The sequence below is a fragment of the Achromobacter sp. GD03932 genome (assembly GCF_029839485.1).
Lineage (GTDB): Bacteria > Pseudomonadota > Gammaproteobacteria > Burkholderiales > Burkholderiaceae_B > Achromobacter > Achromobacter bronchisepticus_A.
Genome location: NZ_JAOCAT010000010.1, coordinates 111,021 through 166,421 on the forward strand (window position 1 = coordinate 111,021; position 55,401 = coordinate 166,421).

General features: G+C 66.0%; 54 protein-coding genes (2 of these 54 running past the window's edge). 36 read left to right on the plus strand and 18 right to left on the minus strand.

All coding sequences use genetic code 11. The annotated features are described in order from the left end of the window. On the minus strand, positions 1-692 hold the 5' end (the start) of the coding sequence (gene uvrA, locus N5C88_RS11860) for an excinuclease ABC subunit UvrA (protein ID WP_059379441.1). 2,158 nt of this gene lie to the left of the window's left edge; the window shows 692 of its 2,850 coding nt (coding positions 1-692); it begins with the start codon at positions 690-692; the stop codon falls past the left edge of the window. Between the two features lie 181 nt (positions 693-873). Here uvrA and N5C88_RS11865 point away from each other — a divergent pair, with 181 nt between their 5' ends. From N5C88_RS11865 to N5C88_RS11905, 9 genes are all read left to right on the plus strand, one after another. Continuing rightward, positions 874-2,091, plus strand: coding sequence for an MFS transporter (locus tag N5C88_RS11865; protein ID WP_059379442.1), 1,218 nt, complete (start codon positions 874-876; stop codon positions 2,089-2,091). Positions 2,092-2,372: 281 nt separating this feature from the next. Continuing rightward, positions 2,373-2,894 carry a single-stranded DNA-binding protein gene (gene ssb / locus N5C88_RS11870; RefSeq protein ID WP_054457172.1) on the plus strand — a complete coding sequence of 174 codons (522 nt, stop codon included), beginning with the start codon at positions 2,373-2,375 and terminating at the stop codon, positions 2,892-2,894. Between the two features lie 219 nt (positions 2,895-3,113). Continuing rightward, positions 3,114-3,593, plus strand: a complete 480-nt coding sequence (locus N5C88_RS11875; RefSeq protein ID WP_280015352.1) for a hypothetical protein — start codon at positions 3,114-3,116, stop codon at positions 3,591-3,593. Positions 3,594-3,603: 10 nt separating this feature from the next. Continuing rightward, positions 3,604-5,316, plus strand: coding sequence for a hypothetical protein (locus N5C88_RS11880; protein WP_280015353.1), 1,713 nt, complete (start codon positions 3,604-3,606; stop codon positions 5,314-5,316). Positions 5,317-5,499: 183 nt separating this feature from the next. Then, on the plus strand, positions 5,500-6,054 hold the full coding sequence (locus N5C88_RS11885) for a hypothetical protein (protein WP_280015354.1): 555 nt from the start codon (positions 5,500-5,502) through the stop codon (positions 6,052-6,054). Between the two features lie 9 nt (positions 6,055-6,063). After that, entirely contained in the window at positions 6,064-7,614 is a 1,551-nt protein-coding gene (locus N5C88_RS11890) for an AAA family ATPase (protein WP_280015355.1), read from the plus strand. A gap of 320 nt (positions 7,615-7,934) precedes the next feature. Continuing rightward, entirely contained in the window at positions 7,935-8,240 is a 306-nt protein-coding gene (locus N5C88_RS11895; RefSeq protein ID WP_280015356.1) for a DUF4148 domain-containing protein, read from the plus strand. 83 nt (positions 8,241-8,323) lie between these two features. Further along, positions 8,324-8,629 carry a DUF4148 domain-containing protein gene (locus N5C88_RS11900; protein WP_088143445.1) on the plus strand — a complete coding sequence of 102 codons (306 nt, stop codon included), beginning with the start codon at positions 8,324-8,326 and terminating at the stop codon, positions 8,627-8,629. Positions 8,630-8,759: 130 nt separating this feature from the next. Next, positions 8,760-9,356, plus strand: a complete 597-nt coding sequence (locus tag N5C88_RS11905; RefSeq protein ID WP_059374037.1) for a TetR/AcrR family transcriptional regulator — start codon at positions 8,760-8,762, stop codon at positions 9,354-9,356. 77 nt (positions 9,357-9,433) lie between these two features. On the opposite strand, the gene N5C88_RS11910 is transcribed toward N5C88_RS11905, so the two are convergent. The 3 genes from N5C88_RS11910 to N5C88_RS11920 form a co-directional block, all read right to left on the minus strand. Then, positions 9,434-10,294 carry a hypothetical protein gene (locus N5C88_RS11910; protein ID WP_059374162.1) on the minus strand — a complete coding sequence of 287 codons (861 nt, stop codon included), beginning with the start codon at positions 10,292-10,294 and terminating at the stop codon, positions 9,434-9,436. 249 nt (positions 10,295-10,543) lie between these two features. Beyond that, a complete protein-coding gene (locus tag N5C88_RS11915) occupies positions 10,544-11,161 on the minus strand; it encodes a TetR/AcrR family transcriptional regulator (RefSeq protein WP_059374038.1) in 618 nt (205 codons plus the stop codon). 115 nt (positions 11,162-11,276) lie between these two features. Next, on the minus strand, positions 11,277-13,451 hold the full coding sequence (locus tag N5C88_RS11920) for a malate synthase G (RefSeq protein WP_280015357.1): 2,175 nt from the start codon (positions 13,449-13,451) through the stop codon (positions 11,277-11,279). A 237-nt stretch (positions 13,452-13,688) separates the two neighbouring features. Between N5C88_RS11920 and glcC the strand changes: the two genes are divergently transcribed. Further along, positions 13,689-14,453: a transcriptional regulator GlcC gene (gene glcC / locus N5C88_RS11925; protein ID WP_013396917.1), complete on the plus strand. Its 765-nt coding sequence runs from the start codon at positions 13,689-13,691 to the stop codon at positions 14,451-14,453. A 48-nt stretch (positions 14,454-14,501) separates the two neighbouring features. On the opposite strand, the gene N5C88_RS11930 is transcribed toward glcC, so the two are convergent. The 5 genes from N5C88_RS11930 to N5C88_RS11950 form a co-directional block, all read right to left on the minus strand. Next, positions 14,502-15,626 (minus strand): saccharopine dehydrogenase C-terminal domain-containing protein, encoded by a 1,125-nt coding sequence (locus N5C88_RS11930; protein WP_059374041.1) that lies wholly within the window; start codon positions 15,624-15,626, stop codon positions 14,502-14,504. Between the two features lie 202 nt (positions 15,627-15,828). After that, positions 15,829-16,221: a DUF4148 domain-containing protein gene (locus N5C88_RS11935; protein WP_118934576.1), complete on the minus strand. Its 393-nt coding sequence runs from the start codon at positions 16,219-16,221 to the stop codon at positions 15,829-15,831. 304 nt (positions 16,222-16,525) lie between these two features. Further along, positions 16,526-16,933 carry a DUF1090 domain-containing protein gene (locus N5C88_RS11940; protein WP_280015358.1) on the minus strand — a complete coding sequence of 136 codons (408 nt, stop codon included), beginning with the start codon at positions 16,931-16,933 and terminating at the stop codon, positions 16,526-16,528. 116 nt (positions 16,934-17,049) lie between these two features. Beyond that, positions 17,050-17,976 (minus strand): 4-hydroxybenzoate octaprenyltransferase, encoded by a 927-nt coding sequence (ubiA, locus tag N5C88_RS11945; protein WP_059374163.1) that lies wholly within the window; start codon positions 17,974-17,976, stop codon positions 17,050-17,052. Positions 17,977-18,084: 108 nt separating this feature from the next. Further along, on the minus strand, positions 18,085-19,284 hold the full coding sequence (locus N5C88_RS11950) for a PLP-dependent aminotransferase family protein (RefSeq protein WP_059374044.1): 1,200 nt from the start codon (positions 19,282-19,284) through the stop codon (positions 18,085-18,087). A gap of 164 nt (positions 19,285-19,448) precedes the next feature. Between N5C88_RS11950 and N5C88_RS11955 the strand changes: the two genes are divergently transcribed. From N5C88_RS11955 to N5C88_RS11980, 6 genes are all read left to right on the plus strand, one after another. Beyond that, positions 19,449-19,934 (plus strand): GAF domain-containing protein, encoded by a 486-nt coding sequence (locus N5C88_RS11955; protein ID WP_059374045.1) that lies wholly within the window; start codon positions 19,449-19,451, stop codon positions 19,932-19,934. 316 nt (positions 19,935-20,250) lie between these two features. Continuing rightward, positions 20,251-21,147: a 4-hydroxy-tetrahydrodipicolinate synthase gene (gene dapA, locus N5C88_RS11960; RefSeq protein WP_059374046.1), complete on the plus strand. Its 897-nt coding sequence runs from the start codon at positions 20,251-20,253 to the stop codon at positions 21,145-21,147. 123 nt (positions 21,148-21,270) lie between these two features. Continuing rightward, a complete protein-coding gene (locus tag N5C88_RS11965) occupies positions 21,271-22,047 on the plus strand; it encodes a sterol desaturase family protein (RefSeq protein WP_059374047.1) in 777 nt (258 codons plus the stop codon). Continuing rightward, positions 22,007-22,939 (plus strand): fatty acid desaturase, encoded by a 933-nt coding sequence (locus tag N5C88_RS11970; RefSeq protein WP_223283407.1) that lies wholly within the window; start codon positions 22,007-22,009, stop codon positions 22,937-22,939. The genes N5C88_RS11965 and N5C88_RS11970 overlap by 41 nt, the downstream gene beginning before the upstream one ends. 33 nt (positions 22,940-22,972) lie before the next feature. Next, complete coding sequence (locus N5C88_RS11975; RefSeq protein WP_118934582.1) at positions 22,973-24,895, plus strand: StlD/DarB family beta-ketosynthase; 1,923 nt, start codon at positions 22,973-22,975, stop codon at positions 24,893-24,895. Then, the gene (locus N5C88_RS11980) at positions 24,895-25,791 is read left to right on the plus strand and encodes a hypothetical protein (protein ID WP_059374050.1); all 897 of its coding nucleotides are present in this window, start codon (positions 24,895-24,897) and stop codon (positions 25,789-25,791) included. Before N5C88_RS11975 ends, N5C88_RS11980 begins: the two co-directional genes overlap by 1 nt. A gap of 4 nt (positions 25,792-25,795) precedes the next feature. Here the strand turns inward: N5C88_RS11980 and N5C88_RS11985 are convergent, their stop codons facing one another. After that, positions 25,796-26,668, minus strand: coding sequence for a MurR/RpiR family transcriptional regulator (locus tag N5C88_RS11985; RefSeq protein WP_059374051.1), 873 nt, complete (start codon positions 26,666-26,668; stop codon positions 25,796-25,798). 26 nt (positions 26,669-26,694) lie between these two features. Beyond that, on the minus strand, positions 26,695-28,026 hold the full coding sequence (locus N5C88_RS11990; RefSeq protein ID WP_280015359.1) for an aspartate aminotransferase family protein: 1,332 nt from the start codon (positions 28,024-28,026) through the stop codon (positions 26,695-26,697). 121 nt (positions 28,027-28,147) lie between these two features. Between N5C88_RS11990 and N5C88_RS11995 the strand changes: the two genes are divergently transcribed. The 8 genes from N5C88_RS11995 (at position 28,148) to clsB (ending at position 37,491) form a co-directional block, all read left to right on the plus strand. Then, positions 28,148-29,128 (plus strand): tripartite tricarboxylate transporter substrate binding protein, encoded by a 981-nt coding sequence (locus N5C88_RS11995; protein WP_118934586.1) that lies wholly within the window; start codon positions 28,148-28,150, stop codon positions 29,126-29,128. A gap of 12 nt (positions 29,129-29,140) precedes the next feature. Continuing rightward, positions 29,141-30,637 carry a M81 family metallopeptidase gene (locus N5C88_RS12000; RefSeq protein ID WP_280015360.1) on the plus strand — a complete coding sequence of 499 codons (1,497 nt, stop codon included), beginning with the start codon at positions 29,141-29,143 and terminating at the stop codon, positions 30,635-30,637. Between the two features lie 160 nt (positions 30,638-30,797). Further along, the gene (locus tag N5C88_RS12005) at positions 30,798-32,081 is read left to right on the plus strand and encodes a putative Na+/H+ antiporter (RefSeq protein ID WP_059374054.1); all 1,284 of its coding nucleotides are present in this window, start codon (positions 30,798-30,800) and stop codon (positions 32,079-32,081) included. Positions 32,082-32,310: 229 nt separating this feature from the next. Beyond that, positions 32,311-32,625, plus strand: a complete 315-nt coding sequence (locus tag N5C88_RS12010; protein WP_059374055.1) for an FmdB family zinc ribbon protein — start codon at positions 32,311-32,313, stop codon at positions 32,623-32,625. A 10-nt stretch (positions 32,626-32,635) separates the two neighbouring features. Continuing rightward, positions 32,636-33,307: a DUF502 domain-containing protein gene (locus N5C88_RS12015; RefSeq protein ID WP_118933537.1), complete on the plus strand. Its 672-nt coding sequence runs from the start codon at positions 32,636-32,638 to the stop codon at positions 33,305-33,307. Between the two features lie 40 nt (positions 33,308-33,347). After that, on the plus strand, positions 33,348-35,135 hold the full coding sequence (aspS, locus tag N5C88_RS12020) for an aspartate--tRNA ligase (protein ID WP_059374057.1): 1,788 nt from the start codon (positions 33,348-33,350) through the stop codon (positions 35,133-35,135). 281 nt (positions 35,136-35,416) lie between these two features. Beyond that, positions 35,417-36,283, plus strand: a complete 867-nt coding sequence (locus tag N5C88_RS12025) for an endonuclease/exonuclease/phosphatase family protein (RefSeq protein ID WP_059374058.1) — start codon at positions 35,417-35,419, stop codon at positions 36,281-36,283. Then, positions 36,280-37,491, plus strand: a complete 1,212-nt coding sequence (clsB, locus tag N5C88_RS12030) for a cardiolipin synthase ClsB (RefSeq protein ID WP_059374059.1) — start codon at positions 36,280-36,282, stop codon at positions 37,489-37,491. The genes N5C88_RS12025 and clsB overlap by 4 nt, the downstream gene beginning before the upstream one ends. A gap of 10 nt (positions 37,492-37,501) precedes the next feature. On the opposite strand, the gene N5C88_RS12035 is transcribed toward clsB, so the two are convergent. The 4 genes from N5C88_RS12035 to N5C88_RS12050 all read right to left on the minus strand — a co-directional run bounded on the left by N5C88_RS12035 (position 37,502) and on the right by N5C88_RS12050 (position 41,750). Then, a complete protein-coding gene (locus N5C88_RS12035; RefSeq protein WP_059374060.1) occupies positions 37,502-38,371 on the minus strand; it encodes a DMT family transporter in 870 nt (289 codons plus the stop codon). Positions 38,372-38,390: 19 nt separating this feature from the next. Then, on the minus strand, positions 38,391-39,743 hold the full coding sequence (locus N5C88_RS12040; protein ID WP_059374165.1) for an MFS transporter: 1,353 nt from the start codon (positions 39,741-39,743) through the stop codon (positions 38,391-38,393). Positions 39,744-39,839: 96 nt separating this feature from the next. Further along, positions 39,840-40,409, minus strand: a complete 570-nt coding sequence (locus tag N5C88_RS12045) for a carbon monoxide dehydrogenase subunit G (protein ID WP_059374061.1) — start codon at positions 40,407-40,409, stop codon at positions 39,840-39,842. Between the two features lie 90 nt (positions 40,410-40,499). Then, complete coding sequence (locus N5C88_RS12050; protein ID WP_280015361.1) at positions 40,500-41,750, minus strand: O-antigen ligase family protein; 1,251 nt, start codon at positions 41,748-41,750, stop codon at positions 40,500-40,502. Between the two features lie 709 nt (positions 41,751-42,459). Here N5C88_RS12050 and N5C88_RS12055 point away from each other — a divergent pair. From N5C88_RS12055 to N5C88_RS12065, 3 genes are all read left to right on the plus strand, one after another. Further along, a complete protein-coding gene (locus N5C88_RS12055; protein ID WP_280015362.1) occupies positions 42,460-43,563 on the plus strand; it encodes a glycosyltransferase in 1,104 nt (367 codons plus the stop codon). A 170-nt stretch (positions 43,564-43,733) separates the two neighbouring features. Then, positions 43,734-44,774: a lipopolysaccharide heptosyltransferase I gene (waaC, locus tag N5C88_RS12060; protein WP_118933516.1), complete on the plus strand. Its 1,041-nt coding sequence runs from the start codon at positions 43,734-43,736 to the stop codon at positions 44,772-44,774. A 1-nt stretch (position 44,775) separates the two neighbouring features. Further along, positions 44,776-46,065, plus strand: a complete 1,290-nt coding sequence (locus tag N5C88_RS12065; protein WP_280015363.1) for a 3-deoxy-D-manno-octulosonic acid transferase — start codon at positions 44,776-44,778, stop codon at positions 46,063-46,065. Positions 46,066-46,101: 36 nt separating this feature from the next. On the opposite strand, the gene N5C88_RS12070 is transcribed toward N5C88_RS12065, so the two are convergent. From N5C88_RS12070 to N5C88_RS12080, 3 genes are read right to left on the minus strand one after another with little or no spacing between them, the layout of a single operon-like run. Beyond that, positions 46,102-46,275, minus strand: coding sequence for a hypothetical protein (locus tag N5C88_RS12070; protein WP_165867898.1), 174 nt, complete (start codon positions 46,273-46,275; stop codon positions 46,102-46,104). 16 nt (positions 46,276-46,291) lie between these two features. After that, on the minus strand, positions 46,292-47,098 hold the full coding sequence (locus N5C88_RS12075; RefSeq protein WP_118933514.1) for a type III pantothenate kinase: 807 nt from the start codon (positions 47,096-47,098) through the stop codon (positions 46,292-46,294). Next, entirely contained in the window at positions 47,095-47,943 is an 849-nt protein-coding gene (locus N5C88_RS12080; protein WP_280015364.1) for a biotin--[acetyl-CoA-carboxylase] ligase, read from the minus strand. The genes N5C88_RS12075 and N5C88_RS12080 overlap by 4 nt, the downstream gene beginning before the upstream one ends. A gap of 93 nt (positions 47,944-48,036) precedes the next feature. On the opposite strand from N5C88_RS12080, the gene N5C88_RS12085 reads away from it, so the two are divergent. From N5C88_RS12085 to lipB, 9 genes are all read left to right on the plus strand, one after another. Next, positions 48,037-49,170 carry an ABC transporter permease gene (locus N5C88_RS12085; protein ID WP_059374082.1) on the plus strand — a complete coding sequence of 378 codons (1,134 nt, stop codon included), beginning with the start codon at positions 48,037-48,039 and terminating at the stop codon, positions 49,168-49,170. Further along, a complete protein-coding gene (locus tag N5C88_RS12090; protein WP_088154656.1) occupies positions 49,170-50,009 on the plus strand; it encodes an ATP-binding cassette domain-containing protein in 840 nt (279 codons plus the stop codon). Before N5C88_RS12085 ends, N5C88_RS12090 begins: the two co-directional genes overlap by 1 nt. Then, on the plus strand, positions 49,996-50,952 hold the full coding sequence (locus N5C88_RS12095; protein ID WP_059374086.1) for an MlaD family protein: 957 nt from the start codon (positions 49,996-49,998) through the stop codon (positions 50,950-50,952). The genes N5C88_RS12090 and N5C88_RS12095 overlap by 14 nt, the downstream gene beginning before the upstream one ends. Next, entirely contained in the window at positions 50,952-51,551 is a 600-nt protein-coding gene (locus N5C88_RS12100; RefSeq protein WP_280015386.1) for an ABC-type transport auxiliary lipoprotein family protein, read from the plus strand. The genes N5C88_RS12095 and N5C88_RS12100 overlap by 1 nt, the downstream gene beginning before the upstream one ends. 33 nt (positions 51,552-51,584) lie before the next feature. Continuing rightward, on the plus strand, positions 51,585-52,238 hold the full coding sequence (locus tag N5C88_RS12105) for an alpha/beta family hydrolase (RefSeq protein WP_059374087.1): 654 nt from the start codon (positions 51,585-51,587) through the stop codon (positions 52,236-52,238). 164 nt (positions 52,239-52,402) lie between these two features. Then, entirely contained in the window at positions 52,403-53,668 is a 1,266-nt protein-coding gene (locus N5C88_RS12110; protein ID WP_118933510.1) for a D-alanyl-D-alanine carboxypeptidase family protein, read from the plus strand. A 129-nt stretch (positions 53,669-53,797) separates the two neighbouring features. Continuing rightward, positions 53,798-54,664 carry a D-amino acid aminotransferase gene (locus tag N5C88_RS12115; RefSeq protein ID WP_059374090.1) on the plus strand — a complete coding sequence of 289 codons (867 nt, stop codon included), beginning with the start codon at positions 53,798-53,800 and terminating at the stop codon, positions 54,662-54,664. A gap of 162 nt (positions 54,665-54,826) precedes the next feature. Beyond that, positions 54,827-55,102 carry a YbeD family protein gene (locus N5C88_RS12120; protein WP_054457066.1) on the plus strand — a complete coding sequence of 92 codons (276 nt, stop codon included), beginning with the start codon at positions 54,827-54,829 and terminating at the stop codon, positions 55,100-55,102. 18 nt (positions 55,103-55,120) lie between these two features. Continuing rightward, positions 55,121-55,401, plus strand: the start of a protein-coding gene (gene lipB / locus N5C88_RS12125) for a lipoyl(octanoyl) transferase LipB (RefSeq protein WP_059374092.1). The gene runs 358 nt beyond the window's last position; 281 of the gene's 639 nt are visible here — the first part of the coding sequence; its start codon is at positions 55,121-55,123; its stop codon lies beyond the right edge, outside the window.

Sequence of the window (55,401 nt, forward strand, 5' to 3'; positions counted from 1 at the left end):
CCTTCGGCCAGCTGCAACGCGGTCTCAAAGCTCTCCGCCAGGCGCTGCTTGCTTTCGGGCTTGATGCGCAGCCGGTCGATGACGACGTCGATGTCGTGCTTCTCGGTCTTTTTCAACGGCGCCATGCCGTCGATTTCGGTCAGCTGGCCGTCCACGCGCAGGCGCACGTAGCCCTGCGCCTGCAGGCTGGCGCATTCGTCCTCGAAGCTGCCTTTCTTGCCGCGCGCGATCGGCGCCAGCACCGCCAGCCGGGTTTCGGGCGTCCAGGACAGCACCGCGTCCACCATCTGGCTGACGCTTTGCGCCTGCAGCGGCAGGCCATGGTCAGGGCAGTAGGGCGTGCCGACCCGCGCGTACAGGAGGCGCAGGTAGTCGTGGATCTCGGTAATGGTGCCGACGGTGGAGCGGGGGTTGTGGCCCGCGGCCTTCTGTTCGATGGAGATGGCCGGGGACAGGCCCTCGATCAGGTCCACGTCCGGCTTGTCCATCAGCTGCAGGAACTGGCGGGCGTAGGCGGACAGGCTTTCCACGTAGCGGCGTTGGCCCTCCGCGTACAGCGTGTCGAAGGCCAGCGACGATTTGCCCGAGCCGGACAAGCCGGTGACGACCACCAGCTTGTGGCGTGGCAGGTCGAGCGAGACGTTCTTGAGATTGTGGGTGCGCGCACCCCGAATGCGTATTGTCACGTCCATCGGGCTCTTTTAAGCGGTTTCAAAGGCCAACTTGGTACTATAGCGCGCCGAATCCCCCTGCGTTCGGGGCAGTACTCCAGCCTGGATAGACCCGGGGGGCGGCGCCGCACCGCCAGATCAGACCGTGAGCGTGTGACATCCACGCGCGCAGGCGAGCCCTAGTCATCGTTGAATTTTTCGCATGCAGGCAGATAAAAAACTGAAATTGACCCCGTCCGAGCGCCGCGCCAGCGTGGCGCTGGCCGGCTTGTTCGCCGCGCGGATGCTGGGGCTGTTCCTGTTGCTGCCCGTCTTTGCCGTGGCCGCCGCCGGCATGCCGGGCGGCGACGATCCCGCCCGCGTCGGCCTGGCGCTGGGCATGTACGGCCTGACGCAGGCCTTCATGCAGATTCCTTTCGGCCTGGCGTCCGACCGCTGGGGCCGCCGCCCCGTGGTGCTGTTCGGGCTGCTGCTGTTCGTGGCGGGCAGCATCGTCTGTGCGCAAGCCTCCGACGTGTACTGGATCACCATCGGCCGCGCCATTCAGGGCGCGGGCGCGATTTCCGCGGCGGTCACCGCCTGGTTGGCGGACTCGACCCGTGACGAGGTCCGCACCCGCGCCATGGCCATGGTGGGCGGGTCGATCGGCCTGTCCTTTGCCGTCTCGCTGGTGCTGTCGCCCGTGCTGGTGGGCTGGTGGGGCCTGTCCGGCCTGTTCTGGACCATCGCCTGCCTGGGCGTGATCTGCCTGGCCGTGGCCGGCTGGGTCGTGCCCGTGGTGCCGCTGACCCAGGCCCGCACCATGCAGGCGGCCCGGCCGCGCGAAGTCTTGACCCATAGCGACCTGCTGCGCCTGAATTTCGGCGTTTTTGTCCTGCATCTGATCCAGGTGGCGCTGTTTGTCGTGGTGCCGGCCCTGCTGGCGAAGGTGGGCGGCCTGGACGCGCGCGAGCTCTGGAAGGTCTACCTGCCCGTCATCCTGGTTTCCTTCGTGCTGATGGTGCCGGTGGTGTTCGTCGCCGAAAAGCGCCGCGCCCATCGCGGGGCCCTGCGCGCCGCCGTGGCCGGATTGGTGCTGGTGTGCGCCTTGCTGCCCGCGGCCAGCCATGGTTTCTACACCTTGGCCGCCGCCCTGACAGGCTTCTTCGTGGCCTTCAACGTGCTGGAAGCCCTGCAGCCCTCGCTGGTGTCGCGGGTTGCACCGCAGGCCTACAAGGGCCTGGCGCTGGGCTTCTACAACACCGCCCAGGCCGCTGGCCTGTTCGCGGGCGGCGCGCTGGGCGGTTGGCTGGCCTCGCATTCCGGTTCCAACGCCGTTTTCATCGCCGCCGCCGGCCTGTCGGCGATCTGGCTGGCGGTGACCTGGGCGCTGCGGCCGCTGCCCGAGGCGGACCGCCCCGCGTCGGCGCGGGCCGGCTGAAACATCTCGGATCGCCCCCCCAAAAGCGGTCAATAGCCACGAAAATCGGCTCGCCAGGGTGGACGGCTTTGTCACATCCTGGTTTGGCGCGGCGGGCTCTTTTCGTCGATAATACGCATCAAATCAGGGCTTCACTCAGGGTTCAACCCGGCGTCGCCGGTCATCGTTGCGGTGACCGGCGTGTTTCATGAAGCCGGTCTTCAACATCATCGCTTTTATGTTGTTGCCGGCGCGTCCGCGGCAACGCACACGCAGGCTGTCAACAACAGAGGGACAACGGCATGGCATCGGTTAACAAAGTCATACTCGTGGGCAATCTGGGACGCGACCCGGAAGTCCGCTACAGCCCCGAAGGGGCGGCAATCTGCAATATGTCCATTGCCACCACCTCCACCTGGAAAGACAAGGCTTCGGGCGAACGCCGCGAAGAAACGGAATGGCACCGCGTCGTCATGTACAACCGCCTGGCTGAAATCGCCGGCGAGTACCTGAAGAAGGGCCGCTCGGTCTACATCGAAGGCCGCCTGAAGACGCGCAAGTGGCAAGACAAGGATACCGGCGCTGACCGCTACAGCACCGAAATCGTTGCCGACCAGATGCAGATGCTGGGCGGCCGCGAAGACGGCGGCGGCGGCGGCGCAAGCTTTGGCGGCGGTGGCGGCTACGACGACGCGCCTTCGCGTCCGGCACAGCAGCGCGCCCCGGCCCAACGCCCGGCCCCGCAGCAGCGCCCGGCCCCCGCGGCGGCTCCGGCCAGCAGCGGCGCCAATCTGGCGGATATGGACGACGATATTCCGTTCTAACCGCTACTGGCCGGCTGATAAAGAACCCCCTGCCCTAGGTAGGGGGTTTTTATTTTTGTCCTGCTTTGATCTGGGACGTCCGTGCGGCGGCGGCTGTTTTCTTCGCGCCCAATCGCCGTATGCACGTCCCGTTCATTACGAAATTTTTTGTAAGAATAGGTTAAGCTTCGCTCCGTCACAGTTTTTTGCGCCGTGGACCTTCGCGTCCCGCCAGATGAAATGGTGCGTTCCATCCTTGGGGCCGCAGGTCCCAAAGTCGAGCTCAAGACCGATTTGAGCCTCAGCACGGTCTCTCGTGCCCGCTTGAACCCCGCTGAATTGCAGGCCCGGCTGCGCCAGCGTCGATCAACCGGCTATGTCGAAGCCATGACGCGTCTCGATGCCGGCGGCCATGTCCACGGCAAGGCCGCCACCGAGGCGCTCACGGAAGCGATCCGCCAGGAATTCCCGGACGTGCATGTCGAGGCCTGGCCCTTGGGCATCATCGCCAAATGCTTTCTGGGTGCGCCTTACGAGGTTCATACCCTGAGTTGTTCGGGCACCATCATCCAGCATTTCAAGGGTGGCGAGGCTTTGCCCCAGGGCATGGAGCAGGCCCGGTCGCTGGCGCGCAACGGCTATTACGCATTTATCGAGGTCTATACCGACAAAATGATCGCCGTGGGCGTCAACGGTCAGACCGCCATCATCGAAAACTGAATAGGCAGACATGGCAGATCGCATCATCCAGACCGCGGACCTGAGCAACATCCTGGGTTCACTGCGCGGGTTGCAGGGCGACATCGGCACGGTATCGGATCAGGTAGGTTCGGTGGGGCGTGAGTTGAACCAGACGCGCGCCGAGTTGTCCCGGCTCGAGCAGGCGTTCGCCGACTTCGTGGCGTCCGACCTGAAAGCCAAGGAACTATCGCTCGCCGAAACCCGGCAGGTGAAGGTGCGCCAGGAACTGGACACGACCTACGAGTATTACGGTACCGTACGGCGCCAGGCTACCGGCATCCTGCAGGCCTCGGATATCCAGCTCGTGCGCAACGAGACGCTGCGTAGCGCGACCGAGGAACTCATGATCTCGGCGCCGCGCTATTGGCTCGCACCGGCGTTGGTGGCGCTGTCCTCCTGGTTGGGCGACAACCGCGGGCTGGCCGAACGCGCGCTCAGCGAAGCCATACGCCGCGATGACGAGAAAACCTCGTTGTTCTTCGCCCTGATCGCCCGCCGCGCGGGTCGCAACGAACTCAATCGCATCTGGCTGGATCGCTATTTCGGTTTGCAGAATCCGTTCAAACTTGACCGCCAGACGGTGGTCATGGTCGATGCGCTGGCCAATGGCGTATTCGGCGCGGACGTCGCCCTGCATTGCAGCAAGCGTATTACCGACTGGATCGACGAGCTGTCGGCCCAGGCCGGGTTCGTCGAGGCGCAACGCAACCAATGGGGGCGCGCGCTGCTGTCCAAGGCGCCCAACGAGGACCACGGCAATCGCTATACACACCTCAAGCGCATGAGCCCGACCTGGCCCGAGCTTAACCAGGCCATCAATGGGACAGCTGTGCACGCCGCCGTGCTGGCGCACTTCGAAGGTGTGTTCCAGGGCGAGATCCGTCCCGCCGCCAGCGTGCTGGTGGCGGTCGACGACCTGTTGAGCAAGCTGGTCACGCGTTTCGATGATGAAGAGCTGCCGCTACGCCGCCAGGAAGAGTTGTGCCGCCTCATCATCGAGGAAGGCGGCGACCGCCGCGCCGCCCAGAAGCGTTTCGACCTGCAGAGCGCGGCGCTGGACGAGGAAGTCGATTTCACCCAGCTGCTCACCAACGCGGCCATGCACCCCGAGGTCTCGCATGTGACTCGGGCCACGCAACGGTTCGCGGTGGCGCATTCGCGCGACTGGATCCTGGACGGTCATGCCGACGTGACCGCCAAGGCGCGCATGGCCGTGCCGGCCGACGTGCATCTCGACATTGAAGACTGGCAGGGCGTTACGCAAAACGGCGACAACGAGGCCGAACTGCTGCGCAGCCTGGAGGACGCCATCGCGGCGCGCGAGGCTGGCGATCTGGCGGCCATCAAGTTCACGGCCAAGCATTGGCTGGGCGTCGCGCTCAGCGTGGCGCTCGTCCTGAGTGCTGTCAGTGCGGGTTTGCTGCCCTTGCTGCTGGGCGCGGCAGGCCTGTTGTGGGTTTACCTCACGCATCGCCAGATGGAGACCAAGCGCAAGACGGTCAAGGCGAACTATGCCAAGCTGCGTCAGCAGGCCGGCGACGCCCTGCGCGCGTGTCTGGCGGAAGTGGTGGAGCTGCGCCGCGATATTGCGGCCCGCGATGCAACGTCGGCCCGTGTGGTTGAACTGCTGGAAGGCATTTCCCCTGAACAGCACGTGCTCTCTTCGCATGACTCGGTGCGCCGCGTCATGGTCAAGGCTTAAGGAGCCAACGATGATCCGCCAGATTTCCCCGGACTCCACGCCCGAATCGCAGCCGGCACTTGCGGCAGTCCCAGTTGCAGCGCCGGCGCCCGCACCCGCCCCCGCCGATACGCGCGACGCGTTGGCGGGGGCCTTGCCGGCGTGGGATCTCCTGCCAGCCTCGCCCTTCATTCGCCGCGTCAAGTGAACGCAGCGCCTGCGTCCATCGAAGCTCCGCGCAGTTATGCGCAGTGGTCTGCCTGCCTGGACCGCCTGTCTGAAGGGCTGCACGACGAGGCCTGCCTGGATGCCATGCGCGCGGGCGATCTCAATGCCAGCGGCGGCGTAGTCACGCTGTTTTCACGGCGCCTGGCGGACGAGTTCAATGCACGCCTGACGCGTTGCTCGGAGCATCTGACCCGCGATCTGCGCGTCGGTGGCGAGGAAAGCCTGATCGTGCGCGCCATTCTCAATGCGCGCAAGCACCTGGCCTTCCTGCATCGCCTGGCGCAGGTCGAGATATTTCCCGCGACGCTGCGCACGCACCTGATCGATGAACTGCGCAAGTTCGCGCAGCGCGCGCAACAGTCGTTGGAGGACAGCGCCAAGACCGACCGCAGCGGCCGCCTGCTGGTCTTGTTGCGCAACAACCCGCTGGTGCGCTACGAGTCGGCTGTGGCTGGCGTTCCTGCAGCTGGCGCGACGGCGCAACCCCCAATTTCGCAAACCGGCGCACGCCGGCGCAACATCATTCTCTGATATAGATCCATGAGCGACACGATCGAGTTCAAGGCCACGCTGACGCGCTACCTCAAAGCCCGCATACCTTTCATTTCGATCCGCAGCGCCGAGCGCAGCAGGGTGCTGGAGCTGTTGCGCGAAGTGGTGGCGCCGCTCAACGCACCCGTATTCGTGCACACCCTGTCGCAGGGCACGCGCGAACTCGCGACCGGCCGCGGCGTGAACGAAGACCGTTCGGTGACGGGCGCGGTCGACTTCGCGAGCCAGCAGTTCGCACAGCGCCAGAATCTGTCTTGCGTGCTGACCGAGATCTCGGATATCGAGGACGACACCGCCTCCGCCCGCCACTTGCTCGATGTCGTCATGCTGGCCGCCGAGCACAGCGGGGTGGTCATCGTGATCACGACCAAGCCGGTATGGGGGCAGTTGCAGCGGGCCGGCATGGCGCTGACGCTTTCCGCGCCAAGCGAGGACGAGATGTACGCCATCATCCACGAGACGCTGGAGGCGTATCGCGGCCACTTTGAGATCGAATGGGACACTGATGACGAGCGTCGCGCCGCCGCGATCCTCGCGGGAATCTCGCGCATAGAAGCCGAGAACATCATCGCGACGCTGCTGGCCAACGGCCGGATCGCGAAGAGCGACATGGTGGAGCTCATGCACGCGAAGGATCGCATCTTCGCCGATATCAGCGGCATCGAACGCGTGTCGGTGCGCGGCAATGAACTGAGCGTGGGCGGCTTGGGCGGCCTGAAGGCCTGGCTGGACAAGGAGCGCCCGCTCCTGACCGCCGACCTGCGCGAACGCGGCATCCGGCCGCCGCGCGGCGTGCTGCTGGTGGGCGTGCCGGGTTGCGGCAAGTCCCTGTCCGCCAAGGCCATCGCAGCGAGCTGGAGCCTGCCGTTGTATCGCCTGGACCTGTCCACCATCCATGGACAGTATCTGGGCCAGAGCGAGTCGCGTCTCAAGGACGCGCTTGCCACGGCGGACCATGTGGCGCCTTGCATATTGTGGATCGACGAGATCGAGAAAGGCCTGGCTGGCGCACAGGGTTCGGGCGACGGCGGCACGTCAACCCGATTGGTGGGACAGTTCCTCTATTGGTTGCAGGAAGCCCGGTCGCGGGTGTTCGTGGTCGCCACGGCCAATGACGTGTCCAAACTGCCGCCCGAGCTGCTGCGCCGCGGCCGGTTCGACGAGTTGTTCTTCGTGGACCTGCCCACTGCGCACGAGCGTCACGAGATCATCGACATCTACATCAAACGCGGCCTGAAAGCCGCCCAGCCGCAGGCCTTGATGGACGAGTTGGTGGAGCTGTCCGATGGCTTCGCCGGGTCGGACCTGGAAGCCGCGGTGCGCGAGGTCGTCAAGGAGGCTTATCTCAATGGCGATGCCGCCGCCACGCCCGAGTTGTTCCGCGACAGCTTCCGCAACGTGGTGCCGTTGTCCAAGACCGCCCCGGAGCAGATCGAGAACATCCGTGCGTGGGGCCGCGAGCGCGCCGTGCCGGCTTCCGGCCAGCCCATAGGCGCGGCCATTGCCCCGATGCGGCCGCGGCGGCAAGTGCTGGGGTGACGGAACCTCGCGGCGTGAGAGCCGGCTGTGCGAGCAGGCAGGCGTTCCAGGCAGGTATCGGCTATTCGCGAGGCGAAGCAGGGGCTTGTAGCAACAGCGCCAAAAAGGGAGATGCTGCTGGCAGAAGCATTTTGTTTCACAAATCCCTCTTGTGCTATCTACCTAGTAGTAGATAAGATTCATCCATCGACGCAGCAGACCAAACACCGCCGACGTCGAAACCAGAAATACAGTAGGACCGCTTTTTTATTTCCTCAGTCGTCTACCTATAAGTAGATAGTTTTTTGAACCGCTACGCAATCGTTATCTGGAGATCAACCATGAAGACCCTCGTATCCGCCCTGATCCTGTCCGCTTCCTTCATTGGCGCTGCCCAAGCCGGCGAACTGGACTATCCGCCCGCCCTGAATACCGAAAGCACGGTGACCCGCGGTCAGGTGCAACAAGAGCTGGCCCAGGCCCGCGCCAATGGCGAACTGGTGTCTGGCGAAGAAGGCTACGCCGCCACGATCTTTGCCGACTCCGGCAACAAGACCCGCGCTCAGGTGCAGAAAGAACTGGCCGCCGCCCGCGCCCAAGGCCTGACCGACAGTGCTGAACTGGCTTACCCGCCCGTGCAAGGCTGAGTTTTTTCTCTCGAAATCTATCTATAAGTAGATAGCTCCATCGAAACCCCGATGCAGCACCCGATCCTTACTGGAGATCAACCATGAAGACCCTCGTATCCGCCCTGATCCTGTCCGCTTCCTTCATCGGCGCCGCCCAAGCCGGCGAGCTGGACTATCCGCCTCCCCTGAACACCGAAAGCACGGTGACCCGCGCCCAGGTGCAGCAAGAGCTGGCCCAGGCCCGCGCCAATGGCGAGCTGGTGTCGGGCGAAGAAGGCTACGCCGCCACGATGTTTGCGTCGGCTGGCGACAAGAGCCGCAAGCAGGTGCAGCAGGAATTGGCCGCCGCCCGCGCGCATGGCCTGACCGACAGCGGCGAGCTGGACTACCCGCCCGTGCAAGGCTGAGTTTCATGCTGGCACATGCGGATCCCGGGGGGTGGGATGATTCCCGGCCGGGGTCCGCAAGGGTTTTGGAGCAGTGGCAACGCTGCCGGAACCGATGACGAATCAACCTATTAGTAGGTAATATTCAGCCATGGACACTCCTACTTCCAACACCACTCGCGAACAGCTTCTGGCCCACGCCGAGAAGCTGATCCGCACGCGCGGATGCAACGGTTTCAGCTACCGCGACCTGGCTGAACATGTGGGCGTGAAGACGTCCAGCATCCACTATTACTTTCCGGGCAAGGACGACTTGCTCTACGAGGCCGTCGAAGCCTACAGCGCGCGCGCGTTGGCAGCCATGCGCGGCATCGACACGTCGCTGCCTGCGCAAGCGCAGCTCGACCAATACCTGTCGATGATGGAATCGCGCGCCTGCGGGTCCGGCGAACTCTGCCTGGCTGGCATGCTGGCGGCCGAGGTCAATTCGCTGCCCGAACGCGTGCGCGGCGCATTGCAGGGATTCTTCCGCGCGCACGAGGCCTGGCTGGCCCGCGTGCTGGCCGAAGGCGCGGCGCAGGGCACGATGAAGTTCTCCGGCACGCCCGAGGCGGCCGGCCGCGCGGTGTTCGCGACGGTGCAGGGCTGCATACTGGTTGCGCGCCTGTTCCAACAGCCCGCGGCGCTGTGCGAGGCCATCGGCGCCCTGTACGTGGAGTGCGACGGCAAGCGCAGCGGCGCAGCCTGACCGTTCCCGCTCCAAACAGCCCATCAGTCACGGCCGCCATGCGCAAGCAGGCGGCCGTGGTCTTTTGCGCGGCGGGTTTAGGCCGCGAGCAGCGCCCGCGCCATGTCGACGCTGGTGCGCGCCTGGATACCCAGGTCGCGCATGCGTTGCTGGAATGTTGCCTGCGCGTCCTCGAAACCGGCGACGGGACTCATGCAGTCCGTCAGCAGCACCAGGCGCGACAGGTCGCGGCCGGGCAGGTGCTCGGCCAGGTGTTCGACGGTAGCCTTGACGCAATGGCTGCCGGCCTGGCCGGCGATCAGGATGAGTTCGGCGCGGTCCAGCGAATCCAGCAGGCTACGGTTGAGCTGGCTGCGCGGATCGTCGGCGTCTGGAACCTCGGCCATCAGCGCGCTGTAGTGCTCGGTCCAGGGATTCATGCCCTTGGGCACCTTGCGCACGATGAATTGGCGCTCGTCTTCCCAACGGCTGTAGGCCGCGCGCACGTCGGCATGCACGTTATGGCCCCAGGTGCCGATTTCGCAATGCAGCGGCCATACCATCAGCGTGTAGCGGCCGCGCGCTTCGAGCTCGTCCAGATACGACAGGGTGCGCGGCAGGTCGTCGTCGTGGCGCGGACGGAACTCGCCCGCGCGCAGCTGTGCCGCCGTGATCTGCGTGTACGGCCCCACGGGCTGGCCGTCGCCGGTGGACCAGAAGGTCGGATGGGCGATGTCCAGGCGATGGTGCGAATCCAGCGTCACCGTGATCGAGGTAAGCGCAGGCGCGGCGGTGTCGATAAAGTGCGCGAGCCGTTGCATGTCGGCGTGCGCGCCGGCCACGGGCAGTGCGGGCGCGTGCGCGGCGCCCGTCACGGGATCCGTGGGCAGGTAGGACTCGGGCAGATCGCAGAAGTCATTCTGTGGATCGATGATCAGGAGATGATTGGAGCGCGGCATGACGACGTTCGGGACAGGCGAACTCGAAATATAGAACGGGATGGCCATGTCTTTCTAGAAAAGTACCAGATGCTCGGCGCGGTCCGGTAGCTGCTTGAGCAGCTCGCGCCACTGCAGCCAGACGCTGCCCCCCGCTGAAACGGCGATCACTGCGATAACGATCCACATGTCAGGCTCCTGGATAATTTCGCACGACCGTGCGAAATTAAAGTGAAGAATTGCCGGCACGGGCCGGCTCTGGAAATACGGCTACTCGAGGTACTTGAAACTGCGGTAGGTCGAAATCAATCGCTCATAGGCCGCCCGCACGCGTTGGGGGGCCTTCGGATCCCGCAGGAAGCGGGCATCGTGCATCAGCCCGATCATCAGGCTGTAGACCTCGAACACGAGCTGTTCGGGATCCGTGTCCGGCCTGACGTGGCCAGCTTCCAGCGCCTGGTTGACCGTGCGCAGCATGGCGCCGCGCCAGCGCCGCAGATTGCCCTCCAGCACCGAGCGCAGCGGGGATTCCACGTCGTCGTACTCGAAGGCGCCGGCCACATAGATGCAGCCCGTCAGCGTTTCGACATTGCTGGCGCGCTCGATCCAGAGCGAGACCAGGGCGTTCAAGCGCGGCAGGCCGCGCGGATAGGCCAGGGCCGGGGTGAACACCGCCTCGAGGAAGCGCCGGTCGTATTCGTCCAGCACCGCCTGCTGCAGGGCTTCCAGCGACCCCACGCGTGAGAACACGCCGCTTTTACTGATGCCCAGGCGCTTGGCCACCTGGCCGAGCGACAGGCTCTCCATGCCTTGCGCGGCAGCCATGTCGAGGGCCGCGTCCACAATGGCCGCGAAGGTCAACTCGCTTTTCTCGGTTTTGGCAGTCATGCGGCGAATTTAGCACGACCGTGCGAAATTGAGCGGATTATTTTCCAGGGTCGCGTCCCGAAAAAAAACCGGACAGCCTGGCTGTCCGGTCTTGTTGCGGCAAAACGCGCGGGGATCAGGCCTGGGCGGCCTTGAACTCCAGGCGGTACTTGTGCAGCAGCGGCTCGGTGTAGCCGTTGGGCTGGGTCAGGCCTTCGAATACCAGCGCGCAGGCGGCCTTGAACGCCAGCGAGGTGTCGAAGTTGCCGGCCATCGGACGGTAGAGCGCGTCGCCCGCGTTCTGGCCGTCGACTACCTTGGCCATGCGCTTGAAGGTTTCCATGACCTGCTCGCGGTTGGTCACGCCGTGGCGCAGCCAGTTGGCGATGTGCTGGCTGGAGATGCGCAGCGTGGCGCGGTCTTCCATCAGGCCGACGTTGTGGATGTCCGGCACCTTGGAGCAGCCCACGCCCTGGTCGATCCAGCGCACTACGTAGCCCAGGATGCCCTGCACGTTGTTGTCGAGTTCCTGCTGGATGTCCTGCGCGGACCACTTGGACGGATCGCCGACCGGCACGGTCAGCAGGCCGCCCAGCAAATCGTCGCGCACGCTGTCCAGCTTGGTGCGTTCCAGTTCCTGCTGCACGGCCTGCACGTCGACCTGGTGGTAGTGCAGCGCGTGCAGCGTGGCGGCGGTGGGCGAGGGCACCCAGGCGGTGTTGGCGCCGGCCTTGGGATGGGCGATCTTCTGTTCCAGCATCGCGGCCATCAGGTCCGGCATGGCCCACATGCCCTTGCCGATCTGGGCGCGGCCACGCAGGCCCGCGTCCAGCCCGACCAGCACGTTGTTGCGTTCGTAGGCGGTGATCCAGGCGGTGGATTTCATGTCGCCCTTGCGCAGCATCGGGCCGGCTTCCATGCTGGAGTGCATTTCGTCGCCGGTGCGATCCAGGAAGCCCGTGTTGATGAAGGCCACGCGCGCGGCGGCGGCCTCGATGCACGCCTTGAGGTTGATGCTGGTGCGGCGCTCTTCGTCCATGATGCCCATTTTCAGGGTATTGCGCGGCAGCTTGAGCAGGTCTTCGACGCGGTCGAAAAGTTCGCTGGCGAAAGCGGCTTCGACGGGGCCGTGCATCTTGGGCTTCACGATGTAGACGGAGCCGGTGCGCGAATTCAGCTTGTACTTGCGGTCCTGCAACGCGGCCAGGCTGGTGACCACGGCGTCCAGGATGCCCTCGGGGATTTCGCGGCCCTCGCGGTCCAGGATGGCCGGGTTGGTCATCAGGTGGCCGACGTTGCGCACGAACATGAGCGAACGGCCGTGCAGGGTCAGCGGCGAGCCGTCGGGACGCGTGTAGTCACGGTCGGCGTTGAGCTTGCGGGTGAAGGTCTTGCCGCCCTTGGTGACTTCTTCGGTCAGGTCGCCCTTCATCAGGCCCAGCCAGTTGCGGTAGACGTGGACCTTGTCCTCGGCATCCACGGCGGCGATGGAGTCCTCGCAGTCCATGATGGTGGTGAGCGCGGCTTCCACCAGCACGTCCTTGACACCGGCGGCATCGGTGGCGCCAATGCTGTGGCTGCGGTCGATCTGGATTTCGAAGTGCAGGCCGTTGTTCTTGAGCAGGATGGCCGTGGGCGCTGAGGCCTCGCCTTGGTAGCCGGTGAACTGCGCGGGGTTCTTCAGGCCCGTGGAGCCGTTGGCCAGCGCCACGCGCAATTGGCCGTTTTCAACGGTATAGGCGCGGGCGTCGGCGTGCGAGCCCTGGGCCAGCGGGGCGGCGGTGTCCAGGAAGGCGCGGGCGCGGGCGATGACGGCGGCGCCGCGTTCCGGGTTGTAGCCGCGGCCGGTGTCGCCGGGCGTGGCGGGAATGGCGTCGGTGCCGTAGAGCGCGTCGTACAGGCTGCCCCAGCGCGCGTTGGCGGCGTTCAGCGCGTAGCGCGAGTTGGACATGGGCACGACCAGTTGCGGGCCGGCCTGCTGCGAGATCTCGGTGTCGACGTTGTCGGTGGTGGCGCGCACGCTGGCCGGCTGCGGCAGCAGGTAGCCGATGCTTTCCAGGAATTTGCGGTAGGCGGCCGGGTCGGCGATGGGGCCGGGGTGGGCGCGGTGCCAGCCGTCGAGTTCGGCCTGAAGGCGGTCACGCTCGGCCAGCAGCGCGCGGTTCTTCGGGGCCAGGTCGTCCACCAGGGCCGCGAAGCCTTGCCAGAAGCCTTCGGCATCCAGGCCGGTGCCGGGCAGGGCTTCCTGTTCGATGAATTGATTGAGATTGGCCGCCACTTGCAGGCCGTGGTGCTGGATGCGTTGAGTCATGCGGTTCTCTAGCGGTAAGGGACTGGCCGACGCCGCGCGCCGGGCGTATCTGGTCTCGACATCATCGTTCGCGCCTGTCGCAATGTCCATATCAAAACCCACTGGTCATACCAGTTTGTGCGCTGCCGTATGGGCAAACCTGTAATTTTTGTGGTTTTATATCAGCTACTTACAGGGGTGTGATGCAAGAGATCCGATCGGGGGTGCCCTTGGTCATACCACTGGTGCGGAGAGTGCATGTACGCGGAAACTGAAGAAAAGCCTCGCCAGGTGGCAGACGAGGTCGCCGAACGGATCGAACGCCTGATCCTGGACGGCGTGCTGAAGGCCGGCCAGGCGCTGCCTTCCGAACGGCGCCTGACCGAGAAGCTGGGCGTGTCGCGCACGGCCTTGCGCGAAGGGCTCAAGCTGCTGCGCGCGCGCGAAATCATCCATACCGCGCAAGGCAAGGGCTCGTATGTGGCGCACATCTCCAAGGTGGACGCGGGCCCCTTGATGCATCTGTTCAATTCGCAGCCGCGCACGCTCTATGACCTGCTGGAAGTGCGTTCGCTGCTGGAAGCCGAGTCCGCCCGGCTGGCGGCCATACGCGGCACCGAGGCGGACTTCATCATGATCCGCCGACGCTATGACGAAATGGTGGCGGCGCAGGGCACGGCCACCGACACGGCGACGCATGCGCATCTGGACCACGCGTTTCACCTGGCGATTTGCGAGGCTTCGCACAATCCGGTGCTGGTGCATACGCTGCAGTCCTTGACGGATCTGCTGCTGGGCTCGGTCTTCGCCTGTGTCAACAACCTGTACCACCGCCAGCCGGAGAAACGCCAGATCGACCGGCAGCACACGCGGCTGTTCAACGCCGTGACCGCGCGCCAGCCGGAACAGGCGCGCAAGGCGGCCGCGGATCACGTGGACAGCGTGCGCCAGAGCCTGGCCGATATCGAGCAGGAAGAGCAGCGTCTGGTGCGCGCGACGCTGCGGCTGGAAGGCTGGAGCTAGCGTCCCGCGCTATGGCAGGGCGGGACGCCAGAGGCTGCGCGTCCTGGTTCAGCGGTCGGCCATGGCGCCGCTGCCCGCCAAGGCCAGCGGCTTGCCCGCGTAGACCCGGCCAAAGCGGTTGTTGACGAACGCATCCAGATCGATGGCTTCCTGCCCGACGAACCCGCGTTGCGGCAGTGCGCCTTGCGCCACGAGGTCCAGCGCGGCGCAGATGCCCGCAGCCGTGGACAGTTGGATGGCGCTGAGACGATGGCCGTCGACGTCCGCGCCGAAGATGCGGATGGGGTAGGACTCTTCTTCCAGGCGTCCATGCCGGCGGCCTGAAGCCGAAGCCTGGATCACGATCACGTCCTGTTCGGTCGTGGGAATGGCGGCTTCGAAGATTTCCTTGAGCAGGTCGCGGCGGTCGCGCAGGCGCAGGTCATTGAGCAGCAGCTTCATGATGCTGCAGTGGCCCGGGTAGCGCACGGACTTGTAGTCCACGTTGCGGGCGCGGCCGCGCAAGGTGGCGGGCAGGGTGCCCAGTCCGCCGGAGGTGTTGAAGGCTTCGTACTCCACGCCGTCCAGCGCGAAGGTCTCGTAGCCTTCGAGCGCGGGCACGCTGGTCAGCTGGCCGTCGACGATGGCTTCGCAAGGGTTGCAGTACTCATTGATCAGTCCCTCTGTGCTCCAGGTCAGGTTGTAGCGCAGGCTGTTGGAGGGATAGCGCGGCAGGGCGCCCACGCGCATGCGCAGATCCAGCAGGGTATCGAAGCGGCGCGCCAGCGCGTTGCCGACCACGCCGATGAAACCCGGGGCCAGGCCGCATTGCGGCATCAGCACGCTGCGGGCGCTTTCCGCCAGCGCCTGGATGGCGTGCGTGCTGGCTACGTCTTCGGTCAGGTCGAAGTAGTGCACGCCCGCCTTTGCGCACAGCCCCGCCACCGCGGCGGCGCGGTGAAAAGGCAGCGCGTTGATGACCGCGTAACGCCCCTCGATGCATTGCGCCACGGAGTCGTCGCCGGAAATCTGGCGGGTTTCGCAGCCCAGTTCGGCCACGATGCGCAGCCGCTCGGGATCCTGGTCGGCGACCAGCACCGAATAGCCGCCGCTGCGTTCCAGCATCAGGGCAATGGCGAAACCGATTTTTCCGGCGCCCAGAAGTAGGACGGGCCGGGGAGAGGCGGTGGTCATGGTGCGGCTCCTGCATGGATGGGGGAGTAGGTGAGCTCATCCTATGCGCGGGCGCTGTCGATGTGTAGAGACTAAATAGTCGAATCGGCTGTAGGTAACGTCAATTCGACTAAATCAAATATCGAAACGTCAAAAACAAAGCCCTCCGGTTTGGGGCCGGAGGGCTTTGGGGCGCTGCCTGGCCGGGGAGGCCAGGGGGGGATCAGCTGCCCAGGGGCGGGTAGTCCAGGTTGCCGAAGGTGACCAGGCCTTCCGACTTGGCTTGAGCCAGTTCGGTGCGGACTTGGGCGCGGGTCAGCGAGGTGGCTTGTTCAGCCGCGGCGACGGGCGGATAGTCCAGGTTGCCGAAGGTCACTTCACCGGCGTTCTTGGCTTGTTGCAGTTCAGCTTGCACTTGCTGCGAGGTCAGGGTCGACTTCGGGGCGATGGCGGCGGGGTAGCCTTCTTCGCCGAAGGTGTATTGGCCCGAGGCCTTGGCTTGTTGCAGTTCGGCTTGGACCTGAGCGCGGGTCGGGCCCTGATCGGCCTCGGCGGCTTGGGCGCCGGCAGCCAGAACGGACATGGACAGCATCAAAGCGGTAGCAAGGGTTTTCATAGCAGACCTCCAATGTCTTGAGCTTGGGAGCCGAACCGCTGGCCTGATTGCCTGGGGTTCGCTTGCTGTGTCCCGATGAGATGCATTCTGGGCGCAAATCATCTCCGGATAAACCCTGATTCCCTGAAAACATCTTTCCAAAAAGAAGACTAATAGGTTTCCATTTCACCAAATGGCACCATGGGTGGTGGAATTTCCATTTGATGACACCATAGGAAGTAGTCCCCCCGGGAGGGGAGAGATCTGGCGGCGGGGGAAATGGGGCGCGCAGCCCTGGGAAGGCCCCGGGGCCGGCTGGAAGGAATCAGCGGTTCAGTTCGACCAGCGCGGCGTTGTATTCCGCCTGGGCTTCGTCCAGCTTGCGCTGGGCTTTGTCGATCTTGTCCTGCTTGCCCTTGGCGCGGGCCTGCTCGAGCTCGCTTTCGCGCTCGGCGACCTTGTTCTGCTTCTCGCGCACGTCCGCTTCGCGCTGGGATTGCAGGCGGCTGTCGGTGCAATTTGCCCGGGCTTCGGCCAGGGCCTTGCGCAGCCCGGCCTCGCGGCGGGTATTGTTTTGCGCCTTGGCGGCGGCGATGTCGTTTTCGATTGCGCAGAACTTGGCTGCGCAGCCGCGCTGGGCAGAGCAATCGCTGGCGGCGGCCTGTGCTGGAATGGCCACGAACGCGGCGGCTGCGGCGGCCGTCAAGGCCAGGGATTTGAGCAATGAGGGCATGCGTGGTCTCCGTAGTGCGTTGCGGAGACTCCATCATGGCCCCAGTCGGCGCCACGGGCAATGCGCGGCGTCAACGGGGCATCGGCGCGGTCGCCAGTGCGGCGCCGATGCTGCTTTTAGCGGATCAGCGTACCCGCCAGCGCGGCGGCAACCAGCAGCGCGCCCAGCCAGAGGTTGGCGCGGAACAGCATGAAGTTGCGGTCGGGGCGCTGGATGTCGAAGACCTTCAGCTGCCACGCCAGGTGCGCCGCCACGGCCACCATGCCGACCTGGTAAGCCCACGACAGACCGATGGCGTAACCGCCCCAGGCCCACAGCGCCACGGTGGCCACGTAGAAGCCGCCGATCCAGAGCTTGCCCTGGTCGCCAAATCGCATGGCGGTGGAATGCAGGCCCAGGCTGCGGTCGTCGCGCACGTCCACGTAGGCGTAGATGCTGTCGTAGCCCACCTGCCACAGCACTGCGCCGGCCCACATGGCGACGGCGGCCAGCGGCACGTGGTTCTGCGTATCCGACCAGGCCATCAGCATGCCCCAGTTGAAGCAGATGCCCAGCACCACTTGCGGCCAGTAGGTGACGCGCTTGCACAGCGGGTAGATGAAGACGAAGGGCAGCACGGCCACGGCCAGCCAGCGGCTCATGTCGTTCAGGAAGAACAGCAGCGACCCGCAGACCAGCAACTGCCCGAGCAGGAACCAGACCGCGTTCTTCATCGTCAGCTGGCCGCTGGTCAGCGGCCGGAAGCGCGTGCGCTCGACGTGCTTGTCGAAATTGCGGTCGCACATGTCGTTGACGGTGCAGCCGATGCCGCGCATCAGCAGCGCGCCCAGCGAGAACACGATCAGCCGCTGCAGGTCGGGCAGGCCGCCCGCGGCCTGGATCAGCGCGGCAATGGCCGGCAGCAGGGTCAGCCAGGTGCCGATGGGGCGGTCCAGGCGGCACAGGCGGGCATAGGGCCGCCAGGACTTGGGTAGCCAGCGTTCGACCCAGTCGGTGAAAACGATGTCGCTGAGGTCGACGGGAGATTGTTGGGGAGCGCTCACTGTCACGGCGAAACGGAATGGGAAAACCAAGAGCATAAAACAACGGCGGCCGGGCATCGCGCCCGGCCGCCGCTCATGTTCCGCAGCGCCGCAGGCGCTTCGGGAGGATCAAACCTCTTCTTTCAACAGCTTGCCCAGGATGGCGATGCCGCGGCGGATCTTGTCTTCCGGCACGGTGGCAAAGCTCAGGCGCAGCGTGTTGGCACCGCCGCCGCCGCTGTAGAACGGCGCGCCGGGCACGAAGGCGACGTTTTGGGCGACGGCCTTTTCCAGCAGCTTGGTGGCGTCGATATGCTTGGGCAGCGTGAGCCAGATGAACATGCCGCCCTCCGGCTTGGTCCAGCTGACGGTGTCAGGGAAGTCCTGCTTGATGGCTTCGAGCATGCAGCTGCCCTGGGCGCGGTAGATCTCGCGCACGTTGGGCAGGTGTTCTTCCAGGAAGCCGTCCTTGACGATCTCGTACACGGCCATCTGGGTTAGGGTGGGCGTGTGCAGGTCGGTGGCCTGCTTGGCTTGCTGCAGCTTGTTGATGAGCGCCTGTGCGCCGACGATGTAGCCCAGGCGCAGGCCGGGGGCCAGCACCTTGGAGAACGTACCCAGGCGTACGACGTTGGCGCCGTACTCGGCGGCCAGGGCGATCAGGCCGGGCTGAGGCTCGCCCGCGTAGCGGAGTTCGCCGTAGGGATCGTCCTCAACGATGGTGAGGTTCAGTTCGGCGGCGCGCTTGAGCAGTGCGATGCGGCGCTCCAGGTTGAGCGTGCGGCCGGTGGGGTTCTGGAAGTTGGGCAGGGCGTACAGGAAGCGGGCGCCGTCGGCCAGTTCGGGCGTGATGGCTTCGGGGATCAGGCCACCGTCGTCGCTGGGTACTGGCACGAACTTGGGCTGGTACAGACCGAACGATTGCAGCGCGCCCAGATAGCTGGGGTCTTCGACCAGGACCTTGCTGTTCTTGTCGATCAGCACCTTGCCCAGCAGGTCCAACGCCTGCTGCGAGCCCGACACGATCAGGACCTGGTCCGGGTTGACGTTGACGCCCGCCTTCTTCATGTCGTCCGCGACCCATTGGCGCAGCGGTGCGTAGCCTTCCGTGGGGCCATACTGGAGTGCCGCGCGGCCGTTGGTGGCCAATACCTTGTCGAATGCCGCACGCACCACCTCTACCGGGAAGCCGCCGGGCGCCGGCAGGCCGCCAGCGAACGAGATGACCTCAGGGCGTTCCGTTACCTTGAGGATTTCACGAATGGCGGAACTGGTGAGTTGCTGGGCGCGTTCCGAAAAGGAAAATGCGGGTTCGAGAGGTTTATCCATGAGTGCTCTTTGGAAGGGTAAGGAAATGCGGGCAGTTTGTCCGTTGGGGGTGGGCTAGGGCAATCTAGAAATTATTGTCCCACACGACCGTCACCCGGCCCTCTTAATGGCCGCAGCCCCTAAAATCACCTGCATCGATAACCGCCTGTACAGTTACATTTCCCATGTTCGAAGCCGCTCCCATCGTCGCCGATTCCAAGGCCGCCCTGTATGCCGGACTGGTCGCCCAGGCCCGTGCCCTGCTCGAAGGCGAGCATGACCGCATCGCCAATGCCGCCAACCTGAGCGCGCTGGCCTATCAGGCCCTGCCCGAACTGAACTGGGCGGGTTTCTATTTCTTCGACGGCACCGAACTGGTGTTGGGCCCGTTCCAGGGCAAGCCGGCCTGCGTGCGCATTCCGCTGAACCGCGGCGTGTGCGGCGCGGCCGCCAGCCAGCGCCAGACGCAGCTGGTGCCTGACGTGCACGCGTTCCCCGGCCACATCGCCTGCGATGCGGCCTCGCGTTCCGAAATCGTGGTGCCGCTGGTGCACCAGGGCCAATTGATAGGCGTGTGGGATGTGGACAGCCCCGTGCCCGACCGCTTCGACCAAGACGACCGCCAGGGCATGGAAGCCCTGTGCGCGGTGTTTCTGGCCAGCCTGGGCTGAGGCGCGGCGTTGACAGCGTTGCGGGCTCCCGGTAGATTCCCGCATCTGCGCTTGCAGATCACTGCATTCAATCCATACATGATTCATCAGGCCAACCAATCCGTTTTCCCGTTCCGCGCCCAGGGCGTGGTGCTGGTTTGCGCCGGCCTGAAATCCAAAAAACAGCCGCTCATCTGACCGGAGCATGCTGTTCCGTCAGATGGGCGACGGAACAGCGGCCTCCTGGCGGCGCTTGGCGCCGTCCGCGCATCCCCTGACATCCCGAGCACTTCTGTACGGTCCAACCACGGTCCGCTTACACCGAAGGAGTGTTCTCATGCAATCTCATCATCAATCTCCGATCCAGGGCGTCTGGGTGCCTCTGGTCACGCCGTTTTCCGGCGGCGCCGTCGATGGCGGGGCCTTGCGCCGCCTGGTGCGCCACTATGCCGCCGCGGGCGTGGACGGGCTGGTCGTGTGCGGCAGCACCGGCGAAGCCGCGTCGCTGGATGATGCCGAGCAACTGGCGGTGCTGGACGCCGTGCTGACCGAGGCGGGCAGGCTGCCCGTCATCATGGGCTTGGCGGGCAATCATCATGGACACGTGATGCAGCGCCTGGCCGCCTTCGGCACGCGTCCGCTGGCCGGCATCCTGGCGCCCGCGCCGTACTACGTGCGCCCCGGCCAGGAAGGCGCCGCCCTGTATTTCCGCTGCCTGGCCGATGCCTCGCGTTTCCCCCTGGTGCTCTACGACATTCCCTACCGCACCGGCACTACGCTGGATACAGCGACCCTGCTGGCGCTGGCCGCGCATCCCAACATCGCGGCGATCAAGGATTGCGGCGGTTCGCTGGAAAAGACCATCGCGTTGATCGCCGACGGCAACATGAACGTGCTGGCGGGCGAGGACCTGCAGGCGCTGTCCGTGATGAGCCTGGGGGGCGCGGGCATGATCGCGGCCGCCGCGCACATCCGCCCCGACCTGTTCGTGGCCATGCACCAGGCGGTGAAGGCGCAGCAACTGGACCTGGCCAGGAAGCTGTTCCACGCGCTGGTCCCCATCATCCAGCTGACCTTCGCCGAGCCGAACCCCGGCCCCTTGAAGGCGCAACTGGGCCGCCAGGGCCTGCTGAGCGACGAACTGCGGCTGCCGATGCCGGCCGCAAGCACGGGTCTGGCCGCGCGCATGGACGCCGCCGTGGCGGGGCTGAACCGGCAATATCCCTGCCAGTAGCCCGAACTTGGTGAGCAGTCCGCCAGCTTTGTGGTCTTCGGATTCATTTTGTAATAAATGTCCTACCGGGAAGCTGACGGATTGCTTATCATGCGCCCATTCTTCGGGTGAAACAGAACGTTCATGGCCCAAGCTTTTGTAGCCTTGTCCGCCTGGCAAGTCATGCTGGCGGGCCTGCTTTTCTTCGGCGGCATCTATCTGGTCTTCGGCGCGGCCACCTGGCTGCTGACGCACCATATCCTGCCCGCGCTGGGCATCGGACGTCCGCTGGATCCGCGTCCGCTGGCGCCGGGCCAGCTGCGGCGCGAGTTCGCGCAATCCGGCTTGTCCATCCTGCTGTTCGGCACGGGCATGATTTTTCCGTGGGGCCTGCTGCAGCTGGGCTGGGCGCACCTGGACCCTGACGCCAGCTGGCAAAAGATCACGCTTGAAATCCTGGTGCTGGTGGCCTGGAACGACGTGCATTTCTGGATCAACCACCGCCTGCTGCACACCAAGCTTTTGCGCCGCTTCCACCTGCCGCATCACCGCTCGGTGGTGACCACGCCATTCTCGACCTACAGCTTCCATCCCATCGAGGCGCTGATGCTGGGCAACGTGATCATGCTGCCCATGGTGCTGCATGATTTCAGCTTCTGGGCGCTGGCCTCGGTGCCGCTGTTCAGCCTGTTCTTCAACTGCATCGGCCACGCCAACTACGACTTCTTCCCCAATGTGTCCTACGCGCATTGGTTCGCCGCCAGCCGCCGGCACCACCTGCACCACGCCTGCTACAACGGCAATTACGGTTTCCAGTTCACGTTCATGGACCGCCTGTTCCGCACCCGCCTCAAGGCCGAGGCGGCGCAGTCCCAGCTGAATGCTTTCCGGCAGCGAGAATCGCTTGGCGGGCGCGCTTAAGCGGCAACGCAGGCTGCCGTCGCTGCGCAACTGGCGCGACTGGCAAAGCCTGGCCTATCTGGCCGCGCTGCCCGCCCTGGCGGCCTGGCAGTGGGTGCACGGGTTCTGGTGGCCGCTGTACGGCCTGATGCTGTTCCTGACCCTGGGCGTGGGCGTCATTCACCACAATCACACGCATATCCGCATGTGGCGGGGGCGCTGGACCAACCGCGCCACCGACTTCTGGATCACGCTGCTCCAAGGGCATCCGACCTTTGTGTTCTATCCGGCGCACGTGGCCAATCACCATCGCTACAAGCACGGCGCGCGCGACGTGGCGCGCACCTATCGGTTCGGCGGCGACACCAATCACCTGTGGGGCTACCTGATCCATCCCTTGCAGGCCGGCTGGGTGCTGTACCCGCTGTTCTTCGCGTGGCTGGGCCGCCTGCGCCGCCACTGGCCGGGCGCGTGGCGCTATTGCATGGCGCAGTACGGCGTGTGGCTGGGCCTGTGGGGCGGGCTGTTGGCGGTGAACCCCATGAAGGCGCTGGTGTTTGTCATCGTGCCGCAGCTGCACGGCCTGCACTGGCTGCTGGCCACCAACTATCTGCAGCATGCCCATGCCGATGGCGGACCCCGGTCCGTCGCAGGCCTGAACTATGCGCGCAATTTCGAAGGGCTGGTCAATCCGCTGCTCTTCAACATCGGCCTGCACACCGCGCACCACGAGCATCCGAGGGCGCACTGGTCCGAACTGGTGCGCCTGCACCGCGAGCAATACCGCAGCCGCGTGAATCCGGCCTTGAACGAGCCCGGCCTCACGCCCTACATGTTCCGCGTGTTCGTGCTGGGCGCTTTCCTGCCGCGCTTTCGCAGCCGTTCATGCATGGCGCCCGAGCACATCCGCTAGCGCCGCACCCCCTATATCCACCAGAGGCCTCTCATGCCCATCGCGTTTCATCGTGTCTATCTGGAAAGCGCCGGTTATTTCATGCCGGGCGAACCCGTGTCCAACGATGCCATGGACAGCTACATCGCGCCGCTGAATCGCATGTCCAGCCGCATCAAGAGCCGCATCCTGGCCGAGAACGGCATCAAGCAGCGCTACTACGCGATCGACCCCGAAGGCGCCACGGTGTTCAGCAACGCGCAACTGGCGGCCAACGCCATTCGCGATTGCCTGCGGCGTCACGACAGCGACCTGTCCGCCGTGTCGCTGCTGGCCAGCGGCTCCTCGGGCGGGGACGCGTTGATGCCGGGCTTCTCCAACATGATCCAGGGCGAGCTGGCCGCGCATCCGATGGAAACCCTGTCGGTGCACGGCATCTGCGCGGCGGGCGTATCGGCCATCCAGACGGCCGCGCAGGGCGTGGAACTGGGCGGACATGCCAGCGCCCTGGCCGTGGCCAGCGAACTGCCGTCGCGGCTGTTCAAGCGTTCGCGTTTTGCGGCGCGCGGCTATGACGCGGACTTCGACGCGCATTTCCTGCGCTGGATGCTTTCGGACGGCGCGGGGGCGGTGCTGTTGGGCAATAGCGGCCGGCCCCTGCCGGGCGCGTCGCAAGGCGTGCGCCTGCGCCTGAAGTGGGTGCACCAGCGCTCGTTCTCGGGCGACTATCCGGTGTGCATGCAGCTGGGCCTGTCGGCCGACCGCGCCCGCGGCCATCTGGACTATCCGTCCTGGAACGAGGCCGAGGCCGACGGCGCGTTGTCGCTGCGCCAGGACATCCGCCTGCTGCCGCACCTGTTCGACATCGGCATCCATGAATACGCCAAGCTGGTGCGCGACGGCTGGGTGGATCCGGACCAGGTCGATCACTTCCTGTGCCACTACTCGTCGGAGAAATTCATTCCTGTGGTGGAAGACCTGATGGAGAAGGCCGGCCTGGTGATCCCGCGCGAACGCTGGTTCAGCAATCTGGCGTGGCGCGGCAACACCGGCGCGGCGTCCATCCTGATCATGCTGGCGGAGTTCCTGGAAACGCGCGAAGTGAAGCCGGGCGAACAGATCTTCTGCTACATCCCGGAATCGGGCCGTTTCATGGCCGCCTACATGCTGCTGGAGGCCGAGGCGGTCCATGCCCCGCAGATCGCCGCGGGCGCGCCGGCGGCGGCTGCGCCGCGCGAGGACGCGAACAGCGATGACGCTGCAGCCATCGCGCCGCCGCATGACCCGGACATGGCGCCCCAAGGCCTGGGCCAGCTGCTGACCGAACTGGCCGCGATCTGGCACGACTACCGCTCGCGCGTGTGGCGCACGCCGGTGGTGCGGCGCCTGCGCAACCGCCAATTCCAGACGGCCGACTACCTGAACTGGATGGAGAACTGGATTCCGCAGGTGCGCGAAGGCAGCAAGTGGATGCGCGAAGGCGCGGCCTCGCTGACGGAGCAGTACGCGCCGCTCGCGGCCTTGATCGACACGCATGCGGGCGAAGAGCAGAACGACTTCCAGATCCTGTTCCAGGACTATCGCACCGCGGGCGGCGCGGTCGCGGACATCGACGCCCTGCGCCGCAACCCCGGCGGCGAGGCGCTCAACGCCTATCTCCACGGTTTGGCCGCCACGCGCGACCCCATTGGCCTGCTGGGCGCCATCTACATCATCGAAGGCACGGGCCAGCGCATCGTGCCGGCGCTGCTGCCGCTGCTGAAGGCCAGCCTGAAGCTGCCGCCGGACGCCTTCCGCTTCCTGGAGTACCACGGCCACAACGACGAGCATCACCTGGCGCGCTGGCTGTCGGCGGTGGAGCTGGCGCTGGACTGCGACGAGGACGGCCGCGCCGAACAGCGCATCGTCGACACGGCGCGCCGCACGGCCGCGCTGTACCTGATGCAGTTCCACCATGTGATGGAAGGCGAAGCGTAATGAGCAAAGAACCCGAATTCCTTGCCAAACCGCACGATCCCGCCGACCCCAGCCCCTGGCTTGCGCTCTACCTGGACCGCAGCACGCCCTTGCCGGACAAGGTGAAGAAGGCCTGGCTGACCGATTCCAGCTGCGCCTCGCGCCAGTACCTGCTGCCGTTCCTGCGGCCGTTGGCGCGCGCCTTCATCATCCTGATCCAGGTCATCAAGACCTTCCTGCCGCGCCGCTGGTCGCATTCGAAGCTGTTGCACCGCATCCTGGCCTGGGGCCTGAAGCGCTTCGTGTCGCCCGAGGCCAACTGGCTGATCCTGCGCCACTTCCATCTGGGCGCGCAGATCCTGTCGTTCATTGCCGCCAACTCGCCGGTGCGCGTCACCACCACGCCGCTGGAACCGCGCAACATCGATGATCTGAAGGACGAACTGTTCGTCAAGCACGACCTGAACCTGTTCAACTTCGTCATCCGCCTGAACCAGGCGCTGCGCGATGCGGGGGTGGAGATGCACGCGCCGCAACAGGTCGATTTCTCGATGATCCGCGACCCGGACCTGTTGCTAGAAGACATGCCGCAAGGCAAGCTGAATTTCCTGGACCTGCAAAGCGCCATCGAGCTCTTCACGCCGCTGTATCAGCTGATGCTGACCGACAACGACTTCTGGCGCGCGGCCAATTCGCTGCAGCTGGACGAGACCATCGGCATTTACGCGGCCAAGCTGCTGGGCGCGCCGCAGCACCTGATCCTGGTCAACAACAACCATCCGCTGGTGCCGATGTCGACCCTGCGCGCGGGCTACCGGCTGGTGCTGCACGGGCTGTCCACCGAGATGCTGCACAGCCTGCTGATGGAAATGAAAGAGGCGCAGCAAGGCGGCGAGCCGCCCGCGCCGATCGCCTGAGTCCTCAGCGCTTTTCGGCGTACACGCCGAAGCGCTGCAGCTGGGCTTCGCTGTTGGCGATTTCGCGCAGGCTTTCCTCGCCGCTGTGCGCGACCAGCATCGCGGCCAGCGTCTGGGCGATGGACAGCGCAGGCACCACCGAGGGAAACAGCGAGGGCGTGTCGTTGGCCACCAGCAGCAGCGCCTTGGCGCCCGGGGCGATGGGCGACACCGCGCTGTCCGTGACCGCCACCACGCCGGCGCCGCGCTCACGCGCGAACTCCACGGCCGTGACTGCCGCCTGCGCATAAGGCGCCTGGCTGAAGGCGACCAGCGCGTCGTCCGGTCCGATGCGGCGCAACTCGTCGGCCAAGGTGCCGCCGACGCCGCTGAGCAGGGTGACCTTGTCCAGGAACATGCCGCAGGCATAGCTGAAGTGATAGGCCGCCGGATACAGGCTGCGCAGGCCGATGACATAGACGCGGCGCGCGCCCGCCAGCAGGCCGTGGGCGGCCTTCAGCGCCGGCAGTGCGGAGGGACCTAGGCTGCTGCCCAGGTTGCGCACTTCGGCGTCGAGGATGTCGGCGACCAGCCCGGCGTCGGCGTCGTGCTGCGGACGCTTGCGCAACGCGGTGGCGCGGCCCGAGAAGCTGGATCCGCCGGCGGCCAGCCAGTCGCGGTAGGGCTGGCGGAACGCTTCGTAGGTATCGAACCCCAGTTGCCGCGCCAGGCGCAGCATGACGCCGGCCTGCACGCCGGCGTGGCCGGCCGCGGCGCGCATCGACTCCAGGGCGATGTCCTTGGGATGATCGATTGCATAGCGGGCCGCCTGCCGCAGCTTGGGCGGCAGGGAGGAGAACTGGGTTTCGATCAGTTTGTCGATGGCGGCTTTATCCATCTGCGCTCCGGGTAAGGTGCCGCGTATTATGGCGTATCGTCCGCCAGCGCCAGGTCGATGGCGCGGGCCAGCGCGTCCGCCGCAAAGGCCAGCTCATCGGCCGTGCTGAGGTAAGGCGGCGCCAGCAGCACGTGGTCGCCAAGCTTGCCGTCTATGGTTCCTCCGCCCGGATAGCACAGCAGGCCCAGTTCGCGCGCCTGAGTCTTGATGCGCGCATGCAGGCGGCGCTGCGGCGCGAATGCGCGCAGGCTGCCGGGATCCTCGGCCAGCTCCACGCTCCAGAACATGCCGCGGCCGCGGATGTCGGCGACGTGCGGATGCCTTTCCAGGCGCGCCGCCAGCATGGCGCCGAACTGCGCGCCCATATCCGCCACGCGCGCCACCAGCTTGTCGCGCAGCACGATGCGCTGCACCGCCAGCGCCGCGGCGCAGGCCACCGGATGGCCGACATAGGTGTAGCCGTGCTGGAACGCGCCCGAGCCCGCGTTGATGGCGCCGATGACGCGGTCGTGCGCCAGCACGGCGCCGATGGGCACATAACCGCCGCCCAAACCCTTGGCCAGCGTCAGCAGGTCAGGCGTTACGCCTTCCTGTTCGAAGGCGTGATAGCTGCCGGTGCGGCCCAGCCCGCACATGACCTCGTCCAGGATCAGCAGCACGCCGTGGCGGTCGCATACCCGGCGGATCTTGCGGAAGTAGCCCGGTACCGGCGCGACCGTCCCCGCAGTGGCGCCGACCACGGTTTCCGCGATGAATGCGGACACGGTATCCGGACCCAATCGCAAGATCTCTGCGTCCAGTTCCGCCGCCAGGCGGTCGGTGTATTGCTCGTCGCTTTCTCCGGCTTCGCGGTAGTGCAGGGCAAAGCAGGGCGAGACGTGGTGGCTTTCGATCAGCACGGGCTGATACAGCGCGCGGCGTCCAGCGTTGCCGCCTACCGACAAGGCCGCCAGCGTGTTGCCGTGATAGCTCTGACGCCGGGCGATGTAGCGATAGCGCCCGGGCTCGCCGCGCTCGACGTGGTACTGGCGCGCCATCTTCAAGGCGGTTTCGACGGCTTCCGAACCGCCCGAAACGAAGTAGGCATTGCCCAGGCCCGCCGGGCTGTTGGCCGCCAGCAGTTCGGCCAGTTCTTCGGCGGCCGGGGTGGTGAAGAAGCTGGTGTGCGCGTACTCCAGCGCATCCAGCTGCGCGGCAGCCGCGGCGCGCACTTCGGGGTGCGCGTGTCCCAGGCACGAGACCGCCGCGCCGCCGGAGGCGTCGAAGTAGCGCCGGCCTTCCTGGTCGACGATGAAGCTGCCTTCGCCCTTGATGGCGACGGGCAGGGGGCTGGAGTTGCGATGGATGATGCGGCTCATGGCGTCGTGCGTGGTGTGGTTGGCAAAATAAAACACATGGTATATTTGTTGTGAAAATAAACCAAACGGTTTTATTGTCGCGTAGGCCGTTGCATCGTCATCATTCGCTCAAGGGGGCGTCATGAAGTTTTCCCATCTGTTGCGTCGTTGGACTTTCGGGATTGCGGCGGCTGCCGCGTTGGGCGCGGCCGGGCAGGCCAGCGCCGCGTGGCCGGAGCAGCCGGTGCGTCTGGTGGTGCCGTTCGCCGCCGGCGGCACGACCGACTTGCTGGGCCGCCTGATGGCCGAGGGCCTGGGCGCCGAACTCGGCCAGTCCGTGGTGGTGGTCAACAAGGCCGGCGCGGGCGGCAGCCTGGGCGCATCCGAGGTGGCGCACGCACAGCCGGACGGCTACACCTTGCTGCTGGGCACGCCTGGCACGCAGATCATCAACGCCTACGTCTACAAGAAGATCGGCTATGACCCGGTCAAGGATTTCGCGCCGGTCGCCTACGTGGCGCAGGTGCCCAACGTGGTGCTGACGCATCCCGGCTCCGGCCTGAAGAACATGGACGATCTGCTGCGCACCGCGCGCGCCGAGCCCGGCCGCTTGAACTGGGGTTCGCCCGGCGTGGGTAGTTCTGGCCATCTGGCGCTGGAGATGATCAAGCGCATGGGCAAGGTGGACATCCGCCACGTGCCGTACAAGGGCGCGAGCCAGGCCAACAATGACCTGCTGGGTGGGCAGATCGATCTGTCGGCCGACAACCTGCCCACCGCCTTGCCGCTGATCAAGGCAGGCAAGCTGGTGGCCCTGGGCGTGACCTCGGCCCAGCCGGTTGCCGCAGCGCCGGGCGTGGCCGCCATCGCGCAGTCCGTGCCGGGCTTCGAGCTGACTTCGTGGTTCGTGCTGATGGCGCCCGCCGGCACGCCGCAGCCGGTCGTCGACAAGCTCAACGCCGCCGCCCAGCGGGTGCTGCAATCGCCCGCCACGCGCGAACGGCTCGAGGCGCTGGCCGCGCAGCCAGTGGGCGGCACGCCGCAAGCGCTGGGGCAGCATCTGCAGACGGAGCGCGAGAAGTACCGCGTCCTGATCGAAGGCACCGATATCCGTCCGGAATAAACGGGGAAACGCATGGGCAAGGGCACGAAGAAACGGCTGGCGGTGGCACGCTTCTGGTACGAAGGCAACGCCTTCTGCCCGGCGCCTTGCACCATGGCGGATTTCGAGCGGCGCGAGTGGCGCAAGGGCGGCGACGCCCTTGCCGCCGCCGCTGGCACGGCCACCGAACTGGGCGAAGTGGTCGAGTTCGTCCGCGCGCATCCGGACTGGGAGGTGGTGGCCTTGCGCTGCGCGTCCGCCCTGCCTGGCGGGCCGATAGACGACGCCGTGCACCGCGCCTTTACCGAAGAGGTGCTGGCCGGACTGGCCGCGGACGAGGATGGCTGGGATGCCGTCTACCTGTCGCTGCATGGCGCCGCCATCACCGACCTGCGCCAGACGCCCGATCTGGATTTCGTGCGGGCCGTGCGGGCCTTGCTGCCCGAAGTGCCTCTGGGCGCGAGCTTCGACTTGCACGCCAACCTGGCCCCTGAGCTGGGCGGCCTGCTGGATTGCGCCAGCGGCTACAAGACCTACCCCCACATAGACATGCGCGAAGCGGCTGGGCGGGTGCTCGGCATGCTGTTGCGCACGCAGGCCGGCATGCTGTCGCCGCGCGTGCTGGTGGCCAAGCCGGATTTGCTGTTGTCCAGCTTCAATATGCGCACCGATGCCGGACCCATGCGCGAATTGCAGGATCTGGCCGCAGCACAGTTGGGCGAGGGCGTGGTGGAAGTCTCGGTGTTCGGCGGCTTTCCGTATGCCGATACCGTCGATACCGGCGCATCGGTGCTGGTGGTGGCCGACATGGCGCGCGATGCCGCAGGCGCGCGGTCGCAGGCCGTGACCGAGACCATGACGGCGGCGATGCGGCGTCTGGCGCCCGCGTTTGCGGTCAGCTTGCCGACACCGCAAGAGGGGCTGGCGTTGGCCATGGAAGCGGCGCGCGCGGGCGGCTTGGTGGCAGTCACAGACCCGGGGGACAACCCCTTGTCGGGCGGCGCATGCGACACGCCCGCGCTGTTCCGCGCCTTGCTGGATGCGTCGATCGACCTGCCTTGCGTGTTCGCCAGCTTCGCGGATCCGCAGGCGGTGCGGCGCGCGTACGAAGCGGGTTTGGGCGGCGCTTGCGAACTGGACCTGGGCGGCCGCGTGAGCCGCGATTTCGGCGCGCCGGTGCGTGCGGCGTTCCGGGTCGAACGCTATACCGATGGCGAATTCCGCAATGCCGGCCCGATGGAAACGGGCGTGCGCACGAGCTGCGGACGCACCGCGCTGCTGTCGCTGCGCGACAGGCCCAACGTGCAGGTCATCATCACCGAGCTGGTGGCGCCAGCCAACGATCCGGGCTTCTTCACCTTGCATGGCATCGACCTCGGTCAGGTGCGCTTGCTGTGCGTGAAGGCCAAGAACCACTTCCGCGCGGCTTTCCTGCCGCTGTGCGCCGCGATCATCGACGTCGACGCGCCCGGCCCCGCGGCGCTAGACCTGCGGCTGTTGCCGTTCCGGCATGCGCGCAGGGCGCAGTGACCCGCCCGCGAGACTTGGGGAACTAGCGGCGCGGACCCGCGCATCTTGGTGTTGACCCTGCGTTACACGGCAAGGGCCTTGCGCTATATTGCGACCCTTGTCCCGCAGGCCCGCCGGGCGGTGTCCGCGCTGTCGTATCCCTCTTCCGGAAGTCGTTTACATGCCCCAGACACTTGAAGTCATCGCCACCCTCCTGTTCGCCGTGGCGGTTCTTCATACCTTCTCGGTTCCGTTCTTCGCGCGGCTCGCGCATCGTGGCGGACCGCATGCGGGCATCTGGCATCTGTTCTCCGAAGTCGAGGCTGTGTTCGGCGTCTGGGCCTTCGTGCTGATCGTGGCGATGGCGGCGCTGGCGGGTCCCTCGCATGCCATCGAGTACATGGACACGCGCAACTTCACCGAGCCGCTGTTCGTCTTCGTGATCATGGTGGTGGCGGCCAGCCGGCCGATTCTGGAGCTGGTGGGCATGCTGGTGCGGCTGGTGGCGCGCGTGCTGCCGCTGCCGCGCGAACTCGCCACGTTTTTTGTCGTGATGTCGCTGGTGCCGCTGGGCGGCTCCTTCATCACCGAACCCGCCGCGATGACGCTGGCCGCCATCCTGTTGCGCGACGCCTATTTCCGCAGCAGCGGGCGCGCGGGCTTCAAGTACCTTACGCTGGGCGTGCTGTTCGTCAACGTCTCCATCGGCGGCGTGCTGACTTCGTATGCCGCGCCGCCCGTGCTGATGGTGGCTTCCACCTTCGGCTGGGACTCGAGCTTCATGGCGCAGCATTTCGGCTGGCGCGCCGCGATCGCCGTCTGCCTGAATGCGGCGCTGTTGACCTTCATCTGCCGCAAGGCGCTGCTGGAGCGCTCGGTGGGCACGGGCGGCGGCGTGGACGCGCCCGAAGGCGGCGATGCGCGCGGGCCGGTGCCGCTGCTGGTCATGCTGGTGCACCTGGTCTTCCTGGTCGCCGTGGTGCTCAGCGCGCATCATCCGGCCATCTTCCTGGGTCTGTTGATGATGTTCATTGGCTTTGCCGAAGCCTACAAGCGCCACCAGAGCCGCCTGATGATCAAGGAAGGCCTGATGGTCGGCTTCTTCCTGGCCGGGCTGGTGGTGCTGGGCGGCCTGCAGAAGTGGTGGCTGCAGGACCTGCTGGGCGGGCTTGAACCTTTCGTGCTGTTCTGGGGCGCGACCGCGCTCACCGCCATCACCGACAACGCCGCGCTGACCTACCTGGGTTCGCTGGTCGAAGGCACCAGCGAGGCCTGGCGCTACATGCTGGTGGCCGGCGCCGTCACGGGCGGCGGGCTGACCGTGATCGCCAATGCGCCCAACCCGGCCGGTTTCGCCATCCTGAAGAACCACTTCCCGGACGGCAGCATTTCATCGGGGCGGCTGTTTCTGTCGGCCCTGGCGCCAACCCTGGTGGCGGCGGTCATGTTCCTGCTTCCCGTATAGGGAGACGGGCCCCGGGAGGCCCCTGAGGCGCCGTCCAAGGCGGGCCGCCGGGGCCGGACACCGGCCGTTCACGAAAAACCGCTAAAATTCAAGACTTTCCCGTACTTTTTCCGGCCTCGCCCACCCGCCGCTTCCGTTCGGACCAGGTCTTGCGACCCGATCCGGCCCCGGACATTGCGTCCGGCGACAGCGGCTCTTGATACGCCGGGCCCGCGCCTGGGAGCCCTAGATGCCCATTTACGCTTACAAGTGCAGCGCCTGCGGCCATGCCAAAGACGTCTTGCAGAAGATTTCCGATGCGCCGCTTTCGGTTTGCCCCGAATGCGGCGAAAGCACGTTCTCCAAGCAGGTGACCGCGGCTGGGTTCCAGCTCAAGGGCTCCGGCTGGTATGTCACGGACTTCCGCGGCAACGGCAGCGGCGGTTCGGCCTCGGCCAGCACGACGGCCCCGGCCGAAAGCGCCGCGCCCGCAGCCGCACCTGCCGCCGCGCCCGCAGCCCCGGCCGCTCCTGCGGCGCCCGCTGCCGGTAGCACCGCCTCCTAGAGCACACGCGATGCGTATGCGCGTCATCAAGAAGTACTTCATCACCGGCCTGCTGATCTGGGTTCCCCTGGTCATCACGGTGTGGGTGCTGGGCTTGCTGGTCGCGACCCTGGAAGGGTTCGTGCCTGGCTTCCTGTCGTCCGAATCGCTGTTCGGCGTCGACATTCCCGGCTTCCGCTTCGTCCTGGTCGTGGTGGTGGTGCTGCTGACGGGCATATTCGCGGCCAACCTGATCGGCCGTACCATGGTGGACCAGTGGGAAAACCTGCTGGGCCGCATACCGCTGGTGCGTTCGATCTACAACTCGGTCAAGCAGGTCAGCGATACCGTGCTTGCCCCCAACGGTCAGGCGTTCCGCCGCGCGGTGCTGGTGCAGTATCCGCGCGCCGGCAGCTGGACCATTGCTTTCGTTACCGGCACGCCCAGCGGCGAAGTGGCCGACCGGCTTCCCGGCGATCACATCAGCGTGTACGTGCCGACCACGCCGAATCCCACGTCCGGCTTCTTCCTGATGGTTCCGCGCGCTGACGCCATGGATCTTCAGATGAGCGTGGACGCGGCCCTGAAGTACATCGTTTCCATGGGCGTGGTCGCCCCGGTCCAGGCGGCGACGCCCGCGGACCGGCCGGCCGCGCCCGTCCCGGCTCCCGGCGTGCAAGACACGCCTCGCGCCGATTCGTAACCCTTACGCTATAACCAAGCACATAAACGGAGTCCCCCGCATGCGTACCTGCTACACCGGCCAGGTTTGCCGTGACCATCTCGGCCAGACCGTCACCCTGTACGGCTGGGTGAACCGCCGCCGCGACCACGGCGGGGTCATCTTCATCGACCTGCGCGACCGCGCGGGCCTGGCGCAGATCGTGTTCGATCCGGACAACGCCGCCTTCGCCACCGCGGAGCGCCTGCGCAACGAATTCTGCATCCGCGTCACCGGCCTGGTGCGCGAGCGTCCGGCGGGTACCGCCAACGCCGAGCTGGCTTCGGGTGAAATCGAAGTGCTCTGCAAGGAAGTCGAGATCCTGAACGCGTCGGTCACGCCGCCGTTCCAGCTGGACGACGACAACCTCTCGGAAACGACGCGCCTCACGCACCGCGTGCTGGACCTGCGCCGTCCGCAGATGCAGCGCAACCTGATGCTGCGCTACCGCGTCTCCATCGAAGTGCGCAAGTTCCTGGACCAGCTGGGCTTCATCGACATCGAAACCCCGATGCTGACCAAGAGCACGCCCGAAGGCGCGCGCGACTACCTGGTGCCTTCGCGCGTCAACGCCGGCCACTTCTTCGCGCTGCCGCAATCGCCGCAGCTGTTCAAGCAGATGCTGATGGTGTCCGGTTTCGACCGCTACTACCAGATCACCAAGTGCTTCCGCGACGAAGACCTGCGCGCCGACCGCCAGCCCGAATTCACCCAGATCGACTGCGAAACCTCGTTCCTGAACGAGTTCGAGATCCGTGAAATCTTCGAAAACATGATCCGCCACGTGTTCAAGGTGGTGCAGGACGTCGATCTGCCGACGCCATTCCCGATCATGACCTGGACCGAAGCCATGCGCCGCTACGGCTCGGACAAGCCGGACCTGCGCGTGAACCTCGAATTCACCGACATGACCGACGTCATGCGCGACGTGGACTTCAAGGTGTTCGCCGCCGCCGCCACGGCGCCCGGCAGCCGCGTGGTCGCCTTGCGCGTGCCCGGCGGCGCCGAGATGTCGCGCAGCGAGATCGACGGCTACACCCAGTTCGTCGGCATCTACGGCGCCAAGGGCCTGGCCTACATCAAGGTCAACGAAGTGGCCAAGGGCCGCGACGGCCTGCAATCGCCCATCGTCAAGAACCTGCATGACGCTGCCCTGGCCGAACTGGTCAAGCGCACCGGCGCGCAGGATGGCGACATCATTTTCTTCGGCGCTGACCGTGAAAAGGTCGTCAACGACGCCATCGGCGCGCTGCGCGTGAAGATTGGCCACAGCGAATTCGGCAAGAAGACCGGCCTGTCCACCGCCGGCTGGAAGCCGCTGTGGGTCGTCGACTTCCCGATGTTCGAATACGACGAGGAAGACGGCCGCTACACCGCCGCCCATCACCCCTTCACCAGCCCGAAGGATGGCCACGAGGACTTCCTGGAATCCGATCCCAGCAAGGCTTTCGCCAAGGCCTACGACATGGTGCTGAACGGTTGGGAAATCGGCGGCGGCTCGGTCCGTATCCACCGCGAGGAAGTGCAGAGCAAGGTGTTCCGCGCACTCAAGATCGGCGCCGAGGAAGCCCGCGAGAAGTTCGGCTTCCTGCTGGACGCGCTGCAATACGGCGCGCCTCCGCACGGCGGCATCGCCTTCGGCCTGGACCGCATCGTCACGATGATGACCGGCGCCGAATCGATCCGCGACGTGATCGCTTTCCCGAAGACCCAGCGCGCCCAGTGTCTGCTGACGCAAGCGCCGTCCGAGGTCGACGAGAAGCAGCTGCGCGAACTGCACATCCGTCTGCGCAACGTAGAAGGGAAGTGACCCCCCCCCGAAGTGCCGTAGGCGCTTCCCCCCCAGGGGGGCGCCGCTACGGACCGGCGGAGCCCGGATCCGTGCGGCCCCGATTGTGGGGCGCTGTTTGCTAGCAGCGCTCCTGCCTCGAATGAGCAGGAGCCGTTGCTTGCATGGACCGGGTGCTCGCCGCGACGGTGGGAACGGTCTTCTGAATTGGAGTAATCTGGCAAACGCCGCCTGATCTGGCGGTGCTGGCCGGGCTTTTTTTGCGGCCGGCGGTTTCCCAGTTTTGAAAGGCGCCATTCTCCATGTCGCTCATCCGCGTCGTCAGCTACAACATACACAAGGGCCGCTCGGCATTGGGCCGTCGCGACTCCCTGAACGAATTGCGTCTGGGCCTTTATGGCCTGCGTCCGGATCTGGTCTTCCTGCAGGAAGTCCAGGGCCGCAATGAGCAGAAATCCCTGCTCGACGCCCAGCACGAATCGCTTGCCGCCGCCTTGCGGCTGGATGTGGCCTACGGCCGCAATGCCATCCGCAGCGAGACGGACCATGGCAATGCGCTGTTGTCGCGTTTCCCCATCCTCGAGCACGAAAACCAGGACATCTCCGACCATCGGCTGGAGCAGCGCGGGCTGTTGCATGCGCGCATCGAGCTCGACGGGCGCGCGGTGCATTGTTTCGTGGTGCATCTGGGCCTGTTCGCAGGCAGCCGCAGCCGCCAGATCCTGGCGCTGACCGAGCGCATCCGCCGCATGGTGCCGGATGGCGAACCCATCCTGATCGCGGGCGATTTCAATGACTGGGGCGATCGCCTGGCGCCCCTGTTCGTGCAGCAGCTGGGCCTGTACGAAGTGTTCTCGCATGCCCCGCGCAGCCATGGCGGCGAATTGCCGCGCCTGCGCGACTCCGTGAAGCGCCTGAGCAATGCGCTACGCGGGCTGCCCAATAGCGGCGTATCCGTCATGGAACGCACCAATCAGCTCGGCATGGATGGCAATTCACGCCTGCTGCTGCCGCCGCCGCGCACCTTCCCCGCGGTGTTTCCCTGGTTCCGCCTGGATCGCATCTACCAGCGCGGCTTTGCCGTGCGCAGTGCCCGCGTGCTGCGCGGCCGCGAATGGGCCAGGCTTTCCGATCATTCTCCCTTGCTGGCCGAGCTGGAACTGCCGTGAGGGCAGAGCAGTCCAAGCTGGACTGGACGCTGGGCAACGACATCCAGTTGCTCCAGAACGGTTCCGACTTCTTTCCCGCGCTGTGCGCGGCCATCGACGCCGCCCAGGTCAGCGTGCACCTGGAAACCTACATCTTCACGCCGGACCGCACCGGCTCCCAGGTGCTGGACTGCCTGGAGGCGGCTGTCCGGCGCGGGGTCAAGGTGCGCGTCGTGCTCGACGGCTTCGGCAGCGCCGAGTTCGTCGACCCCGTGCGCACGCGGCTGACCAATGCCGGCGCGCAATGCCGCATCTTCCGCCCCGAGCCGCGCTGGTTCGCGCGCTATATCCCGTCGCGCAGCCGCCTGCGGCGCCTGCATCGCAAGGTCACTGTGGTGGATGGACGTGTCGCCTTCATCGGCGGCATCAACATCCTGGATGACTACGACGACCGGGATCCGACAGACGGACTCACCGGCCCCCGCTTCGATTTTGCGGTGCAGGTGCAGGGGCCGCTGGTAACCGAAGCCGCCTATGCCCAGGAACTGCTATGGGTGCGGCTGAACTGGGCGCGCCTGCGCCGCCATCCGCGCGACTGGAACCGCATGCGGCTGCTCAAGCCGCGCCACGCCTCCGTCGCACCCTGTGGCAACCTGCGCGCGGCGCTGGTGCTGCGCGACAACCTGCGCTTTCGCCAGACCTTCGAGCGCGCCTACCTGTACGGCATCGCGCATGCGCGCCGCGACATCCTGATCGCCAACGCCTATTTCTTTCCCGGCCGCCAGTTCCGGCGCGCACTGGCCAAGGCCGCCGCGCGCGGGGTGCGCGTGCGCCTCTTGCTGCAGGGCAAGGTCGAGTACCGCATGCAATACCATGCCACGCGCTCGCTGTACGACCAGTTGCTGCGCGATGGCATCGAGATCTACGAATACATGCCGAGCTACCTGCACGCCAAGGTAGCGGTCATCGACAACGTGGCGACGGTGGGCTCGTCCAACCTGGATCCCTTCAGCCTGTTGCTGGCGCGCGAAGCCAACGTGGTGGTGGACGACCAGCCCTTCTCCTGGGACCTGCAGGAACGGTTGGAGACGGCCATCCGGGAAGGCGGGCGCTTCATCCGGCCGCTCGAGTACCAGCGCCGCGGATGGTTGCGGCGCTGGGTCGACGCGGTGTCCTATACGTTGCTGCGTATCGGGGTGGCGCTGACGGGAACCTCGGACAAGTACTGAGCGCGGGCGCTCAGGCGCGCCGCTTCAGCAGTCCCAGCGCCAGCGCGGTGCCGACCAGGATGATGGCCGCGCCTGCGGCGATCGACGGCGTGATGCTCTCGTCCAGGAGCCACGACCCCCACAGCACGCCGAAGATCGGCACCAGGAACGTGACGCTCACGGCGCCGGTGGGGCCGACATTGGCGATCAGGCGGAAGAAAATGATGTACGCCGCGCCCGTGCACACCACCGCCAGCAGGATGGTGGCGATCCAGGCCTGCATGGACGCGGGCGATTCGGGCCAGTGGGTAAGCGCCAGGGGCAGCAGCACCAGCGTCGCGCCTATCATGCTGCCGGTGGCGTTGGCCAGGGCATCTACGCCGGTCAGGAAGCGCTTGGTCCAGTTGGCGGCGATGCCGTAGAACACCGGCGCGGACACTGCCGCCAGGACCGCCGGCCCCGTGCCGCCGTCGCTGAAATTCAGCTTGTCCCACACCAGCACCACGATGCCGACTACGCCTATCATCAGCCCCAGGCAGCGGGTCCAGGGCAGCTTGTCCTTGAGCCACAGCCAGCCGATGACCGCGCCCCACACTGGCGTCACGGCATTGGCCACCGACAGGAAGCCGGCGCCCAGCGATTGGGCGGCATAGGCAAACAACAGGAAAGGCACGGCCGCGTTCAGCACGCCCACCATCAACAAGGCTTTCCAGTGCCGGGCGATGACTGGCAGCTTGCCGCGCCACAGCGCGGCGGGCAGCAGGACTAGCGCGGCCAGGCCCACGCGCAGCTCGATCAGCGCGATCGGCCCGAATTCCGGGACCGCCAGGCGCATGAACAGAAAGGAGCCGCCCCAGACTGCGGCCAGGAGCAGCAGATCCAGCAAGTTGCGTTGACGCATTTTCAGTCCCGCGAGGGGCTCATTTGCGGTTTGTAGCCAGGTTCTTCATCTTGACCCGGTAGGCCAGCAAGGCGCAGGTCAGCGACAGGACAATACACAGCACCAGGCCCGCGCGCACTCCGTTTAGTACCGTGCTGTGGGAAATGATGATGCCGACGACAGCCGTCCCCAGCGCGCTGCCTATCGCGCGCGTGGTCTGCACCAGGGCCGATGCCACGCCCACGTCGCGCCGTTCGCTCAGCATCTGCATGAACAGGGTCAGATTCGGCAGCAGAAAGCCCAGCGCGCAGCCGTTGACGAAGAAGGCGGCCAGGATCCACCAGGCCGAGGTTCCGGGCGAGATCAACAGCACCATCAGCGAACCCGCCGCCAACAGACAGCCGCCGAACACCATCAGGCGCTGCGGTTCGGTCTGCTTGGGAAACAGGCGGCCGTTGATGATGCTGCCCACCGAAATCGCGGCAACCAGCGGCGTCAGCAGCAGCCCGGCTTCGCTGGGCGTGTAGTTCAGCACCTGCTGCAACAGCAACGGGCTGTAGAAGATCAGCACGAACATGACCGCACCCACCATCATCGCCGCCAGGTTCAGCAGGCGTGATTCGGCTCCGCCCAGCACGCGCAGCGGGAAAATGGGGGAACTCACGCGCCGTTCCGTCGGGATCAGGATGGCAATGGCCGCCACGCCCACCACGGCCAGGGCCAGTCCCAGCATGGGGTGGGCGTGGTCGCCGCTGGCAAACGCCAATTCCAGCGCGGCCAGCGGCGCGCCCACCGCCAGCACCAGCAGGATGGCGCCCAGCCAGTCGATCTTGCGGCTGCCGTCGTGGATCGGTCGGATGCGGGGGAAATAGCGGGCCAGCAGGAAGAAGGCGCCCGCGGCCGCGATCGGCGCGATGAAGAAGGCCGCGCGCCAGCCCAGCGCCTGCGTCGCCGCCCCGCCCAGGACCGGGCCGATGCCGCTGGCCATGGCGAACGCCGCTGACACCAGCGCCATCCAGCGCACCCGCTGCTTGGCATCGGGGAACAGGTCAGCCGGCGCGGCGAACGCGGTCGCGATCATCATCCCGCCGCCTATGCCCTGCAGCGACCGGAAAATGATCAGTTGGGTCATGGTTTGCGACAGGCCACAGGCGATGGAACCCAGCGCCACGATCAGCACCGACAGCAACATCAGGGGCTTGCGGCCGAACATGTCGCCCAGCCGCCCGAAAATCAGGATGGACGCCGCGGTGGCCAGCAAATAGCCCGTTCCCACCCAGGCGTACAGCGCCATGCCGTTCAGCGCCTCGGCCACGCGCGGCAGCGTGGTGCTGATGATGGTGGAATCCAGCGCGGCCAGCACTACTGTCGCCGAAACCCCCGCCATGCCCATCAGCAGGTCGCGTCGTGTATGGGCGGGGGTGGTGGGGGGCGGAGATTCGGGCGGCGGCGTCATGCCGCAGAGCATATCACCCGCGCGTCAGGGATTTCACTTATAGAAGGCGTGATAACCCCAGAAGACCGCGATGACCAGCACCACCATGATCCACGACCAACGCGAATTGGACAGCCCGCGCGGCTCCGGCTCGGGGGGAGGGGGCGGCGGTGCCAGGCGAGGCTGGACGGCCATGTAGTCGATGAAGGCGGCGAAGAACTTTTCGATGATCTTCTCGCCAGCCTTCAGCACCACCCCTTCGCCGTATTCGGCCAGCTTGCCCCCCGTCATCCCGGCGACCGTGTAGGCCACCCGAGTGCCCTGGTCCTTGGTGCTGAGGTTGATCTGGGCGGTGCCGATGGCCAGACAGGCCGCGCGGCCCTTGCCTTCGAACACCAGGGTGCAACTGTCAGGCGCATTGACGTCCGAGAGCAGGATCTCGCCGTCATAGTCCGTGTCCAGGCCGGCAATCTTGGCCCGGAGCGTGACCGCATATTCCGTGTCGCTGCGCTTGTCGACAGCGATGCATCCGGGGATACATCGCTGTAAAACGGCCGGATCCGTCAGAGCGTCCCAAGTCTGGTGCTGGGTTGAAGGAATCCACTGGGCATCTGCAATGCGCATGGCTGTCTCCTTGGGAGAGTCACAGCCCTATTGTGGTCCTAGTTGCGCATTTTGACTATGGTCGCGGTGGGCGCAGGCGTTCGACTTTTCTTATTGGGTGTACGAATTTCGCTTTTTGTCGCTCAAGACCAGCAGCCATGCCAGCAACGTCACATATAGCGAGATATTGTGCATCGAGCGGAACATGAGCTCCGTCAGACCAAAAATCGCGAACCCCAATGTAAGAGCGGTCCCCATGGCGGCAGCGACGCGAACCGGCTCGGGATTTGTTGCGGTCATTCTGCGCAAGAAGATGCCGGCAGGAACAAAATACAGCAGCGCCAGCGCCAAGCCGCCCAGCAGCCCATAGCTGGCCAGCATTTGCAGCATGTCATTGTGGGGCTCGCCGAAGTCTTGCGCGACAAAGGGCGAAACGACTCCCGTGGCGACTCGCGCCTCAAGTTCTGGAACGAATCTGGCGGTACCCCCCAGGCCGAAGATGGGCTCCGCTTCGATCATTTCGCTCGTGGCCCGCCACAGCTGCAGCCGGATACAGACGGAGGTGTCCGCTGTGGCGTTGGCGCCTTGGCATGCTTGAAATTCGTTGATGCCTTGCTCAACGCGGGTGCGCAGGGCTTGATTGGTAGATCCGATGGCAACGAGGATAGCCACACCTGCGACCAACAGGCCGAACGCGCGGAAAGGATGCCGCAGATGGCCGAACAACCACATCGCAACGAACAAGAACAGGGGGATCGCCATCCAGCCGGTGCGCGTCTGGGTGAGCACGAAGCCCGCGAAAACGACGATGACGGTCAGTGCTTTGACTGACTTTTCAAGTCGCGGGTGCTTTGTCAGTTGCCATCCCATGCTGCAAAAGGTGATGAAGAGCCAGAGCAGCATCAGATTGCTGTAGGTGACCGCGTTGTACTGGGGCGTATTGGGACGATTCCAGGCGGGAAAGACCAGCCAGAAAACGATACAGGCCGAAACCCAGCCGGCAACCAATATGCCCCAGGACGCATTCCGGAGCGTCGCCGGGTTGATGCTAAGCAGCGCGCCCAGGATGATGGGGAAGCCAAGGCTGATGCGCAGACCTCGTTCCAGGGAAGGGCCGTGGGTGATGCCATGCGCATATTGACTGAGTCCAATTGCACAGAAAGAGACGAGCAGGGCCGCGATGACCCACGTGTAGTCTTTTAGGTCGCGCCAGGTCGCCTGCCATCCTCCTTCCCGGGTGAAGCACCGAACCAGGCACAGGGAAAAAATTAGGTAGAACAGCGCGCTACCGCCGCCGACCGTCATGGTGGCGATAGGCAAGACCCCGAGCAGGGTGACAAGGAGGGAAGGCAGAATGGCCATGGCTGGAGGCGAAGATAGGGGTACCAGAGGCCGAACGCCGGCGTAGGGGCGTTCACCACTAATCGATTTCTATAATTACGGGTGAGGATTCGATAAATTAAATCGAACGCAAAAAAGGGATGCACAACGGGACATTGTATCGTCGTATCCCTGTCACCCGCAGTTCGTGCGCCTTGCTGTGCTGCTGGGCCCAGATCGAGGCCCTATGTCGGGTCGAAAGATCGTGGGGCGCCCGTGGGCACCTCGACGCGCGCTGTCGAAGCGGGAGGGCGGCAAGTCGATGCCGGCGTCTGGGCTGCGGGGAGGGGACGTGACCTATGCACTCAGATCGACGGTAAGGTTCGCCGTTTCCATCAGTCGGAGCTCATCGAGAACGTACGACGCATCCTGAAAGGCTGTGACGCAGGCACGCTATTCAGGAGTTTGCGACAGATTCGCCCGTACAGCAGGGTCCATAGGCAGCATGCTTGTGAGAATATGTCCAGTTGCTCGAATGAATGCCCGGATCCCTTCCAGGTCCAGGCGGCCCACGCATCAAGTCGTATCGAAGATGTGCGAGTTTGGCTACTGGCAGAATTCAGGTGGAGGTCTCTTTATATTATTTTGCAAACCCTGGTTCCATTCTTTTCCAGAACGACCCAATTCGTTTGCATGTTTTATCTCCGTCTGACGCTACAATCGTGCCAGCTCCCTTCTGGTTACCTTCTCAATGCTGTACGTCCTTGTAGCGTTCTTGGTTTCGCTCATATCAACTTTGTTGATTGTGCGCTACCGCTCTTGGCATGATGGCCTAACGGCTGATCATGATGTCGAGGGCGTGCAGAAGTATCATTCGGTTCCCGTTCCCCGAATCGGCGGATTGTCGCTGCTAATGGCCAGCGGCGTCACATGCGCCCTGGTCGCAATCCGTGAGCCAGAAGTGCTGCCGGACCTGGTGGTACTGCTTGGGGCCTCCATGCCCGCCTTCCTGGGCGGATTTGTCGAAGATCTTACCAAACACGTCAGGGTTTTGGTTCGGCTTGGTTTGGCGATGCTGTCTGGGGTAATCGCTTATTATTTTTTGGGCGCGGCGATAACCCGGTTGGATATTATTGGGGTTGATTGGTTATTGCAGTTCTCGGTGGTGTCGCTTATTTTCACTGCTGTGGCTATCGGTGGTGCCGCCAACGCGATAAATATAATTGACGGATATAACGGTTTGGCGGCGGTGGTGTCGGCAATGATACTGGCCGGGTTTGCCTACGTCTCTTTTTATCTAGGCGACCGTTTCTTGTTGATCGTGGCGTTGAGCACGCTGGGAGGCATTGTGGGATTCCTGGTATGGAATTACCCGCATGGCCACATATTTCTCGGAGACGGCGGAGCCTATTTTCTGGGCTTTATCATCGGTGAATTGTCAGTGCTGATGCTGGCACGGCATCCGGAAGTTTCAGCCTGGTTTCCGCTGCTGCTGTGTATCTACCCCGTGTTTGAGACCTTGTTTTCCATCTATCGCAAGAAGTGGTTGCGTGGTCGTTCGCCGGGAGCACCGGATGGCGTCCACTTGCATATGTTGATCTACAAGCGGCTGGTGCGCTGGGCGATCGGCTCCCGGGAAATGCGCCACCAGACACAGCGCAACGCCATGACCTCTCCCTATTTGTGGCTGCTGTCGTCGCTTGCCGTGATACCCGCCGTATTGTTTTGGCAGGAGCCCTATCTGCTGATGTTCTTTACGGCGGTGTTCTCGACGACATATGTGGTGCTTTACCGTCGGCTGGTCTTGTTTCGCATGCCCAAATGGATGATCTTGAAAAAAAAGAAGGGGCACTGACTTGGCCGCAGCAAGCGTAGCTGCGCGGCTGTTTTAGCGCTGGACGCGATCCAGCGCGCGGGGCTGGGATCGATCGCGGGAATGCTCAATGTTGTTGTAAAGTTCGGGCTGCGTTGAGCGGCGTCGGCCACCATCAGGCCGAAGGTCGCGCCAAGCACGAATCTTTGCACATGCCTACAAGAATCCTCATCGTCCGCACCTCATCCCTAGGTGATCTCGTGCACATGCTGCCGGCAATATCCGACATTGCCCGCCATGTGCCCGATGCCCAGATCGACTGGATCGCGGAAGAAGCCTTTGCCGACATTCCTGCCTGGCATCCGGCGGTCAATCAGGTCATCAAGGTTGCTCATCGCCGTTGGCGCAAAGCCTGGTGGTCGGCGGAAGTGCGGGCGGAGCGCAAGGCGCTGAAGGAGCGGCTGCGCTCGGTGCAGTACGACATTGTCCTGGACATGCAGGCGCTCTTGAAATCCGCCTGGCTGGTGCGCCAGACCCGCGGCGTGCGGCATGGGCTGGACTGGCGTTCGGCGCGCGAGCCGCTGGCTTCGCTGTTCTACAACGTGCGGCATCGGGTGGAGTTCTGGCAGCCGGCGGTGATCCGCCAGCGCAAGCTGGCCGCCCTGACGTTCGGCTACCAATACGCCGGCGCGCCCGATTTCGGCTTGCAGGCTTTTGCGCGCCAGGCGACGCAGCCTGCGGCGGACCCGGTGCTGGAAGTCGGCAGCGAGGGTCTGAACGTCGGCGAACTGCCGCGCTTGCACCACCTGGATACGGACCGCGGCTATGCCGTGATCATGCCGTCGGCCAGCCGCGACGACAAGCTCTGGCCGGAAGAGGACTGGCGCGTCGTGTTCCGTCGTCTGCGGGACGCAGGCTGCACCCTGAAACTGCTGGCGGGGAATGAGCAGGAGGCCGAACGGGCCCGGTTGCTGATTGCCGGCATGGATGGTGCCGAGGTGATGCCCCGCATGGACCTGACCGCGGTGGCGCGTTTGCTGGCTGGGTCCCGCCTGATGGTGGGGCTGGACAGCGGCCTGACCCATTTGTCGGCCGCGTTGGGCCGGCCCACCATCGGCATTTACCGTGCTTCCACCCCGGTGCGCACGCCGCTGGTCGGTTCCAGCTACACCGCCAGCCTGGGCGACCGCGGGGCTTCGCCGTCGCGCGAAGCCGTGATGGCGGCGGTGGAGCAGGCTTTGGCCGCACAGTGACATGAACCGCGGCGTCTACTCGCTGGCGCTCAGGGCTCTGTCACCGCTGGTCTGGCTCTGGATGGGCCACCGCGCCCGGCGCGCGGGCGGGCAATGGGAAATCTTCTCTTCTGAACGCTTCGGCCATGTCGGGCCCGCCGCTGCCACGTCCTGGACCGCTCCGGTCTGGGTGCACGCGGTCAGCCTGGGCGAGACGCGCGCCGCGCAGCCTCTGCTGCAAGCCTTGCTGGACCGCGGCCTGCCGGTGCTGCTTACGCACATGACAGCCACCGGCCGCGCCGAGGGCGCGCGCCAGTACGCGGAAGCGATTGCCTGCGGCCAGTTGCGCCAGGCCTGGCTGCCTTATGATTTTCCCGGCGCGACCCGCCGTTTCATGGCGGCGTATCGGCCGCGCTGCGGCCTGCTCATCGAACGCGAGATCTGGCCGAACCTGCTGGCGGCCGCGCGTGGCGCGGGCGTGCCCATGGCGCTGGTCAGCGCCCGCTTTTCGGCGTCGTCGCTGCGCCAGGCGGGCAGGATGGGCGGCGTGATGCGCGAAGCGCTGGGCGGACTGGACTCGGTGCTGGCGCAGACCGCCGAGGACGCGGACCGGCTGGTGCAGGCCGGGGCGCCGCAGCCCGTCGTGACGGGCAATCTGAAATTCGATCTGGTCCTGCCGGCGGCGCAGGTTGCCGCGGGGCAGGCTTGGCGCGAACAGCTGGGCCGGCATGTGGTGGCGGTGGCCAGCACGCGCGAGGGCGAGGACAGCGGCTTCATCGAGGCCATCAAACGCCATGCGGCTGCGCCTGGTGCGCCCCTGTTCTTGTTGATTCCGCGCCATCCGCAGCGCTTTGACGAGGCCGCGCGCCTATTGTCGGATGCAGGGTTGCCGTACGTCCGGCGCTCCGAAGGCGTGGCGCCGGGGCCGGGCACGGCCGTGCTGCTCGGCGACACGTTGGGCGAGATGGCGTTCCACTACGCCGCGTCGGATGTCGCGATCGTGGCGGGCAGCTTTGCGCCGCTGGGCGGGCAAAATCTGATCGAGGCCTGCGCGGCGGGCGTGCCGGTCATCGTCGGCCCGCACACCTTCAATTTCAAGCAGGCGGCGGAAGACGCCATCGCGGCGGGCGCCGTGCTGCGCGCGGCCGACGCCGGCCAGGCGGTGGAGGCGGCGATGGCGCTGCTGGCGGACGAACCGCGCCGCCAGCGCACGGCTGAGGCGGCGCTGGCATGGTTCCGCATGCATTCGGGAGCCACGGGGCGCACGCTGGACGCGCTGGCACCCTGGCTGGAGGCAGGAAAGGCGGGCTAGCGCCCGCGCTCACCGGCGCGTGCGCCGGATGGGGCTTCAGGGGGCGGCAGGCGCGGTCTTGGGAACCAGGGTCACCGCGCCCGGATTCAGTTCCTGGTTGAAGCGGCGCGGATCGCGGCCTTCGTCCTCGGGGCGCACGCCCAGCCAGCCCTGGCCCAACGCATAAACCCCCAGATTCGCCAGCAGGATGAGGATGAAGAGCACGCGCATGGCCGGGGTCTCCCGTTCAGGCTTGGTCGTCCAGGGTGGCGCGGGCGACCGCGGCCAGGCCGTCCAGGACGGGGTGATCCAGATAGATGGGTACGGGGGCCGCACCTTCGGTGCCGCCCGCGTCCGCCAGCAGGCGTTCGATTTCCTGGTGCACTTCGGGCCAGCCGCCGCCCGCCGCGTAGATCTGCGGCGTCTGGCCGTAACGCTGGCGTCCGGCCAGCCATTGGCGCACGACGGCGCCGGCCTGCGCGGCGGCGATGCCGGAGGCGATGGCCTCGTGCGTGTCCGTGGGATAGGCCACGACCTGGCCGTTGGCGATGGGTAGGTTGGCTGTGCCGTGGGCCAGCGCGCTGCGCATCATGGCCGGACCCGGCAGGATCAGGCCGCCGGCAAAGACGTTGTCGGGGCCGACGGTGTCGATGGTGGTGGCGGTGCCAAAGCTGGCCAGCACGAAGGGCGGGTGTGCCCCCGGCAGGCGCGACAGCACGCCCAGCAGCGAGGCCCAGCGGTCGGCGCCCAGCTGCGTGGGCGTCTTGTAGCTGTTGATCAGCCCCAGCGTGGTTGCCTGTGACGGCGACCAGGTCACCGCGCAGCCATGTTTTTGCAGGATGGCGGCGATGGCCGCGCCGCGCGCCTCGCCGGCAACGTTCACACCCAGCGCGCGCAGGGGACGGCGCGGCAGGGCGGCCAGCCAGCGGTCCAGGGCGTCCAGGTCCAGGCCGTCGAAGGCGACCGCCGCGGGTTCGCGCGGCGCGTCGGAGTTGCCGGCGTCCAGCCAACCCACCTTGAGACGGCTGTTGCCGGAGTCGATGAGAATAATCATGCTTGGCGTCGAATCGAGATTTCACCGACCAGGATCGGCTGAGTGCCCTTGGGGGTTTGCACCAGCAGGCGGCCTTGTTCGTCCACGCCGCAGGCGGTTCCGCCTAGAAGAATAGCGCCCTTGTCCAGCACGTTGACCTTGCGGCCGGCCAAAGCGTCCACTTGGTCGAAACGTGGCTTGAAGGCGCCAAAGCCCTCGCGCTCCAGCGTCCGCACCGCTTCCAGCCAGGCCATGGCGCTGGCGCAGACCAGGTCGGCGGCGGAGGCCTGGCGGGCGGCGGCTGCCTGCACCTGGCTCCAGTCGGCGACTTCGCGTTCCAGCGCGAGCGACAGCCGGGCGGCGTCGGTCAGGTTCACGCCCATGCCGATGACGACCGTATGGCCGGCCTCGCTGCCGCCGGGGTTGCGGGTGGTCTCGACCAGTACGCCTGCCAGCTTGGCGTCGTGCCACTGCACGTCGTTGGGCCATTTCATGCACAACCCGGCGGCTTGCGGGCCGGCGACGGTGCGCAGAGCTTCGCAGGCGGCGATGCCGGCCAGCGGCGACAGGGCGGGCAGTTGCGCGGGCGGCAGGTGCACGTCGAAGGCACAGGAGAACATCAGCGTGGAGCCCGTGCGGTTCTGCCACGGACGGCCGGCGCGGCCGCGGCCGGTTTCCTGCAGGTGCGTGCCCAGCAGCCAGGGTTTGCCGCCGCCGCCTGCGCGAGCGCGGGCCAGGAGGTCGGCATTGGTCGATCCGGTGCTGCCGGTCCAGGAGATGTCCTGGAAGGCGGGCAGGCGCGTGCTGAGCATGCGGGCCAAGGTTTCCGGCGCGGGCAGGTCGATGGGGCTGGCTTGAGCGGACATGGCGGCGATTGTAGGGCACGCGGCCTGCGCTCGCGGCCGGACGGCGCCAGCGTTTATGATTGGCGATACATTTTGCATCGGTATTCTGTCTTCATGCCGCATTCCGCTTCGTCCACACCTGCCGCCGCCGCGCCCTTCCGTTTCGAAGGAGGCGTGTGCCATGTGGCCGGCGACTGGAGCGTGCTGGCGCTGGCCGAGCCGGGCGAGGTCCAACGTCGCCGCGAGGCGCTGGCCTGCGCCACGGATGGCGGCGCGCGCTGGGACCTGCACGGCATCGGCCGGCTGGACACCATCGGCGCGCTGCTGATCTGGGAAGCCTGGGGCCACAAGCTGCCCGAGCGCGTGCGCTGGTCCGCCGGCCAGCAGGACGTGTTCAACGCGCTGGCCATGAACAAGGGCGAGACCCCGGCCGCCGCGCCCAAGCGCGATCCGTGGGGCTGGCTGAGAGCGGTGGGCGAGGCGATATTCCAGGCTATCGACAATGGCCGCGCCTTGCTCATCATGCTGGGGCAGCTGGTCCTGGACCTGGGCGGAATGCTGCTGCGGCCGCGGCTGGGGCCATGGCGCGAGATTTCGGCGCAGGTGTACCGCACCGGCGCGCAGGCGCTGGGTATCACGGCGCTGGTCGGCTTCCTGATCGGCGTGGTGCTGTCCTACCTGTCGGCGCAGCAGCTGCAGATGTTTGGCGCCGATCGTTTCATCGTGCGCCTGCTGGGCGTGTCCATCGTGCGCGAGCTGGGTCCGGTGCTGGCCGCCATCCTGGTGGCGGGCCGTTCGGGCTCGGCCATCACGGCGCAGATCGGCGTGATGCGGGTGACGCAGGAGTTGGACGCGATGCTGGTCATGGGCATTTCGCACGGGCAGCGGCTTATCCTGCCGCGGGTGGTGGCGCTGGCCATCACCATGCCGCTGCTGGTGCTGTGGACGGACGCCATGGCGCTGTTGGGCGGCATGCTCGCCGCGCAAATGCAGTTGGGCGTGTCGGCGCAATGGTTCCTGCAGTCGCTGCCGGACGCGATTTCGCTGACGAACTACTGGATCGGCATCCTCAAGGGCGTGACGTTCGGCATGCTGATCGCGCTGATCGCCTGCCATTTCGGCCTGCGCATCCAGCCCAACACGGAAAGCCTGGGGCGCGGCACCACCACCTCGGTGGTCACCTCGATTACCGGCGTGATCCTGCTGGATGCGCTGTATGCCGTGATCTTCAGCTCGGTGGGCATCTGATGAATAGCGCCGCCCAGCACAAGCTCTTCGCCGAGGACGGCGTTACGGTAGAACCCGTCATCACGGTGCGCGGGCTGCGCACGGCGTTTGGCGATCATGTGGTGCACGACAATCTGGACCTGACCGTCTTCCCGGGCGAGATCCTGGTACTGGTGGGAGGTTCGGGCACGGGCAAGACGGTGCTGCTGCGGCAGATCATCGGGCTGGACCGGCCAGCCGCGGGCACGGTGCGGGTGCTGGGCCATTCGTTGTTTGAACTGACGGCGGCTGAACGTCGGCGCCTGTCCTATCGCTGGGGCATGCTGTTCCAGGCGGGGGCGTTGTTCTCCGCGCTGTCGGTGTTCGACAATGTGGCTCTGCCGCTGCGCGAATTGCGCACGGTGCCGGAAGACCTGGTGCGCGACGTGGTCATGTGCCGGCTGGCGATGGTGGGCCTGTCGGCGCGCGACGCCGACAAGCGGCCGTCGGACCTGTCGGGCGGCATGGTCAAGCGCGTGGCGCTGGCGCGCGCGTTGTCGCTGGATCCGGAACTGCTGTTCCTGGACGAACCCACGGCCGGCCTGGACCCGCTGCGCTCCGACGAGTTCGTGGACCTGGTGCGCAGCCTGCACCGGCAATTGGGATTCACCGTCGTCATGGTGACGCACGACCTGGACACGCTGCTGGCGTTGGCCACGCGCGTCGCCGTGCTGGCGGACAAACGGGTGATCGTGTGCGACACGGTGCCGGAAGTACTGAAGGTCGATCACCCGTTCATTCACACATTCTTCCTGGGCGAGCGCGGTTTGCGGGCGCTGGGGGATCTGGCGCCGAAGGGATTGCATCATGGAAAACCGTAGTCATGCGCTCATGGCCGGCATCTTCACGCTGGCCTTGCTGGCCGCAGCCGCCTTGGTGGCCATCTGGATCGGACGCGACCGGACTCAGCTTCAGCCATACGAAATTATCTCCGCGACCGCCGTCAGCGGCCTGAATCCGCAGTCCACGGTGCGCTACCAGGGCGTACCGGTGGGCAAGGTGCAGTCGCTGGCCCTGAACCCGGACAAGCCCGGGCAGGTGCGCATCCGCATCGGCGTGGCGCCGAACACGCCGATTACCGAGTCCACCTGGGCCGAACTGGGCGTGCAGGGCGTGACCGGCATTTCCAATGTGGAGTTGCGCGACGACGGTTCCTCGATGAAGCGGCTGGCCTCGTCGGCGGCGAATCCGGCCGCGATTCCGCTGCGTCCGGGCTTTCTGGACCGCATCGAGCAGCGTGGTGGCAAGCTGATCTCCAACGTGGAGGAGGTCACCGAGCAGTTGCGGCGCGTGCTCAGCGAGCAGAACGTGCAGGCGCTCACCGCCACGCTGCAGAACGCCACCGACATCACCCAGTCGCTCAGGGGCGCCAGCCAGGATCTGGCGCCCACGCTGGCCAAGCTCGGTCCCCTCATTGATTCGCTGGACAAGACCTCGCGCCAGGCCGACCGCGCCGCGCGGGAAGTCGGCGACCTGGCTGCGCAGGCCCGCCAGTCGCTGGCGCGCCTGAACGCGCCCGACGGCCCCCTGTCCGCCGCCACCAGCAGCCTCAATGACATCGCCCTGGCCGCCGCGCGGCTGGATGGCGAGACCTTGCCCGCCATCACCAGCATGGCCACCAACGTCAGCGCGGCCGCGCGCGGCGCCACCGTTACCCTGCGCCGTGTGGACAACACGCCGCAATCGTTCCTGTTCGGCCCGGCGCCCCGCGAGCCCGGGCCCGGCGAGGCCGGCTTTGCAGGCTTCGGGAGATCGCCCAAATGATGAAGATGCGTAGCGCCGTTCTAATCCTGACGCTGGCCCTGGCCGGTTGCGGCATCGGCCGCGTGGCTGCCCCGCCTTCGGTGTTCGACCTGGGCCTGGACTCCCGGCCCACGCCGGTCTTGCCCGCGCGGGCGCCGCTTGCGCTGGTCTTCCAGGCCGTGCCCAGCCTGTCCGACACGGGGGTGATCTGGCGCGTGGGCGACAGCGCCGCGCCCAAGGCGTATGCCAGCTACCGCTGGGCCTCGCCGCCGGCGGACCTGGTGCGTCAGCGCCTCACGGAGCGCCTGTCGCGCCAGGGGCCGGTGCTGGACGAGCGCGTCACCCTGCAGACGCCGCAACTGCAGGTGTCGTTGTCCCAGTTCGAGCAGGTATTCGCCGCCGACGGCCAGTCCAGCGAAGGCCGCGTGCTGCTGCAGGCGGTCTTGCTCAGCGGCCGCAGCGTGGTGGGCCAGACGCGCATCGAGGCGCGCGCGCCCGCACCCACGCAGGACGCGCAGGGCGGGGTCGCGGCATTGCGCCAGGCGACGGACGATGCCGCGGATCAATTGGCGCAGTGGCTTGCCACGACGCTGAAGCCCGCCGCCAGGCCGGGCGGTTAAGATCGCTGTTTTTCCCGCATCCTGAGTCACGCCATGTCCGCACGTACTGAAACCCATGCCTTCAACGGAGCCGCCGGCCGCATCGATTGCGCCGTGGACTGGCCCGCGGGTACGCCGCGAGGCTGGGCGCTGGTCCTGCATCCGCACCCGCTGCAGGGCGGCGCGCGCGAGAACAAGGTGGTCACGACCCTGTCGCGCGCCTGCGTGCAGCATGGCCTGGTGGCGGTGCGGCCCAATTTCCGCGGCGTCGGGCAGTCCGAGGGCACCTTCGACAAATCCGTCGGCGAAACCCAGGACATGCTGGCGGTCGTGGCGCAGATGCGCGAACTGCATCCGGAATTGGCCCAGGCGCCGTGGGTGCTGGCCGGCTTTTCGTTCGGCACTGCCGTCGCGGCGCAGACCTATGCCGCACTCGCCGAACAGGGCGATACGGTACTGCCCTCCGCCCTGATGCTGATGGGCCCCGCCGTGAACCGTTTCCAATCGCACGAAGTGCAGGTGCCGGACGACACGCTGATGGTGCACGGCGAGGAAGACGAAGTCGTGCCGCTGTCCGAAGCCATGGACTGGGCGCGCCCGCGTTCCATCCCCGTGGTGGTGGTGCCGGGCGCATCGCACTTCTTCCACGGCAAACTGCTGGTGCTGCGGCAGCTGGTGCAGGCGCGGCTGAAGGTCGCGCTGGACTGATCCGATTTGAGGCAACGCGCCTGAATGCGGCCGCAGGTTGCATCAGGTTGCATGTTTTCGACTCGCGGGAACCCCGGGCGGGCCGGACGGGTCTGATCGACTGCCTATAATTGTCAGCCACTTGCCCCGCGCCGGCGGGCGTCATTACTGGACCCACGTTGCCGATGAAGAATTTGCCTTACTCCGCTCACTCCCCCGTTGTCTTTACCCGCCGCCTGCTGTCAGGCGCGGTGCTGTCAGCCATGCTGGCGGCTTCGATGCCGGTCTGGGCGCAGCAGGCTCCCGCCGCGGCACCCGCTGCAGCTGCCGGCGCCGCGGCCCCGGCGCCGAATGCTTCGGCGGTGGTGCCCGTGGGCGACGTCTCGGCCGTGCCGGCCCCCACGATCGCAGCCAAGGCCTGGATCGTGATGGACGTGAACAGCGGCCAGACCCTGGCCGCTTCCAACCCGGACATGAAGGTGGAACCGGCCTCGCTCACCAAGATCATGACGGCCTACGTCGTGTTCAACGCGCTGGACGAAAAGCGCCTGACGCTGGAGCAGACCGTGCCGGTGTCCGAGCGCGCCTGGCGCACGGGCGGTTCGCGCATGTTCATCGAACCGCGCAAGCCGGTCACTGTCGACGAGCTGAATCAGGGCATGATCGTGCAGTCCGGCAACGATGCCTCCGTGGCCCTGGCCGAGGCCGTGGGCGGCAGCGAGGCCTCGTTCGCTTCGCTGATGAATCAGGAAGCCGAACGCCTGGGCATGCGCAACACGCACTTCATGAACGCCACGGGCCTGCCGGATCCGCAGCACATGACGTCCACGCGCGATCTGGCGATCCTGTCTTCGCACCTGATCACCGACCACCCGGATCACTTCCACTACTACAAGCAGAAGAGCTACACCTACAACAAGATCACCCAGCCCAACCGCAACCGCCTGCTGTGGGCCGACCCGTCGGTGGACGGCATGAAGACCGGCCACACCGATTCGGCCGGTTACTGCCTGGTGTCGACCGCGGTGCGCGGCGACCGCCGCATCCTGGTGGTCGTGGTGGGCACGGACAGCGAAGCCACGCGCGCCGAGGAAAGCCTGAAGCTCCTGAACTGGAGCTTCCAGAACTTCGACACCGTGAAACTGTTCGACAAGAGCCAGCCCGGCATCGACGCGCGCGTCTGGGAAGGCACGGTTGAAAACGTCAAGCTGGGCCCGCCCAACCCCGTGTCGATCGCAGTGCCGCGTGGCAAGGCTGGCGATCTGAAGCCGGTGGCGCAGCGCACGGATCCGCTGATCGCCCCGCTGGCCAAGGGCCAGCAGGTCGGCACCCTGCAGTTCACGCTGGACGGCAAGGTGCTGCGCACCGAACCGCTGGTGGTGCAGGACGCGGTCGAACGCGCCGGCTTCTTCGGCCGCATGGTCGATACCGTCAAGCGCTGGTTCGAGTAATCCTGCCGCGCCGCGGGCGCTATCGCGGGTGTAAGCTAGCAACGGGCGTTTCGCATGAAACGCCCGTGCTCTATTCACGGGACGGACCGGACGGTTCGTCCCTCTCCATTTCATATTCAGGAGTGCCTCATGATTCCGGGCGTGCCGGGCGAAAGCCAGGTGTATCTCAACGGTGAGTTTCTGCGTGTGGACGAGGCCAAGGTCTCCGTCCTGGACCGCGGCTTCATTTTCGGCGACGGCATCTACGAAGTCGTCCCCGTGTACCAAGGCAATGCATTCCGCATGGCCGAACACCTCGACCGCCTGGACCGCAGCCTGGCTGCCTTGCGGATCGCGCAGCCCTTCGACCGCGCAGGCTGGATCGACCTGATCCAGCAGCTGCTGGCGCGCACCAACCTTGAAACCTGCATCGTCTATCTGCAGGTGACGCGTGGCGTGGCCAAGCGCGACCACCAGTTCCCCTCGACGCCCGTCGCGCCGACGGTCTTCGGCATGATCTCGGCCTGGGCACCGCCGCCTGCCGCGCAGCGCGAACGCGGCCTCGCCGCCATCAGCATCCCCGACGAACGCTGGCTGCATTGCGAGATCAAATCGGTGTCGTTGCTGGGCAACGTGCTGGCCAAGCAGCAGGCGGTCGATGCGCAGGTCGACGAAGTGGTGCAGTTCCGCGACGGCTACCTGACCGAAGGCTCGTCCACCAACATCTGGGTGGTTTCCGGCGGCAAGCTGCTGGCGCCGCCGAAGAACAACCTGATCCTGGAAGGCATCCGCTACGGCCTGATGGGCGAGCTGGCCGCCGAGGCCGGCATCCCGTTCGAGTCGCGCCCGATCTCGCGCCAAGAGGTGGAAGAGGCCGACGAGCTGATGCTGTCCTCGGCCACCAAGGAAGTGCTGGCCATCGTCTCGCTGGACGGCAAGCCGGTGGGCTCGGGCAAGCCCGGCCCCGTTTTTGCGCAATTGCGGGCGGGTTATGATGCCCGCATCGCCGCGCTCTGAGTCCGGCGTTACCGGGCGGCTCCTGCGGGGCCGCCCCGGCGGCCTTGCCGGCTGGCGGTTTGCCCCCATATAGACAGGATCTGGCCGCCTCGTGGCAGGCATCCTCGGGTGCAGTATCGAGCCGTGGCCGCGCCCTGTGGGGCAATACCTTATAGGCACATCATGCAACATATCCCGCCCGAAGACTCCCTCATCGAATATCCCAGCGACTTTCCCATCAAGGTCATGGGCAAGCAGCATCCCGAATTCGCGCAGACGCTGACCGAAGTCGTGTTGCAGTTCGATCCCGAGTTCGACGCCGCCACGGTGGAAATGCGGCCCAGCAAGGGCGGTAACTACATGGGCCTGACCTTCACGGTGCGCGCGACCTCGCGCGAGCAGCTGGACGCGCTCTACCGCGCCCTGCATGGCCATCCGATGGTGTCCATCGTCCTCTAGCGCAAGAGCGGGACAGCTGTGATCAAGTGGCTCGCGCGGCCGGCCGACTACCTGTCGGTCTGGCACGACATGCAGGCGTACACCAATCTGCGCGGCGCCGATACGCCTGACGAGATCTGGCTCTGCGAACACGCGCCGGTCTACACCTTGGGGCAGGCAGGCCTGCCCCAGCATGTGCTCAACCCCGGCAACATCCCCATCGTCCATTGCGACCGCGGCGGGCAGGTGACGTATCACGGGCCTGGCCAAGTCATGGCCTATGCGCTGTTCGATCTGCGCCGCGCCGACATCTACGTCAA

What these genes read in the sequence shown, in the direction of transcription:
- glcC (WP_013396917.1), top strand. Translation starts at nt 13,689, where the DNA reads ATGTACGCGGAAACTGAAGAAAAGCCTCGCCAGGTGGCAGACGAGGTC.
- N5C88_RS12050 (WP_280015361.1), bottom strand. Translation starts at nt 41,750, where the DNA reads ATGGCCATTCTGCCTTCCCTCCTTGTCACCCTGCTCGGGGTCTTGCCT.
- N5C88_RS11865 (WP_059379442.1), top strand. Translation starts at nt 874, where the DNA reads ATGCAGGCAGATAAAAAACTGAAATTGACCCCGTCCGAGCGCCGCGCC.
- N5C88_RS12010 (WP_059374055.1), top strand. Translation starts at nt 32,311, where the DNA reads ATGCCCATTTACGCTTACAAGTGCAGCGCCTGCGGCCATGCCAAAGAC.
- N5C88_RS11950 (WP_059374044.1), bottom strand. Translation starts at nt 19,284, where the DNA reads ATGGATAAACCTCTCGAACCCGCATTTTCCTTTTCGGAACGCGCCCAG.
- N5C88_RS12100 (WP_280015386.1), top strand. Translation starts at nt 50,952, where the DNA reads ATGAAGATGCGTAGCGCCGTTCTAATCCTGACGCTGGCCCTGGCCGGT.
- N5C88_RS11970 (WP_223283407.1), top strand. Translation starts at nt 22,007, where the DNA reads ATGCTTTCCGGCAGCGAGAATCGCTTGGCGGGCGCGCTTAAGCGGCAA.
- N5C88_RS11895 (WP_280015356.1), top strand. Translation starts at nt 7,935, where the DNA reads ATGAAGACCCTCGTATCCGCCCTGATCCTGTCCGCTTCCTTCATTGGC.
- N5C88_RS12095 (WP_059374086.1), top strand. Translation starts at nt 49,996, where the DNA reads ATGGAAAACCGTAGTCATGCGCTCATGGCCGGCATCTTCACGCTGGCC.
- waaC (WP_118933516.1), top strand. Translation starts at nt 43,734, where the DNA reads ATGCCTACAAGAATCCTCATCGTCCGCACCTCATCCCTAGGTGATCTC.
- N5C88_RS12105 (WP_059374087.1), top strand. Translation starts at nt 51,585, where the DNA reads ATGTCCGCACGTACTGAAACCCATGCCTTCAACGGAGCCGCCGGCCGC.
- N5C88_RS11920 (WP_280015357.1), bottom strand. Translation starts at nt 13,451, where the DNA reads ATGACTCAACGCATCCAGCACCACGGCCTGCAAGTGGCGGCCAATCTC.
- N5C88_RS11990 (WP_280015359.1), bottom strand. Translation starts at nt 28,026, where the DNA reads ATGAGCCGCATCATCCATCGCAACTCCAGCCCCCTGCCCGTCGCCATC.
- N5C88_RS11930 (WP_059374041.1), bottom strand. Translation starts at nt 15,626, where the DNA reads ATGACCACCGCCTCTCCCCGGCCCGTCCTACTTCTGGGCGCCGGAAAA.
- N5C88_RS12090 (WP_088154656.1), top strand. Translation starts at nt 49,170, where the DNA reads ATGAATAGCGCCGCCCAGCACAAGCTCTTCGCCGAGGACGGCGTTACG.
- N5C88_RS11875 (WP_280015352.1), top strand. Translation starts at nt 3,114, where the DNA reads ATGGTGCGTTCCATCCTTGGGGCCGCAGGTCCCAAAGTCGAGCTCAAG.
- N5C88_RS12025 (WP_059374058.1), top strand. Translation starts at nt 35,417, where the DNA reads ATGTCGCTCATCCGCGTCGTCAGCTACAACATACACAAGGGCCGCTCG.
- dapA (WP_059374046.1), top strand. Translation starts at nt 20,251, where the DNA reads ATGCAATCTCATCATCAATCTCCGATCCAGGGCGTCTGGGTGCCTCTG.
- N5C88_RS11980 (WP_059374050.1), top strand. Translation starts at nt 24,895, where the DNA reads ATGAGCAAAGAACCCGAATTCCTTGCCAAACCGCACGATCCCGCCGAC.
- N5C88_RS12015 (WP_118933537.1), top strand. Translation starts at nt 32,636, where the DNA reads ATGCGTATGCGCGTCATCAAGAAGTACTTCATCACCGGCCTGCTGATC.
- N5C88_RS11935 (WP_118934576.1), bottom strand. Translation starts at nt 16,221, where the DNA reads ATGAAAACCCTTGCTACCGCTTTGATGCTGTCCATGTCCGTTCTGGCT.
- N5C88_RS11985 (WP_059374051.1), bottom strand. Translation starts at nt 26,668, where the DNA reads ATGGATAAAGCCGCCATCGACAAACTGATCGAAACCCAGTTCTCCTCC.
- N5C88_RS12115 (WP_059374090.1), top strand. Translation starts at nt 53,798, where the DNA reads ATGATTCCGGGCGTGCCGGGCGAAAGCCAGGTGTATCTCAACGGTGAG.
- N5C88_RS11915 (WP_059374038.1), bottom strand. Translation starts at nt 11,161, where the DNA reads ATGACTGCCAAAACCGAGAAAAGCGAGTTGACCTTCGCGGCCATTGTG.
- N5C88_RS12070 (WP_165867898.1), bottom strand. Translation starts at nt 46,275, where the DNA reads ATGCGCGTGCTCTTCATCCTCATCCTGCTGGCGAATCTGGGGGTTTAT.
- N5C88_RS12110 (WP_118933510.1), top strand. Translation starts at nt 52,403, where the DNA reads ATGAAGAATTTGCCTTACTCCGCTCACTCCCCCGTTGTCTTTACCCGC.
- N5C88_RS12120 (WP_054457066.1), top strand. Translation starts at nt 54,827, where the DNA reads ATGCAACATATCCCGCCCGAAGACTCCCTCATCGAATATCCCAGCGAC.
- aspS (WP_059374057.1), top strand. Translation starts at nt 33,348, where the DNA reads ATGCGTACCTGCTACACCGGCCAGGTTTGCCGTGACCATCTCGGCCAG.
- N5C88_RS11910 (WP_059374162.1), bottom strand. Translation starts at nt 10,294, where the DNA reads ATGCCGCGCTCCAATCATCTCCTGATCATCGATCCACAGAATGACTTC.
- N5C88_RS11900 (WP_088143445.1), top strand. Translation starts at nt 8,324, where the DNA reads ATGAAGACCCTCGTATCCGCCCTGATCCTGTCCGCTTCCTTCATCGGC.
- N5C88_RS11975 (WP_118934582.1), top strand. Translation starts at nt 22,973, where the DNA reads ATGCCCATCGCGTTTCATCGTGTCTATCTGGAAAGCGCCGGTTATTTC.
- N5C88_RS11940 (WP_280015358.1), bottom strand. Translation starts at nt 16,933, where the DNA reads ATGCCCTCATTGCTCAAATCCCTGGCCTTGACGGCCGCCGCAGCCGCC.
- N5C88_RS11905 (WP_059374037.1), top strand. Translation starts at nt 8,760, where the DNA reads ATGGACACTCCTACTTCCAACACCACTCGCGAACAGCTTCTGGCCCAC.
- N5C88_RS11880 (WP_280015353.1), top strand. Translation starts at nt 3,604, where the DNA reads ATGGCAGATCGCATCATCCAGACCGCGGACCTGAGCAACATCCTGGGT.
- N5C88_RS11955 (WP_059374045.1), top strand. Translation starts at nt 19,449, where the DNA reads ATGTTCGAAGCCGCTCCCATCGTCGCCGATTCCAAGGCCGCCCTGTAT.
- N5C88_RS12085 (WP_059374082.1), top strand. Translation starts at nt 48,037, where the DNA reads ATGCCGCATTCCGCTTCGTCCACACCTGCCGCCGCCGCGCCCTTCCGT.
- N5C88_RS12040 (WP_059374165.1), bottom strand. Translation starts at nt 39,743, where the DNA reads ATGGGCATGGCGGGGGTTTCGGCGACAGTAGTGCTGGCCGCGCTGGAT.
- N5C88_RS11890 (WP_280015355.1), top strand. Translation starts at nt 6,064, where the DNA reads ATGAGCGACACGATCGAGTTCAAGGCCACGCTGACGCGCTACCTCAAA.
- N5C88_RS11965 (WP_059374047.1), top strand. Translation starts at nt 21,271, where the DNA reads ATGGCCCAAGCTTTTGTAGCCTTGTCCGCCTGGCAAGTCATGCTGGCG.
- N5C88_RS12080 (WP_280015364.1), bottom strand. Translation starts at nt 47,943, where the DNA reads ATGTCCGCTCAAGCCAGCCCCATCGACCTGCCCGCGCCGGAAACCTTG.
- N5C88_RS12005 (WP_059374054.1), top strand. Translation starts at nt 30,798, where the DNA reads ATGCCCCAGACACTTGAAGTCATCGCCACCCTCCTGTTCGCCGTGGCG.
- N5C88_RS12035 (WP_059374060.1), bottom strand. Translation starts at nt 38,371, where the DNA reads ATGCGTCAACGCAACTTGCTGGATCTGCTGCTCCTGGCCGCAGTCTGG.
- N5C88_RS12075 (WP_118933514.1), bottom strand. Translation starts at nt 47,098, where the DNA reads ATGATTATTCTCATCGACTCCGGCAACAGCCGTCTCAAGGTGGGTTGG.
- N5C88_RS12055 (WP_280015362.1), top strand. Translation starts at nt 42,460, where the DNA reads ATGCTGTACGTCCTTGTAGCGTTCTTGGTTTCGCTCATATCAACTTTG.
- N5C88_RS12065 (WP_280015363.1), top strand. Translation starts at nt 44,776, where the DNA reads ATGAACCGCGGCGTCTACTCGCTGGCGCTCAGGGCTCTGTCACCGCTG.
- N5C88_RS11995 (WP_118934586.1), top strand. Translation starts at nt 28,148, where the DNA reads ATGAAGTTTTCCCATCTGTTGCGTCGTTGGACTTTCGGGATTGCGGCG.
- ssb (WP_054457172.1), top strand. Translation starts at nt 2,373, where the DNA reads ATGGCATCGGTTAACAAAGTCATACTCGTGGGCAATCTGGGACGCGAC.
- N5C88_RS12045 (WP_059374061.1), bottom strand. Translation starts at nt 40,409, where the DNA reads ATGCGCATTGCAGATGCCCAGTGGATTCCTTCAACCCAGCACCAGACT.
- N5C88_RS12000 (WP_280015360.1), top strand. Translation starts at nt 29,141, where the DNA reads ATGGGCAAGGGCACGAAGAAACGGCTGGCGGTGGCACGCTTCTGGTAC.